This window comes from Bdellovibrionales bacterium, from assembly GCA_016716765.1.
In the GTDB taxonomy this organism is placed as follows: Bacteria; Bdellovibrionota; Bdellovibrionia; order Bdellovibrionales; family UBA1609; genus JADJVA01.
Map to the genome: position 1 here is coordinate 230,687 of JADJVA010000020.1, position 57,671 is coordinate 288,357.

Sequence of the window (57,671 nt, forward strand, 5' to 3'; positions counted from 1 at the left end):
TTCAAGTTTCGCTGAGTGTACGGAAGAATCACCAGCCAACGTTGGTTGATATGGTCAAAGAAGTTGCCACTCTCTTTCATTCGGATCATGGGCGTCTTGTTCAATTCAAAAATTTCTTGCTGATGGCGGGATATCATCCAATGCACGAGGAGTTATACCTCACCGAGGGATATCACGTAGACGAAACAAATGTTTATAAAGTATCCCAGGGATTCCCACGAATCATTGGAAGCCAAGTTCCCTCAGGCGTCGGTGGAATAAAATATTCCGTTGATCTGTCGGCTTGTTCTCAGTTCAAGATTGACGCGGCTGCGGCCGAAGCATCAATAAAGACTGGTTCAAAATGATACTGACTCATCGCATATAAACAAAACCAGACATTAGGCCGATGTATTTCATGGAGGGTTTTATCCATGAAAGCTGCCGAAGGTATCCAACAAGATTGGAATGCATTAGTCGATGAAGCCCTAAGGGATATCAATGATTTCTCGAAGGGCGGACGTTCGCGTGACGAGATTTTCAAAAAACTCCAAAAAAGCAATACACCAGACCAAGTAATTGATGAGGCTTTCAAGCAATACTTGGAAAAAGTCGCATGTCTTTCTGGCGCTCATGTTTTGAAGGATAAAAAGTCCAGTGAGAAGATGCGCTGGTATAAGCCAACTCTCGAACCTGACGAAAATTCAAGATGGGGAAAGCTGCGAAAAGTCCTTCAGAGCAAGAGCTGGACCGCTGACCACATTTCAGATTTGGACAACCAAAGCAACAGTGTTGTCTCGAATCTAATGGCACCGAATGGCGCCCCAGGAATCGTGAAAGGCCTCGTCCTAGGATATGTACAGAGCGGTAAGACCGCTAATTTTTCGGCCACTATCGCAAAAGCCTGTGATGAAAAATACAAAATTATCATTGTGTTAGCGGGTACCCACAATAGTTTGCGTGCGCAGACAGAAAAGCGACTTGAGGCTGAACTAATTGTCCCACACGGCGGGCGGAATGCCTTTAGATTGACGAATACAAACGAGGACGGAGATTTCAAAGCACCGCCCACGCCTGTGAACTCCTTTTTGACGTCAGAGGGCAAAATTATCTTTTCCGTGCTAAAGAAAAATACGACGGTTCTTAGAAAATTTAAGAGCTGGATCATGGAAGCGGATACGGAAATTCTCAAGCACTCGCCCGTATTAATCATCGATGACGAGGCTGACCAGGCAAGCTTAAATGAATCCCGGAATGATCGCGAGCGAACGGCGACTAATAAACTAATCGTCGAGCTATTGCAGTTTTTTGGAAAAAATGCACCAACGAGTTATGTCGGATACACAGCCACTCCATTTGCCAACATTCTGTTAGATGCGAATGACGAAGAAGATCTCTTTCCTCGAGACTTTATAGTCGCTCTGAAGGCACCCGAAACTTATGTGGGAGCAGAGCGTCTCTTTGGGCGGGTTGGGTTAGATGGCGATATTTCTCCACCTCTCGATTTAATCAGAAATATTGAAGTCGCCGAAACCGTGGATTCTGATGATGTTGCGGGCGTAAAAGTAACCCAAAGTCTCGAAGTTGCCATCCACACGTTCCTGTTGGCAGGAGCGGAGAGGATTCGTCGAGCGCAAGCACTAAATAAAGCAGAAATTGCGAAAGATGTCACAATGCTTGTGCACACTTCACAATTGACTGACGATCACTGTGACTTAACTTCAGAAATCGACGGGCACTTACGGATTATAAAAGCAAAGTTTGCTGCGAGAGACTCCAGCTTGAAAATCACACTTGAAAAGATATGGAAAGAAGATTTCGTCAGATTAAATTCAAGTACGACATTCCGAAACATAGAAATGGGTACATTTAGCGACGCGTGGGATTGTTTAGAAATCTTCCTAAATGAAATCAAAGTTGTGGAAATCAACTCTAAATCAAAAGATGCAATCTCATTTACGGATGAAAAGACTTGGGCGATTATTGTTGGCGGGAATAAACTCTCTCGCGGACTTACAATTGAAGGTCTAACCGTTAGCTACTTCCATCGCACTAGCAAGGGATATGACACGTTACTTCAGATGGGCAGATGGTTTGGATACAGACCCAATTATTTAGATCTAACGCGGATTTTTGTAACTTCTGAAATGGAGGCAAATTTTCATCATTTGGCCACGGTAGAAAATGATCTGCGTGAGGACATTGAGCGAATGGTGGAAAATGGAGAAACTCCGCTAGATATGGCATTGCGTGTCCGGGCCCATGACGAATTGGAAATTACCTTGAAACAGTCTCGACGGAACGCCACAATTAGCAGTACGACGTTCTCAGGGCAAAAAATTTCAACGACGCTTGCAAGGCTAGACGACCTTGCTTGGGCCAAGAAAAATGCAGATGCCGTGAAGCGTTTGGTAAATGATCTTGATAAGGCTGGCTTTCGTGAGCCAGTTTCATTTATGGAATTTCGAAACTGTCTCCTCTTCAAAGACGTGCCCCGGAAACAATCGTACAGTTCTTGACCGAATATGAAGTGGTAAAAGAAGATGTGAAGATGAATCGAAACTTACTGAGCGATTACATTAGCCGACTGGCTTTACAGGGTGAACTGACAAAATGGTCTGTAGCAGTCATGTCTAAGGCAAGGCATGAAAATGAGCATATTTTAGACCTAGGTGGCAATGGCCTCAAGGTCACGCCTGTTGAACGTCGTCAGTCGCCAAGATATTCCGGGGACCGTTATGATAGATTGAAGAACATTTCGATTATGAGTGAGGAACTCATTGATCTGGGTGATATTCTGAAAACAGACAGAGTGGCCGACTACATATCAAAGAATGGTTTAAAGCCAACTATCATTCGAAACCAATCGCGGCCCAAGGAACGTGGCCTCTTGCTGATTTATCCAATTTATACAAATCATGATAAAACGCTGGCTGAAAGAGAATTGCTTAAGGTCGACAAAAAGCTCTTCCCGATCATTTCAGATAGCAAAGAGCTGTTCGCCGTCACTTTCGTTTTCCCTCCGACCAAAGTCGAAGCGTTCGGATGTGAGTACGTAGAAAATGCGACGGTTGGTCGCGGAGAAGCGTAGTTAGTCGCCCTGGTGCTGGACTAACAACCGGTCCGGTTTAAGAATGCCACAGAATGTGACGATCAATTCAATGTCACATCTTTGGAGGAGCAATGGCAATTCGTTGGCAAGTTGGAACAGTACGCTGGTTTAATGAAGCATCGGGCTTAGGTATCATTGAAGACGACGCCGGCAGGACATACGAAGTCCACTATTCGGCGATCCAATCCGACAAAAAATGGAAGACTCTCCACGAGAACAAAAAAGTTCGATTCATTCCCTTAGATGATCCTGACTATATGATCGCTGAACAGGTCAAGGAAGTTGCATAATGGCATCTTCTCTAAAGGCCAAGCGGTCAACTAATCCAATTCCGAAAACACCGCCGCTCGAGGAAGCTAAAGGCGTCATTGGAGATCTCGAAAAATATATCTTTACCTCACTGTTCAACAAAATTTATGTCCTAAACGATCTGAAAATTGAAAATCCTGAGCATTGGGCTGGAGAGAGGGGAAATTTTGAATTTTTCTTCGAGAAGTTCTTTGATATCTCTCAAGGGGTTTCCAATAGCGAAACAAAATCTTGGACCCATACTGAGACTCTTGAAAATTGGATTCTACCGATTCTCCACAGCCTCGGTTGGGGGGGAATAGAAGGTGCAGAGAACGACCATTTCGCGTTGAATGCTTCGGTAAATTTCGTGGACGAGACCGGGAACGATCTAAACGCAAAACCCACAGTCGTTATCGCCGAAAGTGTTGATGGTAAAAAACGAATCAAATCAGCAAAATTTGATGGAGCCTTTCAAGAGGTAAGGAACTTTGGCTTGGTGTGCCTTAACACCGGATACTACGATTCATGGTCGGAAATGCGGTCAGGCCTATACGACAATAAGCGCGATGAACTCACAAAGTTCGGGGATGTATTTTCCAACTATAACTCCAACGAAAAAGCGTCTTTCTATCTTAAAACTTTTGGACACAATTGGGGAATCGCAACCGACGGTTATACGTGGAGATTGTTTAGTAAATCGTCCACAAATTCGCCTTCGACTTTTTTTGAATTCAAACTTGGCCGTTTGTTCGACGATATGCGAACCTCGGCGGCCGACAAAGATAATGAAAGCATAAAAGAGGCCATTAAATATTTCTATTGGTTCTTTTCAAAAGAGGGACTTTTTGGAAAGCCAATCTCTCTCGCTAACACCACGCTTAGTAGATCAAAGAACTATTTTGAAGATCTGGAAGACGACTTAAAAGGTCGTTTCGTACACGCAATGACCATTTCGGTAAACGGTCTTTTTGAAACCTTCAAAGGAAAGTCCAATGAAGAAGATCATCTTGACCTGATTCGAGACACCTCAGAAAGTTTAATTTTCTCTCTGCTTTTCATTCGATCATGCGAATCGAACAGAGTGATCCCACACAATCAGTCATACTTGAAGGTTTCATTGGCGAGCTTGATCCGAAGAATTCGGGACTATTCTCCTCAGGCAGATACTAAGACTAATTTCGAACGTCTCAACTTTTCGGTTACAAGCTTATTTGGAAAGGCCATCACTCCAAATGGTTACGAAGTATTCAGCTATATCCAAGGCTTAATGTCGATCCTTCAGTTTGGAGCCGGTGCCAAATATGAATTTGGATTTAAAATCGATGGCTTTAAAGAGACCGTCTTTTCCACGGAAGAGCTTTCATTTTTTAAAGCGAATAAACTACCGAACGAGTGCTTTATTAAACTTTTATTTGAAATGTTTTACGAGTCGTCCAATCGAAAATATCTGGAGATCCCGTTTGAATCCTTCACCCCGCGCCATCTCGGATCGATTTATGAGAGTTTTTTGGAATACCGGATTGCTGTAGAGAAGAAAGCGTATTTGCATGTAAAACGAATCGTAAACGATCGTGTAAAATGGAAATGGATACCAAAAAGCAAATTCAAGGAAAACTCTGCTGCAAGGGTGACCTTTGTAATTCGTCCAGGTGACCTTAGATTTAAACCTGCCGATGAAGACAAGAAGGAGGCTGGCGCCGTTTACACCCCCGATGTAATCGTACAGCATATCGTAAACTCGACATTGAGACCCCTCGTTGTCGGGAAGTCGGCCGAAAAGATACTGAGCCTGAAGGTTTGTGACCCAGCCATGGGCAGCGGTCATTTTTTAATCGCCGCTCTGAACTTTCTATCGGCCGCGTATGTCCGTGCTCTTACAAAGGGCGGCGGCACGTTGGGTACGTCAGATTTGGTTAAGGCTAGGAGAGAAATTCTAAAGTCGTGTATTTTCGGTATAGACAAAAATCCCCGAGCTGTAAAACTCGCAAAGCTCAGTTTGTGGCTCGAGAGTGCAGCAATTGATCGCAATCTTGAGCGACTAGACGACCAACTGATCCACGGAAATAGCTTGCATCAGACTACTGTTTGGAAAGAGCACAAGGGAATGCGGGATGGTGCATTTGATGCGGTCGTGGGAAATCCACCATACGTTCGCGCGAATGCGATGGCCGAGGAGGACAGAGAGTATTGCCGAAAGCATTTCAAAACTGTAACGGGGGCCTGGGATCTTTTTGTGCCGTTTCTTGAACTCTGCTTGAAGCTCTGCAAAGGCGATGGTCGATACGGCCAAATTTTGAGCAACAAAATTGCCGTGGCAGATTATGCAGAATTGATTCGAAAGCAACTGATCGAGGACACTTCGCTTGAAATGATTTTTGATTACACGAAATGCAAAAAGATTTTTGACTCAGCGTCGGTGGTGCCAATAACCATTATTGGTTCGAAAACCGTATTGGATATTCCGGGAAGTATTAGTGTTGGTACGCCTAAAGACGAGGACTTGAGCGATCCAAATAAGGTCCTGACGGCAGTATCTCCAAAAGACCTGCTTGGCAAAAAGTTTGCTTTTGAGATTTTCAAGACCAGCGACGACAATGCGATTCTCGATTCGCTATTCCAAAATCCATCCCTTGAAAGTGTCGAGCCGAACGTAAGAACGGGAATAATGGGATTCGAATATTGGGATCATGAGCCTTTTATAAAGGACGCTGCCGTCTATAAAGGGAAGGGTGCAACCTGGAAGGTCATAACCCCAGGACTTTTCAATCGTCTCGAATACACCTGGGGCACTGACTCTCTCAAGCTCTATAAAAAGAAGTTCGCAAAGCCAGTGATGCTTAAACAGAACAATCTTCTTTCAAGTGAGACTGAGGATATGTTTAACTCACCCAAAGTTGTAATTCGAGGTGTTGGAAAAGGTATTTGCGCCATATTGGATATCGAGGGCATCGCCCCTTTGGTAGGCGTTCACAGCGTGGTCTCCCCAAAGTTTCCATATTTCACATTAGCGCTATTTAACTCGCTGCTGGTGGACTGGATTTACGCAACCAAGCTACTTGGGAGCAAAATTCCACAGGGTTCGTTAAAGTATCCCCTCGCGTTCATTAAAAATTTGCCCTTCAAAGAAGCAGGGCTCAATGATATTGAAACCAGATTGAAAGCGCTCCTTTCGAATACAGTAGTATCGGATCAAGTTGTATGCCAGATGAACGAGATTATATTGAATCATTATTCAGTTGAACGATCTCGGTGGATAGAAATGTACGACAAAGTGCGAGAGACAATCGACCTAGATTATGATTTCAAAACATTTTTGGGTGAGTGAGTTCCAGAAGGGTGGATTTCCTTAAAAGGCGAGATCCTTCGTAAATCGAATCCCCTTTTTCTTCCGGCTGGGAAAGTCGATCTCCACTTTCTTCACAACTTCTACCACCCATCCCCACTTGGGTTTATCGTTTTCCCAATCCCAGATTGTTCCGGGCTCCACCGCATGGCGCTTTACGTCCTTCGCAAAATGGCTTTTGCTTTTGTATTGGAAGCATTCATTGAATTTAATAATCGCTCGAATACGAGACTTAAATTTCCCTGTTGGGCCGGGAGTTTCTACCAGCAGCATCTCTTCGCCCAGATACGCCGGTGGAATTGGATAAGTTCTTGTTTCCACCGTTTTGGTGCCATCGAGTATCAGTTGAGAAATTGGAAACTGGATATTAATCCCCACATATTTCTTGGGCACCGTTAAATCTCCGGACTAAGTATTGGTTTCGGATTCCAGCTTGAGTTGTTCGACATTGGCCCCAACGGGGTATGTAAGGTGGCAGGGTCAATCGCTACTGAGTTTTTGTGAGTGGTAAACTTGAGACGACTATCAAACGGAATCTCGCGCGCGTCTGTTTGAAAGCTGGAAACTCGATCTTTAATATTGCAGCAGTCTTTTTTGTTGGTCCATAAATCTTGATGGTCCCAAAAGTGGTTTTCGCCATTGCCAATATAGCAAGTCGTCATTTCAATGTCCTTGTCATCGCATCGTCGCTTGAACTCCTGGTAATAGTGGCGAATCTCCCTATCGCTGTAGTGCCAGTCTCGCGCAGATTTGCAGACATTTTCACGATCATAAAACTTTCGGAGGTCGAACCCGGTCGCCTTTTGAATGTTATTAAGGGCGAAGGAGCTAAATCTGCCGAACCCGGCAATTATTGATTTTGTGTCGGTGGCCGCAATCTCGTCCACCATTTCGAATGTTGTGAAATCAAATTTCGGAATCTCACCATCCCACTTGAATTCGGGATTGGTAAAATACCCATCAGGATAAATTGGGAAAAGTGGGTTAATCCGCACCGTTGTCCAAAATCCTGCGGCGTTAAGCGCTTTCAATGCTGCCAATCGTCTCTTTGCCGACGGAGTGCCCGGCTCTATTAATTTGTTCATTCTATCGTTAGTCGAGGGAATGCTAAATTGAAGTGAGCATAAAGATTTGTCGAGCAAAGCAATATATTCTTCGGTCGCAACAAGGTCGCTACGAGTCAGCACCGTATAAGGATATCGATAAAACTTCATGATCTTAAGAAATTCTTGCGAAACCTTATACTTCTGATCCATCCACATGAATGAATCCGACATACAGCCGACTCTAAACGGAATTCGCTTCAACAGAAGCTCTCGCCATTTGGATTTTTTGTCAGTTTCGAATGCCGTGTAGAAGATTTTACGTATTTCATTGAGATCAACGGGTACAGGAATTGGATTGTTCCAATAGCCATGAACGGTTAACTCCGCCTTTGCGTAACAGTAGACACAGTTGTGGGTGCAGCCGCGTCCATAGGTGTCGATTTCAAGAGCGTAAAGGCATTGTTGACAGGTAGAATGTGAGTTCACAAGTTTTATCGTGTTACTCTTTACTATCCCGCTATGAATGGGGCGGTCTTTATACCTGATTTCCAATGCGCGAATAATCTCCCAGTCATATTCGCTTTTATATAAAGAAAGACGGTCTAGTCTTTTCGATTCACGAATGAGTTCGTCAGTGGTGGGTGTTTCTATGATGGGCTTTTGCAATGTTGCAACCTGCTCAACCGAAAGATTCGGAAACGGGATTATATTTTCGGGTTGATTAAGGATGGCCATGATTGGGACCTCGCTTGGATTTGGACTTTTGGGTGACCGGGCTGAGATTCAATTTTGGATCTCGAATGAACTGTAGAATTGCAATTCGTGCCATTGAAGAAAAATCGAAAAATGGATTTTGTCCTAGGAATTGCTTTATGAGCGCTTCTTCTGAGTCGTCAAAGCGTATCGCTCTAGTTTTTGCCATACGGATGAATAGGCATAAGTACAATCAAATTCAAGGTTTTCACAGTCGTTTTACAATTTTATACACATTGATGTAATATATAACAAAATCGAACCCTGTAGCAGCGTCCATCGCGACCGGTCTCGCCCAAAAAGGTCTTAGTTAAGATGCAATTTACTCGGCATCAGTTAGCATAGGCTCAGAAGCGATATTGTGAATTGGACAGCCACGGTGATTTGGGGGTACTGGACTGACGAACTGGTAAATAACCTAAGACACCGGTCACTCAATACCATTCAAAAACTCCGAGAGACTCAAGTTAAAGACCTTCGCAATGCGAGCTAAGCTCTGGAAGGTCACGTTCTTACCCGACTCAATTCGCTGTAGATGTCTCCACGACGGCCAGCCATGCTCCTCTGCCTCTTCTAAGGTCCAGCCCTTTGACTCCCGGACCTGACAGATCCGAAGTCCAAGCTGGCGGAGCAGTCGTTGTTCAGCATTGGCGAGCACCATACTGAAATTCTTCGACCCACTACCGATATTAGGTATTGGGGATGGGTTGGGAAATTCTGCAAAAAAATTTGATCCTTCTTCGAATAGGGTATCCACTCCGGCTGTCCAGTTGCACCCTACTCCTCTAAGGGCGCAATTCACGTTTCGTCCCATGGCTGCCCTAGCACGGAAATTTACAATATGGCATTTAACCGCTCCCTTAGTCTGGAGAAATCTCAAATCTAGTTGAAAGTTGAGGGCACCAGCCTTTCGTGGAATGATTCCACTATCTTACAAAAGAAAGGCACCCTCATGAAAAGAAGTACCAGACAGAGAAAGCAATCCGCAAATCAAATTCAGCAGCTGTTGGGCGAAGACAATTTTGCATTGAAAGTTGCTCAGACAATCCGTTGGGAAAAGCATCGATCGACTCACTGAATCACGAAATAGGACGGATGTTGGTGGAGTCGATCCTGCTGATGGATCGGGAAAATATAGCAGGTCCCGATTACGCGCCGACAGGGGATATTTATAAGTGGGCCTCCCCAGCGAGGGTCTGCGTTTATAGGTGACCAGAAAGTGGCGGTCATGGTGCCGCGACTTCGCGGCACTCGGGGTGAGTCACTCTTCCCAGCTATGCAAAGCTCAGAGAACGTGGTCAGTTCTCAGAGGAGCTGCTGACGAAGATGATGTCAGGCTTATCGGCGCGCCGCTATAGCGAAACTGTACAAGACGCCGCACGCGTTTGGAGTGTCGCCATCGTCGGTCTCACGCCACTTTGTCGAGGCCACAAGCAAACAGTTGAAACAATTTTTAGAGCGAGATCTCTCTGAATTTGATCCCTTTGCCATCATGCTGGACAGCGTTCATCGCGGAGGAGTTGCATTTATCACCGCGCTTGGAATTTCAGTTGCGGGAAAGAAAATGGTGTTGGGCTACTGGGAAGGCGCCACGGAGAATAGCGACATTTGCAATGAATTATTGGCGGATCTTGAACATCGCAATCTCAACTTGACCGCACGGGTGCTATTTGTAACTGACGGAGGCAAAGGTCTTATTAAGACTCTTCGCAACAAGTTCGGAAAGAAACTCATCCATCAACGTTGCACAATTCACAAGGATCACAATCTACAAAAGCACCTCGCCAAGAAATACCGCAAGCGGATCCATCAACAATACGTGGCGGCTCTTGGGCATGGGAAATATGAAGACGCCAAGGCGGCACTGGAGACTTTGGAGCAGGAATTGATGCTAATCAATAGCTCAGCTGCGATGTCTCTCAGAGAGGCCCTTCAGAGCTTTTAACCTTGCATATTTTGAACGTGCATAAGGATCTTTATAAAGCTCTTCATACAACAAATGGAATCGAGAATCTATTCTCGTCGGTTCGTCATCGAGAACACAACATCAAGAATTATAACCCAGAATACAGAGGAAGCGGCGAAAAGGAAAACTCTCGCAACGCTGGTTGGCGGCCGTGTTCCTGAAAGCGGAGGAAAACTTCCGTACGGTGAAGGGATACATGCACATCAAAACTGTGATCGCAAGAATTGAAAAATTGCAAATGGAAACCGTTGACAAAAAAATAGGAAAGGCAGCATAGTCAGACACGATTTCACGAAAGCGGTTCCAGATTTTCAACTAAAAATGAGACATCTCCGCTTAAGAAGTTTTACGCATCACTTGAAATGCGAGACATCTCACGAGCAACGATTGAGAATTACCAACTATGCTTGAATGCACATACGCTGAAGTTATGGGGGCGAAAGCCAATAGATACGGTTAGGACGGATGAAATTCGACTCTTAATCCGTGAGACGCTTAAAAACCGATCCCCTCATCAGCAGAAGAATGTGCTTAAATTCATACGAGGAGCATTCAACTACGCAGTTGAGGCTGGACTGCTGATGCGGAATCCAGTTCCGAAAATGCAGTTTCGCATGGGTGATAAGATCAAGAGGGTCCTTACTCTTCCACAGGCTAAACTGCTGTTGGAAAAGGCTAAAGAGTACAACCATGAATGGTATTCTGTTTGGGTTGCCGCACTTTACACCGGAATGCGCAATGGCGAGCTACATGCGCTGACCTGGGACAAGGTAAATTTCGATAACAAGACAATCTTAGTCTCATGCTCCTGGAATAAGAAGGACGGGATTAAGGACCTCACCAAGTCTGGTGAAGATCGAATTATTGAGATTGCTGGCCCACTGATGGCAGTACTTAGGGAGCTCAAGGTTCAGAATCAAGACTCGGTGTTTGTCTTGCCCAGGATACAAACATGGGACGATGGCCGACAGGCTGAGATGCTCCGAATGTTTCTAACTGGTATCAACATCCCACATGTCCGGTTTCATGACTTACGTGCATCATGGGCTACCATGCTCTTAAGCCAAGGGCTGGAACCAGCTAAGGTCATGCGCCTAGGAGGATGGCGAGACCTAAAGACCCTCATGATATATGTGAGAAAGGCCGGTATAGACACCAGGGGCTCACTAGCCGGCTTTACGATCCACGACCCTAGTACCAAGTCAGGCGACGTTTTAACCTTCAAATCTCCAAGCTGTAGAGATTTGTAGAGCGTCGCAAGCGGGTTTGAGTGATTTCAAATGCTTAAGAGCATTCTCACAACCCCATCCAATTTTTCGCCGTCGCAAGACAGTTTTAGGTTTTCTAAGCAAATCAATTTTTTCAATAATTTTTTCAATAATATAGCGAAGAGGGTTCTACGGTTCTACTCGGTTCATGGTGGGCAATTCAAAAAAGTCATTTAAGCACAAGCATTTAGGCATCTGAGTCTATACAATATAAAACTTTTAACGCCGTAATCTCGCTTCTGTATTAGTTTTTCGACGTTGTTAAAACCTTCTGTTCTTGCGTTGGTAATCCGGTTTACGAAGTAATTCAAGATTTCATTTCTCCATTTCATGAGAGTTCGTCTGATGGTTTTTATTTCGGGGATCTGGCTTAAAGCCATTTGATCTGTCATTCGAATTAGGACTTCCTGAGTTTAGTAAAATCAACATAGCGCGCAAAGTCAGATAGAAAAAATGATGCTGAAAATACAGGAGGAAGCCCACCCAAAGCGCAATGGAATCCTGATTCATCACGCCGCACGATAGATGAGATTTCATTGACTTTTTATTGGGTAAACCTGCACCTTCAATTTGCAAGGGGTGGGTTTACTCGATGGCATCAAGTGGTTTGGTTTCAAAAGATCTGATTTCGCTCGTCCATTTGCCTCAGTGGTGTGTTGAACAGCCACCGCTCGGAATCGCGTACCTGACCGGATATCTAGAAGCAAAGGGCTACCGCGTTCGTCAGGTCGATTACTCCGTTCGACTTTTTGCAGAATTACCGGACGAGCAAAAGCATTTTCTTGATTCACACTTTCATCTGAACTGGATTCATGAACACAATTACCGAACGATAGTGGTCCCGGTGATTGAAGCATGGCTGCAGCGCTGGGCCGAGGAGTTAGCGGAGACGGCCGATAAAATCCTTGGGTTTACAGTTTTGACGACGTCAATGCTCTGCACCCTTGATGTGGTGGCGCGACTCAAGAAACTTCGGCCAGATTTGACGATTGTTTTGGGAGGACCACATTGCACACGTTATGAGGGTGGACCAGAGATGATCAAGCACCCAGACGTGGACATCATCGTTCCTGATGAGGGTGAAGAAACTTTTCATGACTATCTCCAAGCCGTTGCTGAGGGGCGACCCCTTGATAGCATTAAGGGACTGCTCTTTAAAAGAGAAGGCCAGGTGATTGACACCGGAACACGAGATTTGATCAGAGATATCAATGCACTGCCGATCCCCGTTTTTTCTGGATTTGATTTGCATCAGTACCGATCGCTCAACCTGCCACTCCTGGGGAGCCGTGGTTGCATTTATCGTTGCACCTTCTGCTCAGAGACTGTGTTGTGGAAGAAATTTCGCTTTCGCTCTGGCGAAAATATGTACCTTGAGTTCAAGCAGCACAGCGAAAGCCTTGGCGTGCACGGATTTTATATTGTTGATTCGCTGATCAACGGCAATTTACGTGAACTTGAGCGAATGTGTGATTTGATTATCGAATCGGGCTTGAAGGTTTGGTGGAGCGGAAAGGCTTCCTTCCGTCGTCATATGACCAAAGAGCTTTTGGCGAAGATGGCACAAGCAGGGTGTTTTGGATTGGACTACGGACTTGAAAGTGGTTCACCGAAGGTCATTTCAGATATGAAAAAGGGTTTTGAGCTTCCGGTCGCAGAGCGCCTGATTCGCGAAACCCACGAGGTCGGAATTAAGGTGGGACTTTTCTTGCTTGCTGGATTTCCTACCGAGACCGAAGCAAATTTCCAAGAGACACTCGATTTTTTGAAAGCGCAAGAGCATTATATTGATCATGTGACTGTTGGCTACGGCATGGGACTGCAAGCTGGCTCTGATGTGCAATTGCACCAAGCACAATATGGAATATACTGGAAAGACAGTGATTGGTATTCGGAGCACACGACGCCTCAAATTCGTCGAGATCGGGTTGAGCGCCTCCACAAATACTGTGGCACCCTTAAATTTGGAGTAATGTGATTGCCGAGTTTTCCTTGAGGTGCATTCTTGAGAATGCAGTCCTGAATCTTGGTACGAATAGCCGCCCTATTTAAATATTCTCAATAATCCCCCACTTTTGTCCGATAAGAACATATGGTACGTAAACTCGGCCTCATCTACCCATTAGGACTGGTGCTCCTACTGTCATTGGTCGCTTGTAAAGTCGTTGACAACGAAATCAAAGGACATTTCGGGTCCCAAGATGAGATTCCTCCCGATCCTATTTTAACACGTGCATTGGCACTGTCAGCTTCTGAAATTGAGCTCTCTTGGATTACAGGAGGAGGCTTGACCTCAAGCTATCTTCTCAGCTACCAGGTGGGCACAATTGCTCCCTCTGATTGTGATTCGACTGCTCCATTCGGGGGAATACCCATTTCAGAGCCCACATATTTTGCGGAAGATCTTATTCCTGGTACGGTTTATTCCTTTAGGATTTGCGCAACTAACAGCTCCATTTTTCCAAAATCGTCACCTGGCTTAACAGTAACAGTTGCGACAGAACCTTCATCGGTTGGGACCTTGAACCCGTCAATGTACATAATTGCACCAGGGGCTTTAGCCTCTTATAGCTCGACCGCAGACATCGTGCTCCTCGCCTCCAGTGCCTTTACAGAAATGTATATCACAAATAGTCCAGGCTGCGGAACTGGAGGGACATGGGAACCTTATGCAACGGTAAAATCAGGTTGGACCTTAACGCCAGACGGACTTGGATTCGCAAATGTCAGCGCTAAGTTTCGAAATCAGGCGGGGACTGAATCCGCCTGCGTCAACGATAGCATTGAAGTTCCAGAGCAGGTTGTCCTCAACGCTTGTTCAGGATCTACCACCAATTACGCAGCTGGAACAATGTATGATGATGGAGGTCCTTCTTCAAATTACTCTGTAAACAAAAATTGCGATTTTACCATCAATTATCTGGGGCCAATGGTTCTGCATTTTAACTCGTTCAGTCTTGAGAATAACTATGACTACGTCAAAGTTTGGACGAGGTCCAAAACGATCATCAATGAGCTCGGAAAATATTCTGGAACCAGCGTACCTGGAGACTTGGCAATCAATCGCGGACCTACGATCATAAATTTCTACTCGGACATTTCAAACGTCAATTCTGGATTTGAATTAACCTGGTCGCCAGTCCCGGGCACAAGCCCTGAGAGCAGTATTTTTACCATAAATGCCGGGTCTGAGTACACAATTTCACCAAACGTCAATCTTGGCATAGGGGTTTCAGATCCTAATCTCAGCCAAATGTATATCACGAATAATGCGGGTTGCTCATCTGGCGGAATATGGGAGACAACACTGAACACACGCCCATGGACCTTGACTGCCTCCGATGGCCGACAGTCTGTCTATATAAAGTTTCGTGATTCCTCTCTTCATGAAACGCCCTGTGAATACGCTTCGACCTTGCTCTATCTCAGTTCCCCCGTTGCAGTCCTTACAGGTACACCTTTGGCACCAGATACCGGCTTTTCAGTCGATGTCGGCGGAACGCTTATTCAGTATTACCAATATAAATTTGGACCAAATCTAACAACAGATTGCACTTCAAGCTTAGGATATTCTGCCACCCGTAATGCTGGGACGAAAATTGCTGATAACTTTATCGACACCGCAAATGGGGACATGAAACTCTGTGTGATAGGAGCCTATGAGCTTGACCTATTTCAATCATATGCCTCGGCGACGGTCTTTCAGTGGACGAAGCAAACTCCTGCGACACTATCGTTTTCTGACTCCGGTAAAACTCTCACGGAAGGTGATCAAAGTATTACCTTTACAGTCGTAGCGGACCAATTGACGCCCTTGCCAGTCTTGATCAAATACGATGTCTTTGGCTCTTTGGTTTCAGAGTTAAGTCTCACGGGAGGAACCGTTCTTTTGCCAGCCAATGCCTCCTCAGTTGATATTGTTATTCCAGTTCTCAACAATCCATCATCGGCTGTTGACAGAATATTAACGGTGGGTATTTCAGAGGTTTCTGATCCACAAGCGATTGGATTTCAGTCACAATCAAGCGCCATCTTTCAAGATGCCCAAAGAGCTGTCACTCATACTGTTCTTGATATTTCGGAGGACGGGAAATGCGTTATCATTGCCCCTGGGATTTTAAAATGCAGCGGTGAAATTGGGGGAACAACGAGCACTACCCGAGTTGTCTCAGATGAATACATTGCCGTATCTGCTTCTTCCAATTTCACAAAAGTAGTTTACAGTCAGTCGCACCGATGCGCCTTGAATGCAAATGCTGAGCTTTACTGCTGGGGCTGGGGATTTGACGGCAATTTGGGTCAAGGGAACCAAAATGATCAGAGTGCACCGGTCATAGTTCCTGGGTACACTTGGAAGCTAGTCAATGCTAAAAATTAGAATGTGGTATGTGGAATTTCGAGCGCTGATGATCTCTATTGCTGGGGTGATCAAACCTTCTCCAATGGGGCAGTTGGAAATGGAACGACCTCCGACTCTCGCTCACCGTTCCAAATTGATGCTGGAACCAAATATCAGTATGTTGATACGACTGGCTATCTCTCCTGCGCAATTTCGATGGCTGGTCAACTGAAGTGCTGGGGAAAAACTCCTGTCGGCGACGGTTCTTCAACTGATCAATATGCCCCCGTTGATGTCGATGTCGGAAACACCTATTCGCACGTCAGAATCCGTGGTGGATCCTGTGGCATTACGACCTCCGGTTCGCTTAAATGCTGGGGCAAACAATATTGGGCGAACATTTCTAACACACTTTCCGCTCCCGAACTCATCCCAGGTCCAAACCAATTCAAAGATATCGCCTATATTTCAAATTTTGCATGTGCACTGACGATAGGAAACGAAGTGTTTTGCTTCGGTTACGATCCCAGTAATTTCTATGGGCAAGGCATCTACACATCGACGCCCTTTCCAATCGACCCTGGTGTTCAATACCAATCCATTTCAACGGCAGAAACTGGCCGCATTTGCGGATTGCTTCTTGATGGCACTGTAAAATGCTGGGGATTGGGGTCATACTCCACATCTTCAAAAAATTCCTGGCCTAAGATAGCTGATCCTTATGACAAATACGTCTCCCTTCGTGGAGCTTGTGGAGTCACGCAAGCGGGTCGGGCCAAATGCCTGGGTTCGCTAGCAAATGTTCAACATGAATACAGCTATCCCGTGGACAACTTTAAAAATTTGGGCACCTCGGTGAAATGGAAGCAAGTTTCTGAATACTGTGGCTTGGACACACAAGATAAGCTTCGTTGTTGGTACACCAGTGAATTTAAGAATTCGAAATATAGCTCCTCGCGAGGCACGCCCAGCCTTATTGCAAGCGATATGAGCTTCAAGAAAATTTCATCCTACGGTAAATTCGTCTACGGAATTCTGATGGATGATAGATTGGTTTGTCTGGACACGAATTCATACGGAAGAATTGGCAACGGAACAAATTCAGCCTTTTCTTCAACAATCCCCGTACCCGTTGATGCAAGCGAAACTTACCTTGATGTCAGTGTGACATCAAAGTCAGTGTGTGGCGTCACGATATCCAATAAACTAAAGTGTTGGGGCACCTTCGACACCGGAAATTTGGGAACTGGAGACACCGCAAATCACTTCTCGCCAACTTGGATTGACGTGACAGAGACCTATCTCTCTGTCAAAAACGCCTCCACCTATGCCTGCGGTATGACAAGTCTCAATGCAATCAAATGTTGGGGCAATTCAATGGGATCAGGTGGCACCTTCTCTGCGGTTCTTCAGCCGGTGGTTGTTTCAGCTGTCACCGATACCTTCACAAAAATCGGTGTCTCGTCGTCCTTCGCCTGCGGAATTCGCTCTGCTGATCAACGTCTCATGTGCTGGGGTAGCAATTCTAACTATAAGCTCGGCACCGGAAACACCACACATTCTCATATTCCAGTTCTATCAGCTGATACAGAAACCTATGCGGAATTGAATACAGGTTCAACTTCGGGTTGCGGAATCACGACGAGCGACGTGACAAAATGCTGGGGTTATATGTCTGGCTACGGATACTGGTATACACCGACCGTATTCCCCTCTACGGTGAACAAATATATGTTTGAACGCCCTGCCGGTGGATGGACCGGCATTGCGGCCGATGGCTCCATAACCTGGCTATACAAAGCTACTGCCCTACCTGGAGTACCTAGTTCAGGTTTGTATTTCGAACATATTCAAGGTCTGATCGACCGATAGATGCAGACTCACAAGCATCAGAGGAAATCAGACAGAACCCGACAAGGACTCGCTTTGCCTTGCCTTGCCTCAGCAATAGCTAAGGGTCTAATCGTTGACAATTATATCGCAAAAATCATATTCTATGAAAGTCTCAAAGAGACTGTGATTGAAAATGTAATCGCTAAAGTCACTTCATTCCTGTGATGCAACAGAGGAAATTCGGGGAGAAACATGAAAAATATTTCTGTCGTATTGGTGATAAGTTTATTCCTTAGCAATGCCTATGCTGATGAAACTAAGCACCAGGGCCAACAACACCACCAACACCAGAAAAGCGAATCGACGGGCGTCCTTGAAGAAAAGGAGAGCTCAACTCACTCACTGTCTTTGAATCATGGCAAAAAATGGCCGGTTGATCAGACGATGAAGGAAAATATGGCTGCCATTCACCAGCAGTTCAAAAGCCTTAAGGCTCTTTCAAAATCAAAAAAAGCTACGGACAACGACTCCAAAGAACTGAGTGATCTCATTTCAACCTCTGCCCAAAACATCATAAACAATTGCAAGATGGAAAATGCGCAAGATGAAACTTTTCACGTCATACTTTCTGACCTATTCGCGGTGGCTGATAGCTTAAAGAAAACAAAAGAAATTGAGCCCGCCTTATCGAAACTCGCTCAAACATTTAAAACCTATACCAAATATTTTGAGCACCACTTAGGAAATTAATTTCTCTCTAGTGAAATTTCTCAAAATTATATTCCCCTTCCGCCGGACTCGGGTACGAGCGACATCGCATATTCTGAAATAGCTGTGATCGATAAACTGGGATTGACTCCCAAGTTGGCAGAAATCACCGACGCATCCAGCACATAAAAATTATCATAGCCATTGAGTTGAAACTTATCGTTGATCACGCCGGTGTCGGATTCAGCACCCATCGGGCAGCCACCCAATATATGGGCGGTGGAGGGCAAATTATAAAGCACCTCGTGAATGGCGTTTATGGAAAGTCCCTTCACCTTTCTAGAAAATCTATGCATGACCTCCTGACCGACCTCGATATAGGCGGGCACGGGCAGACCTTCAACCTCTTGCATTTTCATTTTCCAACCAAAAATTGTTTTTTGTAAAATCATTTTCATCGAGTTGTCGATTGTCTGCATCACTAAAAAGAATACCGACGTTTCTGCAAATCCCTGAGCAAAGAAAAACCTAATCGCAGAGACGGGCTTTGATAGAATCTGTCCTAAACATTTAAAAATTCGGACAGGAGCCGGACCAGGCCCCGCCGCCAACACCCCTAGTCGACCCATCAGACCACTGCCGTTGGGATACTTACAAATCTCAATAAACGTATTGTCGTTGGGGTGAATAATAGAGGAAATCGCCACGCCATTGTTCAGTTTACGATCAGCCAATGCCGTCCCACACAAGGATTCAGAATTTGTTCGCAGATCTTTACCCAAGTGATCTGAAATTTTTGGCAGCGTTTGAAATTTGAATTTTTGCTCTAACAAAATCTTCATGGTTCCTAATACGCCGGCCGATAGAACGACACCTCTACTGCGAAAAATTTCTGTCTGCCAAAACTTCCAACTGGTGCTTTGTCGTGTATGAATCCAGTATTCATCACCTTTATTCTCAATCTTCGTAACCAAAGTTTCAGCCCTGATTTGGCAGCCCTTTTTCTGTGCCAAATAGAGATAATTCAAATCCAGGGTGTTCTTGGCCAAATGCTGGCAGCCCACCATGCAGCCTGCGCATTCGGTGCAGGGTTTTCGCAATGGACCTTCGCCGTTAAAATAGGGATCGACTTCCTCTTTTGACTCTGAAAAATAAACTCCGACCTCGACCGGGGCAAAGGTATGTCCCATTCCCAAACCTGTGGCGACTTCATGAAATATTTGATCTTCGACGTGCAGCTTCGGAACGGGAACAGTTCCCAACATCTTCTTTGCCAAAGCATAAAAGGGCTTCAATTTTTCCTCCCAATTCCCGAATCGAGCCCAAGAACCTTGTCGAAAAAACTCTTTGTCTGGATACATATGGGTATTGGCGTAAACAAGGCTACCACCACCAACCCCAACTCCGCTCAAAATGAAAGCCTTGTTAAAAAAATGAATTTGCTGAATGCCAAAGCATTTTAAGAGGGGCCACCACAGATATCGTCTGACATGCCAATTGCTCTTTGCAAAATCCTTAGTCGCAAATCGCTTGCCCTTTTCCAAAACAAGAACGGAATAATTCTTTTCGCACAACCTCAGTGCGCTGACACTGCCGCCAAATCCAGAGCCTATCACTATGTAGTCAAAAATCGGTTTATTGTTGGCCATAGAATTTATAGACCTAAATCCTAACGGCCTTATTAGTCTCTTCTACCTGGGGTGTTCCAGCCAAAAAATTGGTCACAGCCTCATCCGTGACTTGTGTGAAATCTTCGTACCACTGCCCCACCGAAAAAAATGGCTCTGGAATTTGCAACACGACAATTTGGTCGACCTTTGTTTTAAATGAATCCACCGCCGATCGAGACGCCACAGGAGCAGCGATCGCGATTTTTTTGACCCCCCTTCGCTTTAAAAATTCAACGGCTGCATGCATGGTCATCCCCGTGGCCAAACCATCGTCTACCAAAATGATCGTTTTGCCCTTCACGGCCAAGGGAGTGCGCCCCTTGCGCCACCTTTTTTCTTGCTCAAGAATTATTTTGCGGGTGTTCTCAGACAAATCGTGAAGTTTCCTCTTTTCAAGACCAAGAAAAGAGATGGATTCTTGATTCCAAATTGGATGTTCGTCCTCAGAAACAGCACCAATGGCAAATTCGGGCTGATCAGGTTCTCCAATTTTTTTAACTAACAAGACATCCAAGGGAAGCTTGAGTTCCTTTGCAATCTCCCAAGCGATTGGCACACCTCCCCTTGGAAGTGCAAGAACGGATGCCTTTTTCCAATCTGCACTTTTAAGTTTTTGAGCTAGTAACTGACCAGCAGTTTCACGATTCTTTAATGGCTTCATCTATTACCTCATTTCCAACCATTTTTTCTGACTTCCGGCAGTTTGGTCTCAGACAGCTCAGGAACAGGCTTAGGCTCAGGCTCAGGCTCAAGTTCAGGAACACATTGCTGCTGGCGATCACATAGACAACATGAGCAGTTTTATGCCATCAGCAAGTGCATTGAGTCCCAAAATGATCTCACATAGTGACTTCAAGTCAATGATTTCAGATCACTGATATCCTCTGCGGGTTTTTGCCAGTGACCGTTCTTTTTATTGCTTCAATGTGAGACAAAAGTGGCAAGCCTCTTTCGCGGATTCATATTACTGTGCGAGAATGTCAACATGAGGGTCGTTCATGACGAAAGTATCTAGATGGCTAATCCTATTGGCAACAACAATTCCAATGCTTCTCAGTTTTCAGAATTGCGGAGATAGATATTTACCCAAGATTCACATGGCTTCGCAAAAATCAGACCTCAGGTTTTCAAAATTGAATGCCATTAGAAAAGTCGAAGCCAATTGCCTTTCAGGCTCTTCCTACCTGTGTCGGATCAATCGGTATTCTCCGGGCCTCACTGATGGCCGCCATGTCAATCGCATTTGCGTTTTGGTAGACAGCAATGAAGTTTGTGTTGATGGAGATGACTGGGGTTATGATTCGTCTGAGGCGCTCCAGTTCTGTCCGGATTGCTCTGCTGACGATGGCCTTCCAGGAGGCCGATATGATTACGCAGAGATCGCCTGCTCCTTTGGAGATGAGGCGAAAGTCTATTCGCGCGCAGAGAGCTCCGAGGCGAATATCGAAGAGTACCTGAAGAAGTCCGTAGAACTGTGTCTTTTTGAGGCGAACCAATAAATACGTCAATTATTGAGGCAAGCACTTGAGCTTTCTCCAGGAAACGACGAAGGGACTATCGTGAGACTATTGTTACTTTTCCTTCTTTTCCCTCTTACTCATTTGGACAGCCACGCCCATGTGGCGCTGACCTCTCCCACTCCCCGACCCGGCACCACAGATAGCACGAAAACAACTAACTCTACAACCAACCCCTGTGGTGGCGTTGCTAGAGGAGCAAACTCAGTCACATTTGCGGCAGGCTCCAATTTGACATTCTCATGGAGAGAAACAATCGAACACCCTGGACGATTCTTGGTACAGTTTTCACCGGCGAATGATCAGTCCTTTGAACTTCCTGCCAATGAGTTGTTTCGTAAAGAGGACACAGAGACCAGGGGAACCCACTCGGCGACAGTCAAGCTGCCAAATACTCCCTGCGAAGCCTGCACACTGAGGTTGGTTCAAGTCATGGATGATCAACCCGGCGAGCTCTACGTCAATTGCGTGGACATTCGTCTGACTTCTCCATCCACAACGACTCCGACCCCAGATTCGGGATCGCCAGACAACGCAAGTCAGACTTCTCAGGCCGGAGGCGATGGTGAAAAGACAAAAATGCCAGCCGGTTGTGCCCTCGCCTCAGGGCGACTCAATCAAATTGGAAACAATCGACAAATCGGTGGAGCGCCATTCGGAAGCCCATCTGGCGGTCTCATTGGCCTGATATTATGGACTTTGCCGCTCCTCGCCCTTTTGATGCTAAAGTTGAAATCAAAAAAATTACGATCCACACCTCAATAATACCCAATCTTGCTCTTTCAGAAATATAAGAGTATGTATGACCAATGAAAAACGGAAAAAGAATTCTCATCACCGGAGCAACCGGATTGGTTGGAGTTGAGGTTTCCAAAGCCTTGATTGCTGAAGGTTATGATTTGGTGATTCTTGGGCGGCGACCGGAAAAGGAATTTAGGCAGTTTTTCACATTGCCATGCGAGTATTATGTTTGGAGTGATTCTTCTCTCTCTCTGCCTCCAAAGGAGGCACTCAGTGTTGATTACGCCATCAACTTGATGGGCGAGCCCATAGCCAAAGGACGGTGGACGAAGTCACAAATGAAGCGAATATGGGATTCAAGAATCCCTGCAACGAAAAACCTCGTCACTGCACTCAACCAACACGCACCTGATTTATCCGCTTTCATCTCGGCCTCAGCAATTGGCTACTATGGCGACCGTGGCAACGATATTTTGTCAGAAGCTACTGGGCCAGCAGATGATTTCATGGCCCGCCTTTGCGTAGAGTGGGAGGAAGCTTCAAAGAAAATTCAATCTCGTTGCGTTCAAATTCGAATTGGTCTGGTCATGTCTCATCAGGGTGGAGCATTGGCCAAAATGGTTCCCCTATTTGAAAATAATCTGGGCGCAACACTCTCCCATGGGCGCCACTGGATCAGTTGGATTCACATCGATGACCTCGTAAAAGTTATTCTCTTCGCTCTAATAAATGAAAAAGCGAGAGGACCAATCAACGCCGTAAGTCCAAATGCTGTGACTAACGCTGAATTTACAAAAGAACTTGCTTGTGCCTTAAAAACAAAGGCCCTTCTAAAAGCACCTTCTTTTGCTCTTAAATTGGCCATTGGTAAAATGGCCGAAGTTGTCCTCAGCAGTCAAAAGGTAGCACCATCAGTCCTGATGAGGCTGGGATTCGCATTTGAATTTCCAGAAATCGCCGATGCACTCGAAAATTTGTACAGCTGGAAGCGTTCAAAGCATGATCGTTTGTTCCAGGTGGAACAGTGGGTGCCAAAATCCAGAGATTTTGTCTTTGATTTTTTCGCCGATGAGAAAAATCTAGAAAAATTAACGCCAAGTTTCTTGGGTTTTCATGTTTTAGGAAAAACAACTGAGCAAATTGCTGAAGGAACTGAAATTGAATACAAGTTAAAGATCCACGGGGTTTCAACTCGTTGGAAAGCAAAAATCAACTCTTGGCGATTTGGAAAAGAGTTTAGGGATATTCAGATTGCAGGACCATACAAAGTTTGGGAACACACCCATTTATTTTATGACTTTGCCGGCGGCACTTTCATCCTAGACAAGGTTGTTTATCAACTTCCATTAGCAAAGATTGGTGGAAATATTTTGGGACCTTTCATCGCGCGAGACATTGCGAGAATATTTGAGTTTAGAAGGTTAAAAATAATTGAATATTTCAGAGAGACTTGACCGTTTCAGATTCTGACCCGGAATTTCCAGCGTCTCGTGCCAAATAAATTCGACTAGTTGGGCGAACGTCATTTTTTTAGAAACGAATGACTATTAGATTTGAGATAATCCTTCCATGGACTTCGCTGACCAATTGTTAACCTTACTGTCGCTGTTTCTTTCCGCAGCTTTGATTCTCGTCCTTACGGCCGTACTGATCGGATCCAGGGCGCCACGGCTTTCCACAACTCTTTTGCTCATACTCATATGCTGCCGATTTCTTTCCCAGCTTTCGATCACTATGTATGTGAATGAACCTCTTATTCCCCTGTGGCCCTTTCTTTATCGCTCAGCCTATCCATTTGAATTGTCTTCCCCACCATTGCTTTATCTTTATGTGTACTCGCTAACTAAAGGTCATTTTCGATTGAAGGACATTCATTGGTACCATGGCATTCCTTTTCTAATCGGTATTGCCTGGTACTTATATGGTTATCTCATTCCACTTCAGTTTTCTCTTGATAAGTACTTCAGATCCTTTGTCGGATTCGTTCTGATGATTCCATATTTGTGGAATGCTAGGAGATTGATTGCTGAAGTCAAAAATCAAGCAAGAAATCAAAGATCCAGTCTTGTTGAATTGCATTTGCCATGGCTACAATTTTTGCTGAACGTCTGCTATCTGTCAATATTACTCACTTTTTTTGATCTATTGACAGGACCAGATATTCAACTCTGGATATATGGCGGAGGATTAACCAATCTCGCCCTTTTGGGTCTCACATACTATGGACTTAAAGCCTCAGACTTTTTTGAGCTTGATCTCAAACCACCTCCTAACGATGAGGTTCAACTCAATTTAGAGGAATTGACGTCGCTGAGTTCTTCTCTAATTAAGCTCTTAAAGGAAAGTCACCTTTATCTCACGCCGCAGATTCGACTAGCTGATATCGCCACCAGAATGGGAATAAAAAGCTACAAACTGTCCCAAGTGATCAATCAAGGGTTAAATACCAATTTCTATGACCTCATCAATGGTATGCGTATTGAGCATGCATTGCGTTTGATGCATGATCCAAGGAATGATCATTTAAATTTGCTCGGAATTTCCATGGATTGCGGGTTTAATTCCAAATCGGTTTTTAATGACTATTTTAGACGGAAAACGGGAATTACCCCTTCCAGATTTCGTCAACAGAGGTCAACTTTGCCTGAATCCTTAAGTTAAGACGACCGGACTTCCCAATACCGACGACTGCTTCGAAAAAATTCATATACTGCCCTCACTAGGAGGCTAATATGAAGACAGAGATCCAATGCAAAATTCTATTTGTGGATGATGATCATCTGTTTTGTGACATAGCTTCAGACCTGATCTTCCAATTTATTGGAATTAGAGTGAGACTCGCCCACAACGGAGCTGAAGCCGAGGATATCGTCAAAGATTGGCTCCCAGACGTAATTATCACGGACACCAACATGCCAATTAAAAATGGGGTAGAACTCATTCGAGAGGTACATTCAAAATACCCCCAGATTGTGATATTTTCATTTTTCAACGGACTTAATGGCTCATCAATCACCTCCAAAGATATTGAAACGATTGGAGCCTTTATGGTTTTGGGTAAGTTCGAAATCAGCTCGCGGTTGCTGCCAGCACTGAAACAAATTATTAAACTATAAAACAGATCTCTTCACACTAAAACTTTCTCCTTTTTCTAGCTATTTTGAACCGTCTGGAGAATTTGTCACGCTATGAGTGACATCACGAATATTTTGGCTGCCAAATGACAGACGGTCCGCTTGCTCCCTCGAGAATTGCCTCCTGGACTTTAAGACTCTCCATCCTGCAATGAACACCGGCAATAGAATCCACCAATATCCACGAAGCGCTAGAAATAGAAACTGACCTAAGCGAACAAAAAGAGGAAAAAATCGAATAGAGACAATGATAACCAAAACCAAAATCGCATACCGATAAATTCCTCTTTGTAGAGAGTTCATCTGGATTTAAGCCCTTCTACTGGAAGTAAAATATTGGCCCCACTGCCTCCTCCAACCACAAGAGGAGAAATTCCGTTCCACTTCTCAACGATCTGCAGTTGAACGAGTCCTGGATTCTCCTGAACGGCCCGCCCGCGAACTCGAATGGCTTCCGCCTCACCTTTGGCACGAATAACTGCCGTCTGAGCTTCAATTTCAGTTTTTAACTGAGTAAATTTTGCCTTTGCGGCCTCTTGCTCCTGAACCATTTTCGCTTCAATGGCTGCTTCAAGTTCTTTAGAAAGAGCCACATTCTGGATAACCACGTCCTCTATGACAAGGAGATCTCCCACTTTCTTCCGAGCGCCTTCAAGAGTTCTCGCCTTAATCTCTTCTCGCTTCTTCACAATCTGCTCAGCACTCTGCAATGCTGTGACTTCCTTGAGCGCCTCGCTCACTCGAGGTGAAATTAAACTATCGAAAGGATCTCCGTAGTAATCACGAAAAACCGTCACCACCCCATTCTCAGGAATGCGATACAGAATCTTCAACTCGACATTGATCTGCTGCAGGTCGGATGAATAGCATTCCGCCTTTGCGCTCACTGACTGCTGACGCACAGAAACTGGCATGACTGTCGTCACAAATGGAAGTTTAAATCCAAATCCCTCTGGAGCAAACACGGGAGAAACCTTTCCCATGGTAATCAAAATCCCCCGATGTCCCGGAGGGATAATAAATGTTCCGCTGATCATCAAAACAATCAGAACAACCACAGCTACAACAAGTTTAAATGAACCCATATTACCTTTTATGTTTCGATAAAATTCTTCTGCTGGATCCATGAAATTCCTCCGCTAATGAGTTCAGCACATTCGAAGTGCATTCATAGACCATTCTATGACTCGGAGGCAACAAGTTCTCGCTGATTGGTCATTCCTGCTAGTTATTGTTTGTATCCCTGCTTGCGTTAAGTCCTATGCCCCTGTTTATGAATTCGTTTTATGAATTCGATCTTCATAGGCCGCCAGAGCCGTTTTGGCACCCTCGCCCATGGCAATTATAATTTGTTTGTAGGGGGTTGTCGTTACATCTCCGGCCGCATAGATCCCAGGCACCGAAGTGTGACCCTTGCCATCTACGATCACTTCTCCAAATTTACTCAATTCCACGACATCTCTTAAAAAAGCACTATTCGGAACCAGACCAATCTGAATAAAAATGCCATCAAGATCAATTTTCATCATCTTCTCTGTTTTTCTATCCAAATATTCCATCGAATGCACTTTTTGGCCATCTCCCAGAATCTGATGGGATTTGGCATTGGTGATAACAGATACATTAGAAAGCGATTTTAATTTTTCGACCAAAATATTATCCGCTTTTAGCTGATCCATGAACTCCACCAATACAACTTCGCGCACGATACCAGCAAGATCAATTGCAGCTTCAACTCCTGAATTACCTCCTCCGATAACAGCAACCTTTTTTCCCTTATAGAAGGGTCCGTCACAGTGAGGACAGAAGGCAACTCCTCGCCCGAGGTATTCTCGCTCTCCTGGGATGCCAATCTCTCGCCACTTCGCCCCAGTCGCAACTATCACCGAATCAGCGGAAAGAATCTCGCCGCTCTCTAATTCGATCTCCTTTTTCTCTTTACTTTTAAGACTTCGAATTTTTCTATTCTCGAAAACCTGGATGGGATAAGAAGCCACGTGTTGACTCAAATTTGCAGCCAATTGAGGACCTTCCGTATAAGGAATTGATATGAGATTTTCTATTCCTTTGGTTTCCTGGACCTGACCGCCAAATTTTTCTGCTATTAGGGCTGTTTTAAGCCCTTTGCGAACACTGTAGATGGCGGCGGAAACTCCCGCCGGACCTCCTCCTATGACGGCCACATCAAAATGACCCAAATCTAAGTCGACGGACTCCTCTGTTCCCTCGACTATTCCAAATTCCTTCTCGAGCTTGGTTAACAAATCTAAAAGACTAATCCTGCCTGAATGAATCAGTTTACCGTTCGAAACAAGACTCGGAACTCCCTGAATGCCAAGTGCCTCGATCTCATCTGGAGCGTATGCACCATCTATTATCTCGTGGCGAAAACTTGCATGCAGCAGAGACATTTGATTGAGCGCCTGCACCACATCCGGACAATTTTCGCAGGTCAGAGAAATATAGGACTTGATCGAAATAGGTCCCTTGAGTTTCTTGATTCGTTTGATCAAGATTGAATCTGGAAACTTCCCTTTTCCATCGGCATTCAATATGGCCAATACGAGAGTACTGAACTCATGACCGCCGGGAATTCCTCTAAAGGTAATTCCCGTGCGGCTTCCATTATATGCGAAGTGAAACTGTGGAACTCTGGACTGCCGTCCGTCGGAGGGAACGCTCAATTGAGACGAGACATTTGAACTGGTCGCAGCAACCCCATCGAGTAACTCAACTAACTGAGTCTGGTCCTCGTGAGAACTTGGTTCATACATGAGCTCCACTGAGCCCTCAAGATCCAAAAAAAGGGATTTTAACTGTTCATGCAATTGCGTCTCTAACATCAGTTCCTCCTGGTCAGGTCCACTCAAACACTTGCTCTCGGCTGTTTCAATTTTCCGAATCTGTTTAGATTTTTCCAACCAAATTTAAGCCAGGCTTTAACGTCTTATCTCCAGGCTGCCATTTTGCGGGACAAACTTCGCCGGGATGACTTGCCACATACAAAGCGGCTTTTGTCTTCCTGACCAACTCATCAGCGTTTCGACCAATGCCATTGTCTTGGACTTCGGCTAGCTTAATGTTTCCGTCTGGATCAACGAGAAATGTCCCTCGGTAGGCCAAACCCGCCTCCTCAATGTGCACTCCAAAAGCACGAGAGAGGTGACCTGTCGGATCTGCTAACATAGGATATTTTATTTTTTTGATCGTTTCGGAAGCGTCGTGCCAGGCCTTGTGAACAAAGTGAGTATCGGTGCTGACCGAATAGACCTCTACGCCCATCTCTTTTAATTGGCTGTATTTGTCGGCCAAATCACCCAATTCGGTAGGGCACACGAATGTGAAATCAGCTGGATAGAAAAAAAATATCGACCACTTACCAGTGAGATCAGCTCTGCTCACTGTTTTAAAACTATCGTTGTGATAGGCTTGAACCGTAAAATCTGGAATTTTTGTATTGATCAGTGTGTTCATATTATCTCCTCTTTTGTCGTTTGTGGGCTCTAAACCCAATTTCATCTTTTTTCACAGTACGCCAAAATCATGTGATTTGTAAAATCGATAAAATATATTTATTGATCGATTTTATCGATCGTGTTAAAAAAAGGGAAATAGAGGCTCCAAATCTTTCTGGGACGTGCCAAATTGTCACAAGGAGTTAATCGTGAAATCAAAACTCAACTTTTCTTTGACGCAGCTCGAATATGTTGTTGCAGTTCATAAGCTTGGACACTTTGGCAAAGCGGCAGAGGCTTGCCATGTAACTCAATCAACACTCAGCATGCAAATTCAAAAACTAGAGGAAGAATTTGGGGTCACTTTATTTGACAGAAGCTTAAAGCCATGTGTCCTCACTGAATCCGGAGAAAAACTCATTGAACAGATCCAGACAATTCTTTTCGAAGCTAGAAAAATCGTGGATTTAATCGGCTCAAGCCAAACGGATGCTACACAGGGGAGTCTCAGTATTGGAATTATTCCAACAGTAGCGCCCTATCTTTTGCCGCGTCTGTTGCCAATTTTGGAAAGCAATTTTCCTCACCTGGAGCTGCAAATCTCAGAGATGCAAACCCACCGCATAATCGAAGAATTGGAACGCGACGGTCTCGACGTTGGTTTGTTGGCTACTCCCCTTGGAATATCAAAAATTCACGAACAAGCGCTCTATTACGAGCCATTTTATGTTCTTTGTGGAAACAACCACGAACTCAGTCAACGAAAACGAATCCGACAGTCCGAGCTGAAGCTAAAGGATATCTGGTTACTCGCAGAGGGTCACTGTTTGCGCAATCAAATTTTAGATGTCTGTACAATTAAACAAGAAAGGGGGTTCCGGATGAAGTACCGTTTTGAAAGCGGAAGTCTTGAAACCCTGAAGCAATTGGTCGATTCCTATGGAGGATATACTTTACTCCCCTATCTTGCAACGGAGTCGATTGGACCAAATTCTCAGGTTATCCCCTTTGAACGCCCCATTCCCGCACGCGAGATTGGACTTGTCTATCGGCGCCAACACCACAAGACAATCCTCATCGGATCCCTCGCCCGAGGGATCGCCGATTGCCTTCCTTCTGATTTGAGAAAAATGCGGCAGAAGGATTTAGATGTCTTGCCCGTCGAACGGTAAATAAATCGACGGAATCAGTCACAGAAATTTGTCACAGCTATCAATTGCACTGGCTGAGTGTGACCGACGATACAGTAGCATCTGTGTCCGTAAAATTGGCCTCTCCACAATTTGCGGTGAAAGACAAGCTCACTGTGCCACTTCGGCTGCCCGTCAAGGTTGAAGACACTGATCCCGAGGTTGGATAACAGCAAGTTGAAGACCCCCACGTAACCGCATTGAATGTGTGGGTCGCTTTGTATTCGGCTAGGTTGTGATAATGAACGCTTGATCCAGTGACAATTCGATTGCCATCAAACCTCGTCCCATTGACGGTCAGGCCAGTTGATGTCAATGTGTGATCAAACCACTTGAGCCCTCTTGGACCCACGAGAACCTTGTGAAGACCATTGATAACCACAGTTCGAGTGCCACCGCTGTTTGAAATCGTGATCCCCGTGCCGGGAATAGAGGTGCTGTCATAGGTCGTGTGGGCTATTGTATCTGTTGTTAAAGTGGCTCCTGAGGCAAAGGTCAAAACTTGACCCGTAGATGATGTGCGAGTGACTGAGGTTCCATTTGTCAAAGCTGTTGGCTGATTCCCGTCGCTACAGAATCCTGACGACCAGGCTTCGCTCCAACCACCTGTGAGCGTGGCAGTCCCAATTGTACAGCCTCCCCAGGAAATTGTGCTGACATTGCTGGAACAAGTGCTTCTCGCTGAAGAAAATGTGCATGCGGCCAATGGTTTCAGCGCATCCTGAGGGTCAAGATAGTCCATTGATTGAAAATCAGTCGACAGTCCTTCTCCTAAAGTAAAGGACGGAGAACTGGCTCCTTCGGTGGACGTCGATTGTTGCCCCGCCTCCGCCATCGCCGATTCAGAAATATTGGAGAGGGCTTCTGCCCCGTCCGACGAACTTGCCTCGTCCTTGGTACAAGAGAAGAGCGCCATAAGCATAAGAACACCCATAGGTGCACGAATAAAAATTCTCAGCATCTCAAAACCCTCACCCGATTATTTAAAATGTATTAGAGTGATCTTCTGATCGCCTTCGCGAATTCGCAAATAATTTTTTAAATTCAGGTCCTAGGAAGAGCGGAGCGCCTGAAATTTCAAAAATGGTTTAAACTGAGCTCACAGACAGCGAGGATCTCTGTCATAAACTTCGATCTCGCCAAATTGCAAATAAATACCACCAAGCTCATCCGATGATAATTCAAGCGGATTAATGAGAACTCCAAAATACTTAGATGTTCCAGCATAGCTCAGAGCCACGGGTGCGCTGCCAGCTGGTTGAGTGGTATAAATACCAAGCCTTTGCCAATTATTGAATGTATCATCTAGAGCGCCGTAAATTTCGTAGCGGGCAGGAAAGCAATAGGCTTTGGAACCAATTAACCGCGGATATAATTTGACGGTCTGAAGACTCTTGGCTGCAGAAAATCGCGACTGAATTTGAAAGGCCCCTGGATTCGACCTCTCTGTCCTTGCCGAGCTATACGCAGAATTGGGATTGTTGTCGACGAGATTGCTAACTGGCCAACCAGCCAATACACTATTAGCGATTGTATTGGAGGCGCCGAACTTGATCCCGGTGGCAACACAGTCAGTGACAGTGAGCTTAGCCGCCCGACTGGATACACTTCCTACATTATTTTGAACAACGACATTGTAAATGCCGGACATCGCTGGCGTCGCCCCGTAGACCCTCAGTGTTGGTCCGGTTTCGTTTGCGATGGGAGCTCCCTGATAGTACCACTGATAAGTTGGCGCCGGATTTGCGGACACCGTGACTGCAAATGTTGCCGTCTGGGCGGTATTGACAGCGAGATCACTGGGCTGCTGAGTCAGAATAGGCTGAAAAAAATTCGTCGCTGGAACGACACTCACAACAATGGGATTTGATAACTTTATCCCACCGTATCCATCAGATATCGCTACGTGATAATTCCCCGCTACACTGGCGTCAGTCGATGAGATACTTATTCCTGAATTTGTCTGCTGCGCAATTGACTGGGAATCTTTGTACCATTGGTAGGTCAACTGATAGCCCTGAGCCAACACAGAAATCGACAAGGGGCTTCCTGCTACAACTTGGATGGATGCCGGGCTCTGTGAAACAATCTTGATTTCAGCAGGACAAGGTGGATTGGTGCCCTTTCCACAGAGAGAAGACTGATCATTGCTTCCGCCTTTGAGGGAAGCATCCAGTGGTTTCGCACATGAAAGAACAAACAATGAGACGATCGAAACAGCGATCGCAACGAGTATCAATCGTTTCAAACCAAAAATGAATTGACCTACAAAAATGAAATCCAGACCCATTCCTTTCATGCTTTTTGCTGCATTTGGCACGTGAGATTTCCAAAATACCCAGTGTTTCAAGTCTGCCACAACAAAATGCCCTACCTTTCGATGAGCAAAATTGAGCCCATTCATATCTCATATTAACCCATTGAATTTATAGAAGAAGATAACCTCAATCGAGGTCACCAAGCGACGATAGACTAGCAAGTTGTTTAAGATTTTGACTCTTTTCGAGAATGGTTCTGTCTACAAATGAGACATTCAGTTCGATCCTACCATTCAAGCAGCCACTTCTGGTAGGTCCCTGGCTCGGAGATCGACTCGATCATTAGCACCTGGTCTCGCGTTTCACCGTAGGGATGGCAGACAAGATACACCTGTTTGCCATATCTTTCTAAGATGAGCTCAAAACTATTGCGAGGAATCCAGTAGGGAAGCTTTCCTTCCACTTGAATGGATTTCATCGAAACATTAACAGTGTAAGTAAGGTGCTCGTTGCCATCGATATTGAAAATAACTTTGTAGCGCCGTTTATAACGTGCAACTTCACGTCTTTCTATCGTTTCTTGGTTGTCAACCTCGATCGGTGCTCCAACTTCAGTTCCTTCAGGAAATTCAAAAACATTTTCCCCAGGTATTTCAAGATTTTTATCTCGTTCGATCACTTCATTTTGAAAAGTTCCGGTCTCATCCTCTTTGTCTTCCAAAGTGTCGACTTGCGCCACAACTGTCTCTAGCGCCAAAGCCTCTTCATCCCCTTCATTTCCCTCTAGAGTTATCACATATTCTCCAGCCTCAGGATTTTCGGCGCTGCTCTCATGATATCCGGGCGGGCTGGGGGGCAGCACAGATTGCTGCGCTTTCGCAAGAGGTCGCATAGCGGTAGCACAATCCGAGAGGGGAATCCAATCTTTGAATCCGTCTCGCCAGATCCAATACCCCTCGAGACCCTCGGGCGCCATGATCTTAACAAAGGCACGGATCTGTAAAAGACTAAGTTCCTTGGTCAAACGCTTGCTTGGAAGAAAATACAGACACCATTCTCGATCATGAATCTCCTCCAACACCACCCCCCTTTTTCACCCAGTTGATGACATATAATATATTCTGCGTCAGACGATAGCACAAGGGCCAAAGCCATCGCATGAATATGACATGAGGCCTTTGGACTTTCCTCACGGGGAACGAAAACGAAATAGAGTGCGGTTTCCACTTCTGCAGTCCCTGCGGCGTGGCGTTGATTTCCAAACATTAAGGGGTTGGTCGTCCATTGTGAAAGTGTTATTGTGGCCCGCCTTGGCAAACATACCTTTGGAGTCAAAATGAAATGTATATGTATTGCTTTTATTTTCGTCCTCGTCACTTTCAATTCTGCACGGTCGGAAACGGTTTTTGTCGAGCCACTGCTAGGCTCAGGAGTGAGTGAAAGTGACCTTAAAACCATTAGTGAGCTTGTGCGAGTCTCTACCTCTGAAATGGAGAATTATGAAGTCATCGACACTGATCAAAATAGTGCTCAAATTGTCCTGAAGGGGAAGGTTTTGAAGCTAGGAGAGTCCTACATCATCTCGCTGATGAAATACGTAAACGGACAAAAAGTTTTTGCCAGCAAAATGAAAGCAACAAACATGGAGGACATCGACAGCGTGTCATCACGTCTTGTTCGTGCCGTTCTGACCGATGTTCGCGTCGAGAAGGATGCTCGAGTCAGCGATCTGACTCAAAGTGAAGCCAATGCTGGAACCCTGCGCAGAGAAGCCTTGAGACAATGGGAAATTGGTTTTGGACCTGCATTCCCAAGCGGTCTCAACTCAAGGGGAAGCGGAACCAACTGGCGATTTGGCTATGTTTGGGGAATTGATCCTCAAGTTGATTTGCGCTTTGGATGGGAATTTCTCAGTGTCAAAGATTATGGAGACGTCAATTATACAGATGCTCACATCGGACTCAATTATTATCTCAGCGATGCGAATATTTCGCCTTATATAACTGGCGACGTAGGATATGGCGCGACAACTGCTCATCGAGAAAACAACAATGCCTTTTTCGGCTCAAGTGACGACGCTTCGGGTTTCGTTCTCGGATTTGGAGGAGGGTTCAAGTTTTTTCGAATCAGCAACGTCAATTTAGGACTTCAACTTCGCTACTCACGGATCCTTGAGAAAACTAAGCTCACCAAAGAAAGTCCCAGCGTGACAAACTTGAATCTTTCTGTTTACTTCTAGGTCCCAAGCCTATTGAAACTCTCTTTTTTTGAGCCGGAGGGCACACGACATGTTGTTTGATAACGTTCTTCAAGCTATTGGACGAACCCCTTTGGTGCGACTCAACCGAATCACTTCGCACTTGAAGTGCAATGTTTACGCAAAACTTGAATTTTTGAATCCAGGCGGGTCGGTAAAAGATCGTATTGGATATCAGATGGTCCTCGACGCTGAAAAAAGCGGTAGAATAAAACCAGGGGATACGCTGATTGAAGCCACGAGTGGCAATACAGGGATCGGCATTGCCTTGGCAGGAGCCGTTAGGGGATACAAAGTCATCATCACTCTCCCTGAAAAAATGAGTCATGAGAAGGTTGTCACTCTCGCCGTATTGGGCGCAAAAATCATTCGTACCCCAACTCAAGCCGCGTCCGACGCACCTGAGAGTCACATAGGAGTCGCCAAGAAGCTGCAAAAAGAAATTCCCAACGCGCACATTCTCGACCAATACTCAAATCCCTCTAATTTTAATGCTCATTATCACGGTACTGCTCAAGAAATTCTTGATGATCTCAATGGTCAAGTGGACATGGTTGTCATGACGGCTGGAACGGGTGGCACGATCACGGGAGTTGCTAAGCGATTAAAAGAGGCAAATCCAAACGTGAAAATCGTTGGTGTAGATCCCGTTGGTTCAATTCTGGCCGGCGCCGGTGAACTCAAACCCTATTTGATCGAAGGCATTGGTTATGATTTCGTCCCTGAGGTCTTGCATCGCGAGCTCGTCGATCTCTGGGTAAAATCAGAAGACAAGCCCTCGTTCCAATTGGCGCGTCGGTTGATCTGCGAAGAGGGAATCCTCTGCGGGGGATCCAGTGGGGCCGCTATGTTTGGAGCCTTGAAGGCGGGTGAAGCACTCAAAGAAAAGCAAAATTGCGTTGTCATTATACCCGACGGTATCAGAAACTACATGACCAAATTCGTTGATGATAAGTGGATGAGGGAGCACTCTTTTCAGTAATCACGTGCGAGACATCATCCATCTATCCAAATTATTATTAACTTTCTTATTTTGCGACCAGTAATTTTAATTGTTCTATGATTTTCTTTTTGTAGGAAGCAAAACCATTCTTCATGTCCTCAGCCGTCAAGGGGTATTTCACATCAGGTGTGACCCCCAGATTTTCAATTGGATTCAGGTCAACCCTTTCAGCAATAGACCCTGTAAATGAAAAACCGGCAACTCCTAAAAGATTGGGAAATTCAACCCCATTCACATAGCCTCCGGCTCCCGCCGTACGAACACCCAATAGAGTCGCACGCTGATTATCTTGTAAAATAGCTGGAAAAAAATCGCCTCCGGAAAAATCAAACTCATTGATCAAGACAAGTATTGGCTTCGTGTATCTTCCGTCAGGATGAGGCATAATCTTGTCAATGCCCAGATAAAAGGGTGAGCTCAAATGCACTCCCTGATTCCATTGCTCCACAATAAATTGCATGTACCCCTTAAAAAATTGGGAGAGCTGATAAGAAACGGGATATCCCCCTATCGTCGCTCCTAATACTTTTTTGGCCTCTTCTTCGTTTGCGACTTTTTCAAGGCTTTTCAGGGTTTCCAGCGCATCTGCAACGTCGGCTTGAGTGATGATCATTCGATGTTTTGGCGTCAGCATCGGCTTATCAGTTAACATCGCCACCAAGCTGTAAAGATAAAATACAGATCCGCCAGGATTATTCACTTGATCGATGACCATTGCATCTGTGCTTTCCTCCATGCGTTTGACGATGGATAGAAACTCCTTCGCTTCTTCACCTCCAGCCACGTAGGAAGGAATACGGAGGTACCCATAAATTCCTCCTCCCTCTGCTTTAAAAATATAGGCATGGAATTTATTTTCTTTTTCTGTTTGCCAAAATATCTGACCCAAAGAAGGAACAAAACTCTGCCGAGCTCCCAACATGTGCGGATTTGTCTGATTCAAACTCTTTGAGGATACGAGGTCCTTCCAAAAACCAGGCAACATCTGCCAGCTGGCAAGAGAACGGGTTCCAATAGAGGGAACAATATTTGTAGGCTCTGCCGCTAGACTATTAAATTTAATTTTCTCCTCTTGATACTCCCAGGTCAGTTGATGAATGAGAGTCTGTACTTTCCCATCTTTATTTCGAGTCACTTCAAGCTCAATGGGCCCACGCGGAACCGCAATTCCTCTGCTCGCCACCCGCCTGGTCAGGTACATCTCAGCAAGAACCTGGTCTGTTTCAAATACATTTTGATCGATCTCTGCCAAGAGTTGATTGCGTTCCTCAACAATTGGCTTGCCATTAAATCCCGTGATCTCATCACCTACCAAAAGGGGAAATGATTTCTCAGGAAGCTTATCCCGATCAATCCAAACGATAAAAAACTTCCCCTCGGCCGAGCGAATTTCAATTGGCAATGTGGCCCTTTCAGACGCGTGAAACGAGATGCCAACATGATAATCTCTGGTGCTGCCAATGAGTTTTCTTAAAATCTTTTGCGCACTCTTTATATTCAGATCGGAACCCAAACCAAGAACGGAAGCCCTTGCTTTATTCGCTTCATCCTCAATGTTCCACCCATTTTGTTTTGCCTTCCAGTCGCGTGGCGCATAAGAAGAACTAAAAACGTTTTCGATAAACTCAATCGTGCTGAGAGTCTGCTTTTGATAAATAGAGTCGGCGCGAATCGCCTGCGATAAGATGACACTCAAGAAAAAAGTCCAGGCCCTTATCTGTGGCTTTCCAAGCTTGGTTACCATTTTCATTGCCATTTCCGTTCGCATAAATCCCCCAAAAGATTGCAGTGTTTGTCCCAGAAAAAACAGTCAAAATCCCGAACCCGTTGGCAAAAGAAATTCAATTCCCAGCGCCTTATTCACCGCTGCTTGAGCATCCACGAGCCCAAATCCATATTGATTGGCATCATTGGGAGATAGAGCCTGAGCTGTGGACACGATAATCTCACGGACTTGATCGGGAGTGAGAAGTCGATTAACCCCTCTGATAAGAGCCGCCACGCCCGCAACATGAGGCGAGGCCATAGATGTTCCCGCCATTTTTTCAAAATCGCTGGTTCGAGAATGAAGACTAACGGAAACAGGACCTTTTGCAGAAAGTTCAAGGCCAGCTTCCTGTGTGATAGATGCGACAGGAATAGCAACACTGACTCCATCCCCCAGGCTCGCACCCAAAACTCCGGGTTGATTATTATATATGACGACACCACTCACTCCTGCTTGGATGGCATTGTTCACTTTGTCTATAAAAGTAATTTCTCCCCTCAAAATCAAAGCGATCTTTCCTTGCACAGAAAGACCGATATAGTCCTCTGGTTTTCCGAGGCCAACTGGAATAAGATCTCCAACCAATGGATCCGCTTGAACGGCAGCACCCTGCACGGGCAAACTGTCAATCCGAACCATCCCTTGTCCATCGCCAAGATCCACCTTCAAATCAGTTGTGACTCCGGATCCGCGGGGGACACTAGAAACAACGTTGACTCCTGGAGCCATCACGTCTAACTCAGGACCCCAATTTGAAAAATCAGCTTTCACAAAATTTTCGTCGACCGCACCGACCGCAATATTTGAATCATAGGCGGCAGGAAACGAGACCTGGCCAACTCCGTCGTTTCCGGAGGCGCAAACCACAACCACACCCGCAAGTTTTGCCGCCTCATAAGCCCTCCCGCCCGAGGGCGAATCAAAGGGTCCACCCAATGACAGGTTCATCACATCTACCTTTTCTTGTATGCCCCAGTTGATTCCACTCAGAATGGATACTGACGAGCACCCCTTTTTCGAGCACACGCGAGCAGATAGGAGCTGAGCCTCGGGGGCCACTCCGACCAAACCAGTCACTTTGCCATCCGCTAAGATCATGCCCGCAACATGAGTTCCGTGGGAAATATTATCGTAGTATTCGTAGGGAGGCTCCGGCTCATCAACTTCCGCAAAATTCTGGCCTTTTTCAAATCGACTCGCAAGATCGGGATGGTCTCGATCTATTCCGGTATCCAAAACTAACACTCTCGATCCTCGTCCGGAATTGGCGCTGGTCCAAGCATCAGGTGCGCGAATGGCTTTTATCCCCCATGGAACTTCCACCTGCTCCATCGATCCCGCAGTCACCACAGACTGAGGAAGCCCATTGGGTGCTGGAATAAAAAATTCTTCCTCGATATCAACAATTCCATGTTTGCCTTTGAGAGAGACCAATGTCTTATCCGATGTCTTCTCCGAATCGGCGGCCACAACGACCATTTGGAGTTTATCAAACAAGAGCTGAACGCGGGCACCCGATTGAGCAAACATCTGAAGCGCCGGAGACTTGACTGGAACACCCAGCTGGGCCAGTTTGAGAGACTGATAAGCTAGCGGCGAGTCTATTGTCACAACAAACCGCTTTGCTGCGAAAGAAGTGGCCATCCCACAAACTGCAAATACCAAAACAAACAATCCCCTTAAACCCAATTTCAACGCCGGAAGTTCCATCATCCCCCCCTTTTTAGAACTCGACCAACGGCCAGAGTTCTTTAATTATGAAAAATCTTTATATAAGGATATATATTTTGCAAGAGATTTGGTCCCAAACTGGAACTTATTTTTTTATATCTGGTATCAAACAGTTTGTTGGATTCTTCACATTGTCTGCCGCAGAAAAATTTGTGTTTCCGGCTATAATTCAAAGGCTTGGCAAACCATTTTTAATCATTATCTAAATCCAGCTCAATTTTAGAAATCTGAACCAAATACTCCGATTTCGTATCATCACCGTCAGAAGACAACCACAAGGCCAACACTTCGTTGATCTCAGAAAACCGATGGTCCAACGAAAAGTCACCGTCTTCAGGGAGACGCCACAAAACTCTCTCTTCAAGAAGCTCGCTGACGGGGTGTTTTCGATATCTGCCTAAAGAGCTGGCGATCTGAGTCGCATTGAGAAAATGGATCTTGTCAATGCCTACCTCAGGAGGCGCAAGCTCATAGAGTTTAACAATCCAGTCCGCTGCCAACATTTTCTGGATAGCATTCAGTCTCTTTTGTCCTTTTAAGACAAATCCCACACGAACTTGATAGTCGTCAGCCAACTGATCACCTTGAACAGTTCCTTTGGCAATATTAAGATGACCTGTTACCCGTCCCAAAATCCTCACTCCGCGCAGCTTTTGAACCTTTGGAAAAGGATAAATCACGGGGCTTGCAGAATTTTTAACTCCAATTTCAAGGCCGGATGAGCTGAAAGTAACTTTGTTGCTGGGAAGCTTTCGGTATTTCAAAACCTGCCACGCACCCTGCTCATTTAAAGGAATCATGAAACTGGCAAACAAAAAAACTGATTTAACCCTTGTTCTTTTGAAAAGACAAAATTTTAGGAATCGCAACAAATAATACCACCCTTCAAATCTGATGACAGGACTTCGGTGTCTTCATATTCTAACTGCGGGGAGACCAAAATGACAAGATGGTGGAATAAAACTGGAGGAATCAGCTACCACTACTTAGCCTTGCGATTTCGGCGTAATCTTTGGCAGGACTATTTGAAATTTATCGAAGAGTTCCTATTCTCAATTCAGTGGTTTTCATCAAGCAAACCCAAAAAGCTTTTACTTCTAGGCCCCAGTGCAGGGTACACGCTCCCAACTGCTTGGCTAAAGGGATTTAGTGAAATACTCGCCATTGACTTCGACCCCCTTGCACCGCTTCTATTCAAACAGATTCACGGTCCATTGCCCATCCGTTGGACAAAGGAAAATTTCTTCTCTGACTCCTCGCAAGACTGGCGCATTGATCGATTGCTTGCCCTTCGTCAATCTTTTCCCGACCATCTCTGGTTTTTTACAAACTTGATTGGACAGCTACCGCTCACTTTGAAAAACATGAGTCTCCATAAAGAAGACCAATGGCTTCATTGGCAGCAGGATTGGCATCAAGTTCTTCTCGAAAGAAACTGGATTTCTCTCCACGATATTTTTTCAGTTCCCTTTGGGATCCGATCAATCGCTCCTTTCTCTCAGAAATGGCAAACCGTAAGCAAAGAGGAATTAATTCAGAATATTCTAAAAAGCCGTGAAAAGGCCGTAGTGACAGACCATCTCACTCACGGACTACTCCCGCTTCAAACACGAAAGGAACTAGCTCTCTGGCGAATTCAACCTCATCAAACCCAAATAATCGAAGCTGCAACAAATATCTTCTAAGAAGCAGAGCCAATTCCAAAATCGCAAGAATTCAAATATTAAATATCAAACGGCTGACAGCCAAGCATGAAGGCGCGATTGATCTGTCCTTTTTTTCAGGGGGGAAAGAGCGACGCGATGGCGCTTCTGCGGAAGCTGATTTTCTACAATGGAGCAGGTCAGCTGAACCGACTCGCCATTGTTCGGCTTAATAATAGTGATAGTACAATACCCAAACACCCAATCGGGCAAAGGATCGATGAGCAACAGACCGCCCACAGAGACATCAACAGAAGTTGTTTCAAATTTTTTTCGATTGCATTCTATCAGGATTTTATATTTGCGTTTGATTCGCTGGTGTGCGCGCTGAACAAATTCGGCTCCCTCAGATTCGACGGGCAGATCCGGTATCTCACTAATGGCTACCACCTCAGCGTTAGTTGAAATTTCGTCCTCGACATCATTGCCCTGGTACAGTCTTTTTATCTCAATAATACTCTGATCTTCTCGAAACTCTTCCGGAATTTCTGGAGGCGGCTGTTTCAGCGAGCGCAAAGAAATCTTTAGAAGCTCTGGCACAGTCGTGACAACCTTCCAATGAGCCCAGTCCTCGCGCCACACCAACCAATGCATGCGATCTGGGATAGGCAATCGAGACATCAGAATCCGCACCTCATCCCGAACGAGTCCCTCCAAGAGCTCCTCGCTCTCTGTATTATAAAGGCACCACAAATATTTTGAATCCTCATTTACCAAATTCTCTCCTCAGAGTACTTAAAAGCAGGCCTTTGCCACAAACGCATCCTGCTTGCCTTTGATATGCACCTTCATCCAAACCCCTTTGTGTTGACTCACAACCAGTTCTTGACCTCGATGAACAGCCTGAACCACTCTCCCCCCTGGCGATGCCGCATCTCTCAAATTACAGTCTTTACTGAGCGACATTTTCTTTGAAGCCGTTTCTTTTCGCGATGTCGAGACCCTCATTCCATTGTCCTGACGGGCTGCAATGGCATCATTGGCATTTTCTACAGCTACGGCGCTCATTCTCGCTCGAGATTCCAGGGAAGCTGCCTTGCGCTCTTTGCTCTGAGCCATGTCCTTTCGAGTTCCCAACTGAGCGAGCTTTTGGCGCTGACCTGTCTTCAGTTCGTTGAGGTGAGCTTGAGCGTCAGCGGCCCTTCCCTTCGCCTGGTCCGCCTCTGCCTCTGCCATCCCTACCTCTTCCTCCTTCAATTCCAATTCTTTGCGAAGCTTGCGCATCTGCAACTCAGCCTTACTCACAATATTATTTGATGCGTCCATCTGTTCTTTAAAATGAGCTTTTTTAGCTTCAGCATCGCGTGTCTCTTTTCTGAGCTTTTCCTCTGTCTGCTTAATTCTTGCGAGACTGCTCTTTTCGGCCAACTTGGACTCAGCCAGATCTTTTTTTGCCTTTATCACAGCCTCTTTTGCTTTTTGTATTTGATATTCTATCTCTCGAATCTGATTCATGTTCCCGCTCACTTTTTCGTTGAGCATATTCCGGTCCCTTAAGGCTTTGTCCCTCGCGTCAATCATCTCTGCGTGTTGATTCTTCTTATTTGCAATGTCTTGGTTTAATTTTTTGATCTGGGCCTCTGACCTCTGAATATCTTTTTGGTAGGCTTCTTTTTCCTGCTTGGCCGCAATAATCTTTTTATCGTGCTCCGAAATTTGAGCCTCAGCGTCCCGAGATTTGCTACGCGCTCTGGCAATGGCCCCCTGAGCTTCTTCCTTAGCTCTGTCGGCAGCCCGCCTTTCACTGTCAGCCCGATTTCTGGAAGCCTTTGCCTCTTCAGCTGCAGCGTCCGACTCTTGGAGAGTGTCTTCCATTTCGGATTCCACATCGTCCAGATCCGCAACCATAATGCCACTGAATGCGTAGGACTGCGCTCCGCTCACCAACACAGTTACCTGAAACAAGAGAAAAAGATAAAACACCCTAAGAAGTGTGACTTTGACAAATAATTTGCTCGATTTAAGAAATAAGCCAAGCTTCAATGATGAATCGTCCTTTAGAGATGGCATTCGTCTTCCCCTCCCGCCCGGGATGTCTCTAACTTATCGGCAATTGGATAGATTATTGAAATGAATAGGCCCCGACCCCAGAAAGAAAGTAATGAATTTTGTACATATCTCGGACCGCTTTTGGAACCTCTGTCAAAAGGCCATTCAAACCTTTTCTTAATCAATAAATATCAAGTAATTACAATGATTTATATTAATATTGGCTTCTCGATCCATATCTGCTCCTACGCGTGGAACGATTTTGCCCTGTTAAAATTTCCATTAGAGATGTTTTGGCGTTCTCAAATCAAAACAAATGGGTCCAGACCGACGCATAACTTGGCACCAACCTTGCTAGAGAGGATAGGTATCCCCCCTTAGCGGCCTGGTCCCCCTCCTTACCCTCCAGGTCGCTATTTTTTTCTTCAAAGCCCAAAAATGAAAATCCGCCCAAAAAATGAATTCCCATAGTCCTTTGCACTGAATCCGGCCGGGTCCCTTTTCGATTCACTGGAAACGACATAAACTGGGGCGGATGGCTCCAATGAAAGTCTTTGTTTGGCGGGATAAAGTCCTTCGACCCCTAGCAGGTTTGGTATCGGGACTCCTCCTTCTTCCTTTGCCCTTCTCGCTGTGTTTTGCTTCGGCCAAAATCATTCTTGATCCTGGGCACGGAGGGCAAGATCGAGGAGCCGTTTTCAACGACACAAAGGAGTCTGACCTCACTCTCCAAATATCCACCCGCCTCCATAGCCTACTGCGTCAACGCGGATTTGATGTGATCATGACAAGGCAAACAGACCGCCATGTCTCTCTCGCCGAGAGAGCACGAATAGCAAGAGAATATCAGGGGCATCTATTTTTGAGCATTCATACAAACTCATCGGGAGACATCAAGGCGCACGGCATGGAAGTGTATTTTGAGAATCAGCTTCCTGCAGATGAGGAATCCATGTTTCTCGCTAACAAAGAAAATAATGACCTCAAACAAAAGGAAGAAATGGGGTGGCCGCTGCGACCGATTGCCGAGGCCGGTCATCTGAGCGGAGATCTCCTAAATATTGTTCAGGACCTTCAGCGAAATTTTCGAATTCAAACCAGCTCCCGGTTTGCCCTCCAATTGGCTGAGAATTGGCGGGGAAGGAAGCGCCCCACCGAAAATACCGTTCGTCAGGCCCCTTTTTACGTCCTAAAAAACGTAAATATGACGAGTGCCCTCATCGAGGTTGGTTTTATCTCCAATCTCAGCGAAGCAGAACAACTCAAATCTGCAAGCTACCAAAATGAAATCGTCCTAGGAATTTTGAACGGAATCGAGGGTTTTACTCAAAAGAAATGATAGACAAATTGGCGCCCGAGGACCTAAGGTACCGCCATGCGTACAGATGGAAGAAAATTTGACGAACTCAGAAAAGTCACGATTGAGCCGGAGGTCCTCCGCTATGCGGAAGGAAGTGCAAGGATACAGATGGGTGAAACCATTGTCCTATGCACCGCCACAGTAGAAGATGGAATTCCCAAATGGCTGCAGGGTTCTGGCGCCGGATGGATCACAGCAGAATATGGAATGCTCCCTCGAAGCACTCATACCCGAATCAACCGCGAAAAAGCACTCAACGGCGGTCGCACCCAGGAAATATCTCGCCTCATTGGGAGAAGCCTGAGAAGTGCCGTCGATTTGAAGGCTCTCGGAGAAAGACAGCTAACAATTGATTGCGATGTTTTGCAGGCAGATGGCGGGACTCGGACTGCCGCTGTCACAGGCGGATTTGTCGCTCTCGCTCTGGCTCTAAAGTTTATGAAAAATCAGGGCCTCATTGGCTCAATTCCAATCACTCATTATATCTCAGCAGTCAGCGTTGGAATTCAAAATGGACAGGCACTTCTGGATCTGAATTATGATGAGGACTCCACCATCCATACGGACATGAATTTCGTGATGACCCATTCTGGCAGTTTGGTTGAAATTCAAGGGACGGCTGAGGCTTGCGCGTTTACGCGAAAAGAGCTGGATACAATGCTTGATCTGGCGACAAAGGCTTGCCGTGAGTTGACGGAGTCCCAAAAAAATATTTTAGGTGAGCTCGGGAAGGCTTGAGGCTAAATCATGGTGATTTGGATTGCCACTGAAAACAAAGGAAAACTGAGTGAGTTCAAGCTGCTGCTTGATCCACTCAAATTGGATATACACTCGCAATCAGAGCTTTCTTATTTCTCCCCGCCACCTGAAAACGGGGACAGCTTTCTCGCTAATGCTCGAATTAAAACTCGAGCTCTTAAATCCCTAAAAAAAGAGTTTTGGGTTGTCGGCGAAGACTCTGGCCTTGAGGTGGAGGGACTCGGTAACCTGCCAGGAATTCATTCCGCCAGGTATGCAGGACCAAAGGCGGGTGATCAAGAGAATGTCGCAAAGCTTTTGAAAATGATGGAACTGCGGTCTTTTACCAATCGAAAAGCAAAATTTAAATGCGTGATGGTTGCCTATTCTCCCGATGGTCAGGAGCATATAATGGAGGGACTCTTGCAGGGTGAACTCGCAAAAAAAGCTACCGGCACAGCTGGTTTTGGATATGATTCCGTATTTATTCCGGAAGGGCAGACCAAAACCCTGGCAGAACTTGGCCTTGCATTTAAAAATCAAGTCTCTCACCGCGCCCAGGCGCTTCAGCAACTCGTGAAAATCCTTGAAAGTCAGACGGTCTAAACGGCTGTTCCGTCTGATCCCGGCCGATCCTCATATTTTTGGGTGTCTCGCGGCGATTCAGGAACTTGAAGCATCGGTCTCTTCCGATTCCCTTCTGACCAAAGATTCTCTCACAAATGGGACCGGCTCCCCATCTGCTCGCTCCAAATCAGCCCAACTTCGAAATAATTTCATTTCTTCAAGGGACGCATAGATATGAATTTGACGTTTTATCTTCTCCGAAGGAGCCAGAAGGGCCAAGGATCCTCCCATTTTTCCGATCTGATCTGCAACCACCGCGAAATATTTTATACTTGGCAAACTGAGAAAAATGGCCTGCCTTAGGTCAATAACGAGGTACAACTCCCTTTTTTGGAGCAAATGATCTATCTGACTTTGCAATTCCCTCAAATTGACAGAGTCAATCCGATCGCCAACCGAAATAACATTCCAATTTGCAGATTTTCGGATCTCAAAAGCAGACATGGGCTTATTATCAGCGGCTGGCGAGGGCGGTGTCAATCGGGAGACTTCTCACCCAACGAAAGACTAGAAAACGAATAGCGGGATCAAGCGGATCCAACTGGACAAGGCATCTTAACTAGGCTACAAAATCGGCATCTATGACAGACTTGAAGATATTTTCAGGAACATCAAATCAGGACCTCGCAAGTAAGATAGCAAGCGAGGCAGGTGTTGAGCTTGGCCGTTGCGACATCAAGCGTTTTGCTGATGGTGAGATTCAGGTGGAAATCCACGAAAGTGTGAGAGGCTGCAATGTGTTTTTCGTTCAGAGCACTTGCCCACCGGTGAATGAAAACTACATGGAGTTGTTTATTGTATTGGATGCCTTTCGAAGGGCTTCAGCCAATGAGATCACCTCTGTGATGCCATATTATGGATATGCGCGCCAGGATCGTAAAGTTGCACCCCGCGCGCCGATATCAGCTAAATGTGTGGCTCAGCTCTTGAAAACGGCGGGTGCTGACCGTCTCGTCGTTGTGGATCTCCATTCCTCCCAAATTCAAGGTTTTTTTGATGGACCTTTTGACCACTTGTTTGCGATCCCTACCCTTGCCCGGACCTGGCGAGAAAAGTTTGGAACAGGAGAAGAATTTGTGGTGGTCAGCCCTGACGCAGGTGGAGTTGAGCGAGCTCGAGCCTTCGCGAAACGACTGGAGTGTTCGATTGCCATCGTTGACAAGCGCAGAACTGGGCCAAATGTTGCAAAAGCTGTCCACCTGATCGGTGACGTCAAAGGCAAAACAGCGATCGTCCTGGATGATATGATTGATACTGCTGGAACGCTATGTCAAAGTGTTGACAGCCTGATTAAGAATGGTGCAAAAAGGGCGTTTGCCGTTGCGACTCATCCAGTCCTTTCTGGACCCGCTATCAGCAGAATTATGGAAAGTGGACTGGAGAAGGTTTTCGTAACGGATACGATTCCTTTGCGACCTGAAGGGGTGGCATGCCCGAAAATAGAAGTGATTTCCGTTGCACCTTTAGTGGCTGAAGCGATTAAGAGAATTAATAGTAAAGATTCCGTAAGTGCTTTATTTGAAGTTTAGGAGAGACCTAGAAAATGACATCACAACAATCCATAGATATTAAAGTTTCTGGACGTAAGCCTGGCAAGGGCTCATCTCGAACTTTGCGAAGTTCAAAGTTGGTACCGGCTGTCGTGTACGGACCAAAGACAGGAAATTTGCCGTTCTGTCTCTCCGAAGTTGAGGCAGATAGATATTCAAAACACAAATTCGATAATATCATCTTCACTTTAAAGTCCGACGACCCTAAGTTGAATAACTTAAAAGTCTTGCGGAAGGACTTTGCCGTTCACCCTCTTTCTCGGCGTCCCATTCATTTTGACTTTTATGCGATCGACTTAACTCAAGAAGTGACGATCAAAGTAGAATTGCGTTTTGACGGTAAACCAATTGGAGCAGCAGGAGGCGGCGTATTCAACGTGATTCGTCGTGATGTAGAGATCAAGTGTCTGCCGGGCAATATCCCTGACTCCATTCCTGTAGATGTTTCAGGCCTTGCTTTGGGCGAGTCTATCCACGTTGCTGACCTGAAACTTCCTCCAGATATTACCATTATCACGGATGGTTCTGACACCCTCGCAACTTGTGCTGTCGTGAAAGAGGAGACTGCTCCTGCCGCAGCAGGAGCGACGGAAGCGGCAGCAGGTACTGTTCCCGCAGCTGGCGGAGCGGGAGCTCCTGCGGGCGGCGGTGGAAGTTCACAAGCTGGTGACAAAAAGGGCTAAAGAGCCCTTTTGTTGTTAGGCTGTAACACGTGATGGATATATGAATTCATGAAACTCATTGTGGGGCTGGGTAATCCAGGGGACAAATATAAGCTGACCCGGCACAATGTAGGATTCATGACCGTCGATGCCGTGGCTCAGTCTTTCGGAGCAGATGCATATAAAAGTGAGCATAAATCATTGACCACCAGGGTCTCTGTTAACTCTGAACTTATCCTCTTGGCCAAACCGCAAACTTTCATGAACCTTTCAGGCGAAGCAGTTCAGGCTCTTATGGCTTATTACCGGATTGAAATTCAAGATTTGATGATTGCACATGATGAGATCGACCTTGATTTTGGAGCCATGCGCTTCCAAACCCATCGCGGTCATGGTGGACACAACGGAATAAGAAGCATTCATCAAACGCTCGCGACCAACGAGTACAAAAGGATCAGACTTGGCGTTGGGCGTCCACCGCATGAACGCATGGAGATAGCTGACTATGTTTTACAGAACTTCAACGCCAACGAAATGAATTTGCTGCCAGATTTTTTAAATTTGATTTGTGAAGCAGTTGAGTGTTCTATCAAGGACGGTTTTGAAAAGGCGGCAAGCCGCTATAACCGCTGAGCGGAAAGGACATCCTCATGGGTTTGCAAGTTGGAATCGTTGGGCTTCCGAATGTTGGAAAGAGCACTCTCTTCAATGCTCTCACGAGCGCTCATGCAGAGGCCGCAAATTATCCTTTCTGCACCATCGATCCCAATGTTGGGGTTGTCGCAGTTCCAGATCCCCGCCTACCGAAAATTGCCGAAATTTTTAAATCAGAGAAAATTCTGCCGACGGCCATGGAATTTGTGGACATTGCAGGACTGGTAGCTGGAGCCAGTAAGGGAGAAGGCCTGGGCAATCAGTTTCTCGCCAACATCCGCCAGACCAACGCCATCCTCCACGTTGTTCGTTGTTTTGACGAATCAAATGTAATTCATGTGGCCGGAAGCGTGAATCCATTGCGCGACATTGAAACAATCAATACGGAACTGATGCTGGCCGATTTGGAGTCCGTTGAAAAGCGGCTTCAAAAGGTTGAGAAAACGGCTCGGACTTCAAAGGACAAGAAGCTTTTGGCTGAAGCTAGCCTTGCCACCAAGTTTCGTGATGCACTCGCCGCTGGCAAAGCCGCTCGAACGGTTGAAGCCTCAGAAGACGAAAGCCCGCTCCGTCCCGAATTTCATCTCTTGTCTGACAAGCCTGTTCTTTATGTTTGCAATGTCGGTGAATCAGAAATCTCTGGACCAGATAGTCAGTGGGTCCAGGACGTGAGAAAGCATGCTGCCACCGAGCACAATCATGTCATTAAGATATGCAGTTCAATGGAGGCCGAAATTGCTCAACTTCCGGAAAGTGAAAGAGTGGAGTTTCTGGAATCCCTTGGCATCGAAGAGCCTGGACTCCATCGTTTGATTCGGGAGTCCTATAGTTTACTGGCCTTAAGTACCTATTTTACGGCTGGACCAAAAGAAACCCGAGCCTGGACCATTTCAGTTGGAACCAAAGCACCTCAGGCTGCCGGAGTGATTCATACCGACTTTGAAAGGGGGTTCATTCGAGCAGAAACCTACCATTGCAACGACCTCTTCGCACTTGGAACAGAGGCGGCCGTTAAAAATGCCGGAAAGTATCGTGTCGAGGGCAAGGACTATGTTGTCAAAGATGGTGACGTCTTGTTTTTTCGATTTAACGTCTAAGTTGCTATTATCCACTTTTTAGATACCGTTTCCCACATTCTGGCGTAGCGAATTCTCAAAATGGTCAGTGGTCCAGGCAAACTTGTGCCTGTATCACTCCAGAGGTTATGATATCTAAAACGGAGGAAGAGCACCGTGTCCACGATAGAAATATCTTATGAGTTGGGCCCAAATCACCCAACAGCAAAAATTATAGGCAATATTGGTGAACGCCTTGATTTGTACGGCATGCCCTTGTCTGGAATCGACGAGCTCACAATTGATTTTAAGAAAGTTAACTACATTAACTCCATTGGCGTTAAAAATTGGATTAATTGGATCTCTCGCGTTCCCAAAAAACTGAAATTGAACCTGATCAATTGTATCCCAGCCGTGATAAATCAACTCAACAGTGTCATCGGTTTTATTCCTGAAAATGGAGTAGTCGAATCATTTTTTATTCCCTACGCCTGTGACAAATGTGGCCATGAAGAATTGAGTCTTGCCAAAAGAGGGACAAGCTACGACTATCCAGCTCTATCCAGGCCTCCTAAGCATTTGGTTCCAGAAAACATCCTGTGTCCAAAGTGCGGCGAAAAAATGGAGATGGACATGCTCCCAATGCGGTATTTTTCTTTTCTTTCAGGCTCCAAGTCGCAAAAGTAGCAACTCAGTCTTCTATTGTGGCCAGGATTTGAGATCACAGAGCACGCCGTCTTTTAGACCAACCGCCGGCATTTCCACCGAAGCATACCCAAATCCAATCATAAACTCATAAAGTATAATGGCAGCCGGCAAAATCACATCGGCCCGATCTGGCTTTAATCCCAATTCCTCTTGTCGCGACTTTGTGGACATCGACTGAAGAAGACTGATGAGCATCTCCAATTCGGAAAAACTCATCCTCAGGTGTGTGCGAATTCCCAAAAACTGGAAAGCCAGCCGACCAAGGCAACGAGCATTGCCACCCGTAACGATTAAAATCTCTGATAGTTTCGTTTCAGAAAAACCATGACGCCTGATAAACCCCCTCACAACCTGGCGAATTCTCCTTCGCATCTGTTCAAAATCGCGGTCAGGGCTATAATCTTTGATCAACCTCACTGTTCCCATTCGCAAACTATCAATAACTGTGACCTTTCCCTTTCAAGATAAAATCGTCTCAACACTCCCTCCACCAATATCGATAATGAGCGCATCCAACTTTCTCGAACCAAAGAAGCGCGAAATCGCCATTAGCACCAGACGAGCCTCCTCTCGTCCATCTATCACCTCAACTTTTATTTGGCTTGAAATAAAAATCCGATTGATGAGATCTGAGGCATTGCGAGCTTCTCTAAAAGCACTCGTCGCCACTGCCTTGTGCTGAATGACTCCGTAAAAGTCCATGATTTTCCGGAATCTCCGAAAGGCCTGAATAAGATCAGAAGCCGTTTTTCTTTTTATGGAGCCAGATGCGAAAACATCTTTCCCAAGACGAATTGGGATTCGAACAACTTCAATCGCCTGAGGAGATTGTCCTCTGATGCATTTTCCAATCACCATGCGAATGGCATTTGACCCGGTATCAATTCCAGCCAAGAACACTAAAACTCCTCTTCTTCATTGAACTGATCTTCGGATCGAGCTGCCAATCGCTGCCTTGCCAAGTCCATAAAAATTTTCTGGCAATTAATCTCAGGATCGGGATCTGAACTCGCACGCAAAACATAAGTTCCGTCAGGAGACATATCCCATGCCAGGCGAGTATCAGAAATTTGAGTATTCAGAATACTCCACATCCGCTTCTTCAATTGAGAGTCTTCAATTGGCGCAGCAACCTCTACGCGACGGAGCAGATTTCTCGACATCCAATCCCCGCTGCCAATGTAAAATATCCCTTCCACTTCTTCAGCGGCTCCAGATCGAAAGTAAAAGATTCTCGCATGCTCCAAAAAGGGTCCAACTATCGAAATGACTCGAATTGTTTCACTGAGCCCAGGAACTTGAGGTCGCAAACAGCAAAATCCGCGAACAATCAAAGTGATTGGCACGCCCTCTTTTGAGGAATCGTAAAGGGCATCAATGACATCTCTGTCTTCAAGACTGTTCATCTTCGCAATAATTCCGGTTGGCAGGCCCTGCTTGGCATTCTCACGCTCACAGGCAATCAAATCCAAAAATCGCTTCTTCATAGACACAGGAGAAACCAAAAGTTTTTTATAATCAGACTTTAAACTGCGACCCGTAAGAAAGTGGAAAACTTCAACTAACTCACTGGTTATCTCATGGTTGCTGGTGAACAACCCCAGATCTGTGTAGGCAGACGCAGTTGTTGCATTGTAATTTCCAGTTCCTACGTGGGCATAAAGCCTAAAAACACCGCTTTCATGTCTGACTACAAGGGCAATCTTTGAGTGAATCTTAAGCCCAACCATTCCATAAATAACGTGGACCCCAGCTTTTTCCAGCTCCTGTGCCCACCGAATATTTCTCTCCTCATCAAAACGCGCTTTCAATTCAACAAGACAAACCACCTGTTTGCCTCTTTCCGCCGCCTCAATCAAAGTCTTGATAATTGAGCTGTCCTTGTCAGTTCGATACAATGTCATCTTTATGGTTACGACGTTTGGATCCTCAGCCGCTGACTGCAAAAATTTTTCTACGGTAGCGGAAAAACTCTCATAGGGGTGATGAACCAAAATATCCCTGGACTTAATCACCTGAAAAACAGGGTTCTCTTCCTGTCCAAAATAAGGGGAAATAACTGGGCTCCACGGAGCAAATCGCAATTCAGGAATATTGAGCTCTGGCAAAGGATCAAAATCACGAAAACGCAGTTCCAGGGGAAAAGGCAAAATTTCATCGTCAGAAATATCTAAATGCTCCTTCAGAAATCCCAGCAGAAATTCGTCCGGCTGGGGACCGTGCTCCAATCGAACAACTTCTGAAAATTTTCGGCTTTTTAACTCGGCCTGTATAAGATCCATCAGGTCCTCTGCGTCGTCCTCGTCCGTCTCAACGTCAGCGTTTCTGGTTATCTTAAAAGGCATGACTCTTTCGATCTGCATTTTTGGAAATAAATCTTGAAAATGAGCCGTAATAATATCGATAAGATGAATGAAAAAATACTCTCCCTTCACCCTTTTGTCCTCAACAGAAACCCAGCCCGGCAAATACTTGGGAACTTTTACTCTCGCAAAAAGGTCCTCAGACTCGCCCGGCACGCGAATCACCGCGGCCAAAGAGGTCGACAAATTCGACAAAAGTGGAAACGGATGTCCCTGATCAACAATCATGGGAGTCACCACAGGAAAAATGCGCTTTTTAAAAAATTCCCGACACCAGGATTGTTGCTCGTTATCCAGTTCTTCCCATGATGATAGGTGAATTCGCTTTTCCTTCAATTGGGGCAAAATGGATGTTCTCAAAAGTACTTCGACCCGATCAAACAGACCGAGAACCTGAAAGCGAATGTTTTCGAGGCGATCTGAAACTGACAATCCCGCCGTAAGAATCGGAATATTCGCAAGCTTTTTTTGCTGAAGACCTCCGACACGCTTCATATAAAATTCGTTGAGGTTATTCTGAAAAATATTGAGAAAACGAACGCGCTCAAGGAGAGGAGTTCTCTCATCTTCAGCTTGAAAGAGAACTCTCTCATTAAATCTCAACCAACCAATGTCACGATCTAAATACAATTCCATACCTTGGACCCAATGTATATGCTACCGGCACAATCTTTCAAAACAAACTTTTAAAAAAAATCATGATGCACATATTCAATTCGGGAGAACCTCACACAGAGCCGCTGCAATCAAAGGTGCGGTACTCAAAATCCTTCCCTTTCTCGCCTTGCCAAATAAAAAGATAGGTAGAACCGCTCAATTTCTGCCATATTAACCGGACAGGCCGATCCCCACTTTCCTCAATGATCTTTTGATTTTGCATCTTTTCGAGATCCAGTCGGGACACACGTATCAAACCAGAGGAAGCCTTTTCAGATTCCAAAATCATCACTTCGCCATTTTCGCTCAATCCCTGGACAATCAAAGGATTCTCCTGGTCTTTAAGCTCTAAAAGAGATTTAGGCTTCTTTTGACCTGGATCTAAACTAAAAATAATTGCTCTCCCAGTTGAACTCAGTAGCGATCTCAGGAAAACCATATAAATTCTCTTAGCTACCAAGTCCATCCGTTCGATTCGGGAATTAAAATTCTCACTCGTTAACAAAGCTTGAGTTTCAAGAAAAGATCCAGCTTTTCTCTCACCTATCCAAAACTGTTTAGAAAATCCCTTTTCGCCGCTCAGAAGAACTTCCTGACCAAGAACCGAAAGATCTTCAAATCCGGAAAGTCCGCTATCCTTGCATCTAAAACGCTGCACGCCCTCATCCGTTATGACCTGGACAACTTCAGCCTGCTTTGGCACATAGCGCTCACTTGGAAGACCTAGCACCTTTCCCAAATCAAATGTACCAACAGTTCCTTTGTCTGGATTCAGGTACACAATCTTCTCGCCTCGATCAGCCGCCACCCCAAATTTAGCCCTCGTTCCAAAATCCTCCCCACACTCCCCAATAAAGCTCAAAACTCTGGCGGCCTCAGATCGGACCTGCTCGCTCACGTTCTCTGTGGAGGAATCATTCCTCGGTATCCCCATTACGGAGGCGCCTGATTGACCCAAATCAAGAACCAGAAATGAATTTCGTCGTCCCCATTGAAGGTTCCAGATCAAGGTAGAACTTCCAAAAGCCACGACTTTACTGCTCTTTAACTCACTCTTTATGTCGCTTGAATTGAGACAATATTTATCCCCGGGAGAGCTACACAATATGTCCTTTCGCTTTTTCAGCGAGGTTGAAAGCTTCCATTGATTGTCAAAAACCAGTTGATGCTGAAGAAGAGCCAAATCATTTTCCGAGTAAGTCCACACAGATATTTCGCCACTTAAATTACCCCAAACCAGAAGTTGTTGAGAACTCGGCTTAAGATCTCCAAATTGCAGCTGACCTTGGCTTTTCAAGGAACAACTCTTAGCAAGCTTCAATTTTTTATCTGGCTTGTCTAAAGATTTTTCTTTTGCCTCTGGAGCAGCCTGCTCCCTGGCTGGGTTTGTTCTGTTGAAAATATCGGGATATCTCTCTTTTAGAATGCCAACGAAAAGGGCCATCGCAAGAATCAGGGCGGCTCCAACTAAAATCCAAAATGCCTTCGGTAATTTTCTATTCTGCTTCATTTCTTTTCTACTCGAATATCTAAAAAATTGAAATTCCAGTCATAACCAAAAATCGAAGGTCTTTGTAAGAACTCGCGTCCTGAAAAATAAGATCTGTGGCCATATCAGATCTCAACTCAGCAAAAAATCCAAGTCTCTTGCGAAGAGGATACTGATAGGTTGCCGTCACTGACATGAGATTTCCGCTGAGATCAGAGGTAGGACCAGCTACGATACCAGTGCCCAAAACCTCGGCACGAAGAGAATAAACGGCTTCCTTCTGTCCCAGGTAATTTATTGCGCTTACAAGACCCCAACTAAAACCTGTTGCTAACTCAGCTTCCGATTCGTAAAAAAATTGACCCATCACAGCCACTAATTCAACATCTAGTTTGGTAGGGATTATTTGATATCGGGATCTCAATACAATAGAATCTCGGGATTGTATTTTCACATTGTCTTCTGAATCTCGGATATGGAATCCTCCCAAGCCAATATCAAAACGAGGAGTCACCCGAGAACTATAGTTAAATCCACCACCCAAATCACCTTCTCTGTTTTGTATCTCGTTCCATCCATTAAAAATCATCCCAGAGATTTCAGAATAACTCCAGTTTCGAGAATACCTGATCCCTGTCAATCTTTGTGGCAAAATGAGACTGTCAACAAAACTGGGAGTGTAGGCTCCTTTAAACAGACCTTCCCCCTCACTCATATGCCAGGGTCCTTGAAAACGGCCAGCAACAAATTCACTCGATGCTGATCTCCCAATTATTACATTTGCCTCAGAGAACAGATGCTCCAAAGTTGACTCCGTTGGAGACCCGTCCATATTTCGCCACAGGGCGCTCGATCGAGATCCTGACTCTAATGATAGAAAATAGGAAAAATCATCTTGAGCAGAACCCTCAACGACAACTTTAACCTGTCCCAACCCAAACCCACGATGTGGCACTCCAACATCAAGAGGTGAGAATTCGATCTCATTTCCAGACACAAATGAATAAACAGCGTCCATAAAAATTCTCAAATTGCCCGAAGATGATAGCGAATGAAAGGAAGAACTGGCCTCAAATGAAGCAGCCTTCTCCGCTACGGGATTCTCGGCTGCAGGATTCTCGGAACTTAAGGTATTTTCCGCAGCAGGTTGAATTGTCTGACTTGAAACAGCTCGCGACAGTTGTGTTTTGTCCTTCTGTTCAAAATGGTTCCCAACCAACTCCCAAACATCCACTCCCTTCGTCGGCAATTTTTGGGCTAAAATTTTTACCTCTTGGCCCTTCCAGGGAACGATCAATTGTGCAGATCGCGGAGTGCACTGCTTCAGTTTAGCCATCAGACGACGCCTCGATAACTCCGTCCTTTTTCGACAATCCAAATGCAATATTTGCAACGCAGTTGACTCGCACTGGCTGGTATTAACCAGTCCACCAACCAAGCTCACATCAAGACAATCTTTCCCATGCTCCACCCTCAACCCAAAGGCTTTGAAACCAAAGCCTGCCACGAGAAAGAAAAAAACAGAAACAACGGAAACAACGGAAACAACGGAAAAAACCTTTGGTTGCAACTTAAGACAGCTCTTCAAACTGATTCCCCATGTCACTTGTTCTGAATCATGCTAGCACTTGGCTTAGCATCGGCACAACTTAAATCCCTGATCCCGCTTTCGGAACCAGCGATGCCCACGCTTTTTAAAAAGCAAGCTTTGTCAAGATAGAGCTTGTAGAAGCCATTCTTTAAAATCAAAGGAAAATTCGAAATGTAGGGCCCCACCAAACTGTCTTTGGCATCGTAGACGTAGTAGCCAACCGTTTTTGGATAGTTGAGTTGCACAACACCCGCTGAGGCAACTTCATAATCATGAAGACCCTTCGGGACCACCAAAAAGGAGGGAATGATTTCTTCAAAATAAGGCTTCTTAAATAAACGCAATTTGTATTTGCCAGTTTTTGCCAGATAGGCCTTGTCACTTTTAAAGCGATGAATGACTTTTGCGTTCACGTCAAGTAGCTCAACATCCATGAGTCCCTTTACGAACTGAACATTAACAGTACCGCTGCCATCGACCCGAAGAGTGACCTTATTGTTAGCCTCAATCGTGAATTTTGGAAATCGATAATAGGGGTTCAGCGCAACCTCAGCATCGTAAAGTCCTGGTGGAACTCGAATCGACCACCGCGCTGTGAAAGATCTAAAAAAAACTCTGGTTCCGTCATCCCAGCGATAGAGATTAACCATGGCCGCAGGTTCCGGAGAGATTACCTGGAGATTGTTTCCAGTTTTGATCTGATTAGAGATTTTGGAAACCGCATCAAACAGCTCTTCTTCGTTATTCGCTGTCGTGCTAAAATTACCCAGACATTTGACTTTTTCGTAATCCTTAGAACGAGGATCAAAGCCAATCCCCACAACAAATATCTTGATATCAAGTTTTGGATTTTGCTCAACCTTTTTTGCCAATTTGCAAGGATCGCCTCCACAGGTTTCCTTCCCGTCCGTAAAAATGACGATTCGTTTAGGCCCGTCGTACTTTTTCAAGTCATCAATGGCTGCCTCCATGCTGTCATTGAGAGGCGTGCGACCGATTGGCATAATGACCCCCATCTTTCTCTCAATTTCTCCCATGTTTCTTTCCTGGAAAGGGATGGCCAAATAATTGTCCTTGCAATCGTTCCTGAGCTTCGATCCATAAACACGTGTCCCAACCATGGCTTTTTCCTTCCACTGGTCGATCAGATAGTGGGACAAAAC

The 57,671-nt window shown here is 45.4% G+C and carries 53 protein-coding genes (2 of these 53 running past the window's edge); 28 read left to right on the forward strand and 25 right to left on the reverse strand.

Going from position 1 to position 57,671, the window contains the following annotated elements; all coding sequences use genetic code 11:
* From IPL83_09855 to IPL83_09875, 5 genes are all read left to right on the forward strand, one after another.
* A protein-coding gene (locus tag IPL83_09855) for a PD-(D/E)XK motif protein (GenBank protein MBK9039450.1) crosses the window boundary here: on the forward strand, positions 1-347 show its final stretch. The gene continues 667 nt to the left of window position 1, outside the view; only the last 347 of its 1,014 coding nucleotides appear in the window; the start codon falls outside the window, past its left edge; it ends in the stop codon at positions 345-347.
* A gap of 66 nt (positions 348-413) precedes the next feature.
* Positions 414-2,498 (forward strand): Z1 domain-containing protein, encoded by a 2,085-nt coding sequence (locus tag IPL83_09860; protein ID MBK9039451.1) that lies wholly within the window; start codon positions 414-416, stop codon positions 2,496-2,498.
* A gap of 32 nt (positions 2,499-2,530) precedes the next feature.
* Complete coding sequence (locus IPL83_09865) at positions 2,531-3,070, forward strand: hypothetical protein (GenBank protein MBK9039452.1); 540 nt, start codon at positions 2,531-2,533, stop codon at positions 3,068-3,070.
* A gap of 92 nt (positions 3,071-3,162) precedes the next feature.
* Positions 3,163-3,381 (forward strand): cold shock domain-containing protein, encoded by a 219-nt coding sequence (locus tag IPL83_09870; GenBank protein ID MBK9039453.1) that lies wholly within the window; start codon positions 3,163-3,165, stop codon positions 3,379-3,381.
* Positions 3,381-6,707, forward strand: a complete 3,327-nt coding sequence (locus tag IPL83_09875) for an N-6 DNA methylase (protein ID MBK9039454.1) — start codon at positions 3,381-3,383, stop codon at positions 6,705-6,707. The genes IPL83_09870 and IPL83_09875 overlap by 1 nt, the downstream gene beginning before the upstream one ends.
* Positions 6,708-6,728: 21 nt before the next feature.
* On the opposite strand, the gene IPL83_09880 is transcribed toward IPL83_09875, so the two are convergent.
* The 3 genes from IPL83_09880 to IPL83_09890 all read right to left on the reverse strand — a co-directional run bounded on the left by IPL83_09880 (position 6,729) and on the right by IPL83_09890 (position 9,281).
* Positions 6,729-7,118 (reverse strand): hypothetical protein, encoded by a 390-nt coding sequence (locus IPL83_09880; protein ID MBK9039455.1) that lies wholly within the window; start codon positions 7,116-7,118, stop codon positions 6,729-6,731.
* A gap of 2 nt (positions 7,119-7,120) precedes the next feature.
* Positions 7,121-8,506 (reverse strand): hypothetical protein, encoded by a 1,386-nt coding sequence (locus IPL83_09885; GenBank protein ID MBK9039456.1) that lies wholly within the window; start codon positions 8,504-8,506, stop codon positions 7,121-7,123.
* Between the two features lie 448 nt (positions 8,507-8,954).
* Positions 8,955-9,281: a helix-turn-helix transcriptional regulator gene (locus IPL83_09890; GenBank protein ID MBK9039457.1), complete on the reverse strand. Its 327-nt coding sequence runs from the start codon at positions 9,279-9,281 to the stop codon at positions 8,955-8,957.
* 633 nt (positions 9,282-9,914) lie between these two features.
* Between IPL83_09890 and IPL83_09895 the strand changes: the two genes are divergently transcribed.
* A complete protein-coding gene (locus IPL83_09895; protein MBK9039458.1) occupies positions 9,915-10,469 on the forward strand; it encodes a transposase in 555 nt (184 codons plus the stop codon).
* Between the two features lie 428 nt (positions 10,470-10,897).
* On the forward strand, positions 10,898-11,740 hold the full coding sequence (locus IPL83_09900; GenBank protein MBK9039459.1) for a site-specific integrase: 843 nt from the start codon (positions 10,898-10,900) through the stop codon (positions 11,738-11,740).
* Between the two features lie 191 nt (positions 11,741-11,931).
* Here the strand turns inward: IPL83_09900 and IPL83_09905 are convergent, their stop codons facing one another.
* Complete coding sequence (locus IPL83_09905) at positions 11,932-12,150, reverse strand: transposase (GenBank protein ID MBK9039460.1); 219 nt, start codon at positions 12,148-12,150, stop codon at positions 11,932-11,934.
* Between the two features lie 200 nt (positions 12,151-12,350).
* Between IPL83_09905 and IPL83_09910 the strand changes: the two genes are divergently transcribed.
* The 4 genes from IPL83_09910 to IPL83_09925 all read left to right on the forward strand — a co-directional run bounded on the left by IPL83_09910 (position 12,351) and on the right by IPL83_09925 (position 18,680).
* Positions 12,351-13,736, forward strand: coding sequence for a radical SAM protein (locus IPL83_09910; GenBank protein ID MBK9039461.1), 1,386 nt, complete (start codon positions 12,351-12,353; stop codon positions 13,734-13,736).
* Positions 13,737-13,850: 114 nt separating this feature from the next.
* Entirely contained in the window at positions 13,851-16,136 is a 2,286-nt protein-coding gene (locus IPL83_09915; protein MBK9039462.1) for a hypothetical protein, read from the forward strand.
* Between the two features lie 3 nt (positions 16,137-16,139).
* On the forward strand, positions 16,140-17,969 hold the full coding sequence (locus tag IPL83_09920) for a hypothetical protein (GenBank protein ID MBK9039463.1): 1,830 nt from the start codon (positions 16,140-16,142) through the stop codon (positions 17,967-17,969).
* Positions 17,970-18,182: 213 nt separating this feature from the next.
* Positions 18,183-18,680 carry a hypothetical protein gene (locus IPL83_09925; protein MBK9039464.1) on the forward strand — a complete coding sequence of 166 codons (498 nt, stop codon included), beginning with the start codon at positions 18,183-18,185 and terminating at the stop codon, positions 18,678-18,680.
* Positions 18,681-18,706: 26 nt separating this feature from the next.
* On the opposite strand, the gene IPL83_09930 is transcribed toward IPL83_09925, so the two are convergent.
* Positions 18,707-20,287, reverse strand: a complete 1,581-nt coding sequence (locus IPL83_09930) for a GMC family oxidoreductase (protein ID MBK9039465.1) — start codon at positions 20,285-20,287, stop codon at positions 18,707-18,709.
* A gap of 13 nt (positions 20,288-20,300) precedes the next feature.
* Positions 20,301-20,969 (reverse strand): phosphoribosyltransferase, encoded by a 669-nt coding sequence (locus IPL83_09935; GenBank protein MBK9039466.1) that lies wholly within the window; start codon positions 20,967-20,969, stop codon positions 20,301-20,303.
* A gap of 337 nt (positions 20,970-21,306) precedes the next feature.
* Between IPL83_09935 and IPL83_09940 the strand changes: the two genes are divergently transcribed.
* From IPL83_09940 to IPL83_09960, 5 genes are all read left to right on the forward strand, one after another.
* A complete protein-coding gene (locus tag IPL83_09940; GenBank protein ID MBK9039467.1) occupies positions 21,307-21,807 on the forward strand; it encodes a hypothetical protein in 501 nt (166 codons plus the stop codon).
* A gap of 60 nt (positions 21,808-21,867) precedes the next feature.
* Positions 21,868-22,590, forward strand: a complete 723-nt coding sequence (locus tag IPL83_09945; protein ID MBK9039468.1) for a lytic polysaccharide monooxygenase — start codon at positions 21,868-21,870, stop codon at positions 22,588-22,590.
* A gap of 44 nt (positions 22,591-22,634) precedes the next feature.
* Positions 22,635-24,020: a TIGR01777 family protein gene (locus IPL83_09950; protein ID MBK9039469.1), complete on the forward strand. Its 1,386-nt coding sequence runs from the start codon at positions 22,635-22,637 to the stop codon at positions 24,018-24,020.
* A 115-nt stretch (positions 24,021-24,135) separates the two neighbouring features.
* Positions 24,136-25,227, forward strand: a complete 1,092-nt coding sequence (locus tag IPL83_09955; protein MBK9039470.1) for a helix-turn-helix transcriptional regulator — start codon at positions 24,136-24,138, stop codon at positions 25,225-25,227.
* A 71-nt stretch (positions 25,228-25,298) separates the two neighbouring features.
* A complete protein-coding gene (locus IPL83_09960) occupies positions 25,299-25,682 on the forward strand; it encodes a response regulator (GenBank protein ID MBK9039471.1) in 384 nt (127 codons plus the stop codon).
* 39 nt (positions 25,683-25,721) lie between these two features.
* Here IPL83_09960 and IPL83_09965 read toward each other — a convergent pair whose 3' ends face one another.
* The 4 genes from IPL83_09965 to ahpC all read right to left on the reverse strand — a co-directional run bounded on the left by IPL83_09965 (position 25,722) and on the right by ahpC (position 29,174).
* Positions 25,722-26,003 carry a hypothetical protein gene (locus IPL83_09965; GenBank protein MBK9039472.1) on the reverse strand — a complete coding sequence of 94 codons (282 nt, stop codon included), beginning with the start codon at positions 26,001-26,003 and terminating at the stop codon, positions 25,722-25,724.
* On the reverse strand, positions 26,000-26,827 hold the full coding sequence (locus tag IPL83_09970) for a prohibitin family protein (protein ID MBK9039473.1): 828 nt from the start codon (positions 26,825-26,827) through the stop codon (positions 26,000-26,002). The genes IPL83_09965 and IPL83_09970 overlap by 4 nt, the downstream gene beginning before the upstream one ends.
* A 144-nt stretch (positions 26,828-26,971) precedes the next feature.
* Positions 26,972-28,543: an alkyl hydroperoxide reductase subunit F gene (gene ahpF / locus IPL83_09975; protein ID MBK9039474.1), complete on the reverse strand. Its 1,572-nt coding sequence runs from the start codon at positions 28,541-28,543 to the stop codon at positions 26,972-26,974.
* A 64-nt stretch (positions 28,544-28,607) separates the two neighbouring features.
* Positions 28,608-29,174 (reverse strand): peroxiredoxin, encoded by a 567-nt coding sequence (ahpC, locus tag IPL83_09980; GenBank protein ID MBK9039475.1) that lies wholly within the window; start codon positions 29,172-29,174, stop codon positions 28,608-28,610.
* 190 nt (positions 29,175-29,364) lie between these two features.
* Here ahpC and IPL83_09985 point away from each other — a divergent pair, with 190 nt between their 5' ends.
* Positions 29,365-30,327: a hydrogen peroxide-inducible genes activator gene (locus tag IPL83_09985; GenBank protein ID MBK9039476.1), complete on the forward strand. Its 963-nt coding sequence runs from the start codon at positions 29,365-29,367 to the stop codon at positions 30,325-30,327.
* Between the two features lie 40 nt (positions 30,328-30,367).
* Here IPL83_09985 and IPL83_09990 read toward each other — a convergent pair whose 3' ends face one another.
* The 3 genes from IPL83_09990 to IPL83_10000 form a co-directional block, all read right to left on the reverse strand.
* On the reverse strand, positions 30,368-31,306 hold the full coding sequence (locus IPL83_09990) for a hypothetical protein (protein MBK9039477.1): 939 nt from the start codon (positions 31,304-31,306) through the stop codon (positions 30,368-30,370).
* Between the two features lie 138 nt (positions 31,307-31,444).
* Complete coding sequence (locus IPL83_09995) at positions 31,445-32,749, reverse strand: immunoglobulin domain-containing protein (protein MBK9039478.1); 1,305 nt, start codon at positions 32,747-32,749, stop codon at positions 31,445-31,447.
* Between the two features lie 140 nt (positions 32,750-32,889).
* Positions 32,890-33,681, reverse strand: coding sequence for a hypothetical protein (locus IPL83_10000; GenBank protein ID MBK9039479.1), 792 nt, complete (start codon positions 33,679-33,681; stop codon positions 32,890-32,892).
* Between the two features lie 258 nt (positions 33,682-33,939).
* Between IPL83_10000 and IPL83_10005 the strand changes: the two genes are divergently transcribed.
* The gene (locus tag IPL83_10005) at positions 33,940-34,842 is read left to right on the forward strand and encodes a hypothetical protein (GenBank protein ID MBK9039480.1); all 903 of its coding nucleotides are present in this window, start codon (positions 33,940-33,942) and stop codon (positions 34,840-34,842) included.
* A 49-nt stretch (positions 34,843-34,891) separates the two neighbouring features.
* On the forward strand, positions 34,892-35,842 hold the full coding sequence (locus IPL83_10010) for a pyridoxal-phosphate dependent enzyme (GenBank protein ID MBK9039481.1): 951 nt from the start codon (positions 34,892-34,894) through the stop codon (positions 35,840-35,842).
* A 46-nt stretch (positions 35,843-35,888) separates the two neighbouring features.
* Here the strand turns inward: IPL83_10010 and IPL83_10015 are convergent, their stop codons facing one another.
* The 3 genes from IPL83_10015 to IPL83_10025 form a co-directional block, all read right to left on the reverse strand.
* Entirely contained in the window at positions 35,889-37,631 is a 1,743-nt protein-coding gene (locus IPL83_10015; protein MBK9039482.1) for a protease-like activity factor CPAF, read from the reverse strand.
* Positions 37,632-37,673: 42 nt separating this feature from the next.
* Positions 37,674-39,344, reverse strand: coding sequence for a S8 family serine peptidase (locus IPL83_10020; GenBank protein ID MBK9039483.1), 1,671 nt, complete (start codon positions 39,342-39,344; stop codon positions 37,674-37,676).
* 209 nt (positions 39,345-39,553) lie between these two features.
* The gene (locus IPL83_10025) at positions 39,554-40,126 is read right to left on the reverse strand and encodes a hypothetical protein (GenBank protein ID MBK9039484.1); all 573 of its coding nucleotides are present in this window, start codon (positions 40,124-40,126) and stop codon (positions 39,554-39,556) included.
* Positions 40,127-40,303: 177 nt separating this feature from the next.
* Here IPL83_10025 and IPL83_10030 point away from each other — a divergent pair, with 177 nt between their 5' ends.
* Positions 40,304-41,047 carry a hypothetical protein gene (locus IPL83_10030; protein ID MBK9039485.1) on the forward strand — a complete coding sequence of 248 codons (744 nt, stop codon included), beginning with the start codon at positions 40,304-40,306 and terminating at the stop codon, positions 41,045-41,047.
* Positions 41,048-41,092: 45 nt separating this feature from the next.
* Here the strand turns inward: IPL83_10030 and IPL83_10035 are convergent, their stop codons facing one another.
* Together IPL83_10035 and IPL83_10040 are read right to left on the reverse strand one after the other, a co-directional pair.
* Positions 41,093-41,782: a PilZ domain-containing protein gene (locus tag IPL83_10035; GenBank protein MBK9039486.1), complete on the reverse strand. Its 690-nt coding sequence runs from the start codon at positions 41,780-41,782 to the stop codon at positions 41,093-41,095.
* A gap of 18 nt (positions 41,783-41,800) precedes the next feature.
* Positions 41,801-43,075: a hypothetical protein gene (locus IPL83_10040; protein ID MBK9039487.1), complete on the reverse strand. Its 1,275-nt coding sequence runs from the start codon at positions 43,073-43,075 to the stop codon at positions 41,801-41,803.
* A 523-nt stretch (positions 43,076-43,598) separates the two neighbouring features.
* Between IPL83_10040 and IPL83_10045 the strand changes: the two genes are divergently transcribed.
* Genes IPL83_10045 through rdgB form a run of 3 tightly spaced genes read left to right on the forward strand, consistent with a single transcriptional unit; the run spans position 43,599 to position 45,758 of the window.
* Entirely contained in the window at positions 43,599-44,393 is a 795-nt protein-coding gene (locus tag IPL83_10045; protein MBK9039488.1) for an N-acetylmuramoyl-L-alanine amidase, read from the forward strand.
* Between the two features lie 36 nt (positions 44,394-44,429).
* The gene (gene rph / locus IPL83_10050; GenBank protein MBK9039489.1) at positions 44,430-45,152 is read left to right on the forward strand and encodes a ribonuclease PH; all 723 of its coding nucleotides are present in this window, start codon (positions 44,430-44,432) and stop codon (positions 45,150-45,152) included.
* 9 nt (positions 45,153-45,161) lie between these two features.
* Entirely contained in the window at positions 45,162-45,758 is a 597-nt protein-coding gene (gene rdgB / locus IPL83_10055; protein ID MBK9039490.1) for an RdgB/HAM1 family non-canonical purine NTP pyrophosphatase, read from the forward strand.
* Positions 45,759-45,815: 57 nt separating this feature from the next.
* Here rdgB and IPL83_10060 read toward each other — a convergent pair whose 3' ends face one another.
* Positions 45,816-46,223, reverse strand: coding sequence for an STAS domain-containing protein (locus IPL83_10060; GenBank protein MBK9039491.1), 408 nt, complete (start codon positions 46,221-46,223; stop codon positions 45,816-45,818).
* A gap of 137 nt (positions 46,224-46,360) precedes the next feature.
* Between IPL83_10060 and IPL83_10065 the strand changes: the two genes are divergently transcribed.
* From IPL83_10065 to IPL83_10085, 5 genes are all read left to right on the forward strand, one after another.
* Positions 46,361-47,308: a ribose-phosphate pyrophosphokinase gene (locus IPL83_10065; protein ID MBK9039492.1), complete on the forward strand. Its 948-nt coding sequence runs from the start codon at positions 46,361-46,363 to the stop codon at positions 47,306-47,308.
* A 14-nt stretch (positions 47,309-47,322) separates the two neighbouring features.
* A complete protein-coding gene (locus tag IPL83_10070; GenBank protein MBK9039493.1) occupies positions 47,323-48,012 on the forward strand; it encodes a 50S ribosomal protein L25 in 690 nt (229 codons plus the stop codon).
* Between the two features lie 48 nt (positions 48,013-48,060).
* Positions 48,061-48,624, forward strand: coding sequence for an aminoacyl-tRNA hydrolase (locus IPL83_10075; GenBank protein ID MBK9039494.1), 564 nt, complete (start codon positions 48,061-48,063; stop codon positions 48,622-48,624).
* A gap of 17 nt (positions 48,625-48,641) precedes the next feature.
* Positions 48,642-49,742, forward strand: coding sequence for a redox-regulated ATPase YchF (gene ychF / locus IPL83_10080; protein MBK9039495.1), 1,101 nt, complete (start codon positions 48,642-48,644; stop codon positions 49,740-49,742).
* Positions 49,743-49,877: 135 nt separating this feature from the next.
* The gene (locus IPL83_10085) at positions 49,878-50,387 is read left to right on the forward strand and encodes a hypothetical protein (GenBank protein MBK9039496.1); all 510 of its coding nucleotides are present in this window, start codon (positions 49,878-49,880) and stop codon (positions 50,385-50,387) included.
* A gap of 12 nt (positions 50,388-50,399) precedes the next feature.
* On the opposite strand, the gene IPL83_10090 is transcribed toward IPL83_10085, so the two are convergent.
* The 6 genes from IPL83_10090 to IPL83_10115 form a co-directional block, all read right to left on the reverse strand.
* Positions 50,400-50,834: a hypothetical protein gene (locus IPL83_10090; protein ID MBK9039497.1), complete on the reverse strand. Its 435-nt coding sequence runs from the start codon at positions 50,832-50,834 to the stop codon at positions 50,400-50,402.
* A gap of 33 nt (positions 50,835-50,867) precedes the next feature.
* Positions 50,868-51,302, reverse strand: coding sequence for a hypothetical protein (locus IPL83_10095; protein ID MBK9039498.1), 435 nt, complete (start codon positions 51,300-51,302; stop codon positions 50,868-50,870).
* A 5-nt stretch (positions 51,303-51,307) separates the two neighbouring features.
* Positions 51,308-53,407: a polyphosphate kinase 1 gene (ppk1, locus tag IPL83_10100; protein MBK9039499.1), complete on the reverse strand. Its 2,100-nt coding sequence runs from the start codon at positions 53,405-53,407 to the stop codon at positions 51,308-51,310.
* 91 nt (positions 53,408-53,498) lie between these two features.
* Positions 53,499-54,938 (reverse strand): hypothetical protein, encoded by a 1,440-nt coding sequence (locus tag IPL83_10105; GenBank protein MBK9039500.1) that lies wholly within the window; start codon positions 54,936-54,938, stop codon positions 53,499-53,501.
* A gap of 19 nt (positions 54,939-54,957) precedes the next feature.
* A complete protein-coding gene (locus tag IPL83_10110; protein MBK9039501.1) occupies positions 54,958-56,505 on the reverse strand; it encodes a hypothetical protein in 1,548 nt (515 codons plus the stop codon).
* Between the two features lie 14 nt (positions 56,506-56,519).
* Positions 56,520-57,671: the 3' portion of a VWA domain-containing protein gene (locus IPL83_10115; protein MBK9039502.1), read on the reverse strand. 366 nt of this gene lie beyond the right edge of the window; 1,152 of the gene's 1,518 nt are visible here — the last part of the coding sequence; its start codon lies beyond the right edge, outside the window; it ends in the stop codon at positions 56,520-56,522.

Coding starts and splice junctions, on each gene's coding strand:
- IPL83_09940 (MBK9039467.1), top strand. CDS start 21,307: ATGACGAAAGTATCTAGATGGCTAATCCTATTGGCAACAACAATTCCA.
- IPL83_09905 (MBK9039460.1), bottom strand. CDS start 12,150: ATGACAGATCAAATGGCTTTAAGCCAGATCCCCGAAATAAAAACCATC.
- IPL83_10005 (MBK9039480.1), top strand. CDS start 33,940: ATGAAATGTATATGTATTGCTTTTATTTTCGTCCTCGTCACTTTCAAT.
- IPL83_10070 (MBK9039493.1), top strand. CDS start 47,323: ATGACATCACAACAATCCATAGATATTAAAGTTTCTGGACGTAAGCCT.
- IPL83_09915 (MBK9039462.1), top strand. CDS start 13,851: ATGGTACGTAAACTCGGCCTCATCTACCCATTAGGACTGGTGCTCCTA.
- IPL83_09870 (MBK9039453.1), top strand. CDS start 3,163: ATGGCAATTCGTTGGCAAGTTGGAACAGTACGCTGGTTTAATGAAGCA.
- IPL83_09860 (MBK9039451.1), top strand. CDS start 414: ATGAAAGCTGCCGAAGGTATCCAACAAGATTGGAATGCATTAGTCGAT.
- rph (MBK9039489.1), top strand. CDS start 44,430: ATGCGTACAGATGGAAGAAAATTTGACGAACTCAGAAAAGTCACGATT.
- IPL83_09960 (MBK9039471.1), top strand. CDS start 25,299: ATGAAGACAGAGATCCAATGCAAAATTCTATTTGTGGATGATGATCAT.
- IPL83_10020 (MBK9039483.1), bottom strand. CDS start 39,344: ATGATGGAACTTCCGGCGTTGAAATTGGGTTTAAGGGGATTGTTTGTT.
- ychF (MBK9039495.1), top strand. CDS start 48,642: ATGGGTTTGCAAGTTGGAATCGTTGGGCTTCCGAATGTTGGAAAGAGC.
- IPL83_10040 (MBK9039487.1), bottom strand. CDS start 43,075: ATGCCATCTCTAAAGGACGATTCATCATTGAAGCTTGGCTTATTTCTT.
- IPL83_09925 (MBK9039464.1), top strand. CDS start 18,183: ATGAAAAATATTTCTGTCGTATTGGTGATAAGTTTATTCCTTAGCAAT.
- IPL83_10105 (MBK9039500.1), bottom strand. CDS start 54,938: ATGAAGCAGAATAGAAAATTACCGAAGGCATTTTGGATTTTAGTTGGA.
- IPL83_09965 (MBK9039472.1), bottom strand. CDS start 26,003: ATGAACTCTCTACAAAGAGGAATTTATCGGTATGCGATTTTGGTTTTG.
- ahpC (MBK9039475.1), bottom strand. CDS start 29,174: ATGAACACACTGATCAATACAAAAATTCCAGATTTTACGGTTCAAGCC.
- IPL83_09935 (MBK9039466.1), bottom strand. CDS start 20,969: ATGAAGCCATTAAAGAATCGTGAAACTGCTGGTCAGTTACTAGCTCAA.
- IPL83_09865 (MBK9039452.1), top strand. CDS start 2,531: ATGAATCGAAACTTACTGAGCGATTACATTAGCCGACTGGCTTTACAG.
- IPL83_09950 (MBK9039469.1), top strand. CDS start 22,635: ATGAAAAACGGAAAAAGAATTCTCATCACCGGAGCAACCGGATTGGTT.
- IPL83_10030 (MBK9039485.1), top strand. CDS start 40,304: ATGACAAGATGGTGGAATAAAACTGGAGGAATCAGCTACCACTACTTA.
- IPL83_10060 (MBK9039491.1), bottom strand. CDS start 46,223: ATGTCTGCTTTTGAGATCCGAAAATCTGCAAATTGGAATGTTATTTCG.
- IPL83_10065 (MBK9039492.1), top strand. CDS start 46,361: ATGACAGACTTGAAGATATTTTCAGGAACATCAAATCAGGACCTCGCA.
- IPL83_10075 (MBK9039494.1), top strand. CDS start 48,061: ATGAAACTCATTGTGGGGCTGGGTAATCCAGGGGACAAATATAAGCTG.
- IPL83_09910 (MBK9039461.1), top strand. CDS start 12,351: ATGGCATCAAGTGGTTTGGTTTCAAAAGATCTGATTTCGCTCGTCCAT.
- IPL83_10015 (MBK9039482.1), bottom strand. CDS start 37,631: ATGCGAACGGAAATGGCAATGAAAATGGTAACCAAGCTTGGAAAGCCA.
- IPL83_09930 (MBK9039465.1), bottom strand. CDS start 20,287: ATGGCCAACAATAAACCGATTTTTGACTACATAGTGATAGGCTCTGGA.
- rdgB (MBK9039490.1), top strand. CDS start 45,162: ATGGTGATTTGGATTGCCACTGAAAACAAAGGAAAACTGAGTGAGTTC.
- ahpF (MBK9039474.1), bottom strand. CDS start 28,543: ATGTTAGAGACGCAATTGCATGAACAGTTAAAATCCCTTTTTTTGGAT.
- IPL83_09970 (MBK9039473.1), bottom strand. CDS start 26,827: ATGGATCCAGCAGAAGAATTTTATCGAAACATAAAAGGTAATATGGGT.
- IPL83_09955 (MBK9039470.1), top strand. CDS start 24,136: ATGGACTTCGCTGACCAATTGTTAACCTTACTGTCGCTGTTTCTTTCC.
- IPL83_10045 (MBK9039488.1), top strand. CDS start 43,599: ATGAAAGTCTTTGTTTGGCGGGATAAAGTCCTTCGACCCCTAGCAGGT.
- IPL83_09885 (MBK9039456.1), bottom strand. CDS start 8,506: ATGGCCATCCTTAATCAACCCGAAAATATAATCCCGTTTCCGAATCTT.
- IPL83_09995 (MBK9039478.1), bottom strand. CDS start 32,749: ATGAATGGGCTCAATTTTGCTCATCGAAAGGTAGGGCATTTTGTTGTG.
- IPL83_09990 (MBK9039477.1), bottom strand. CDS start 31,306: ATGCTGAGAATTTTTATTCGTGCACCTATGGGTGTTCTTATGCTTATG.
- IPL83_09875 (MBK9039454.1), top strand. CDS start 3,381: ATGGCATCTTCTCTAAAGGCCAAGCGGTCAACTAATCCAATTCCGAAA.
- IPL83_10010 (MBK9039481.1), top strand. CDS start 34,892: ATGTTGTTTGATAACGTTCTTCAAGCTATTGGACGAACCCCTTTGGTG.
- IPL83_10090 (MBK9039497.1), bottom strand. CDS start 50,834: ATGGGAACAGTGAGGTTGATCAAAGATTATAGCCCTGACCGCGATTTT.
- ppk1 (MBK9039499.1), bottom strand. CDS start 53,407: ATGGAATTGTATTTAGATCGTGACATTGGTTGGTTGAGATTTAATGAG.